The organism is Paracoccus beibuensis, assembly GCF_026162625.1.
Lineage (GTDB): Bacteria > Pseudomonadota > Alphaproteobacteria > Rhodobacterales > Rhodobacteraceae > Paracoccus > Paracoccus beibuensis.
The window spans coordinates 1-55,448 of the sequence record NZ_JAOTBD010000007.1 but is presented as its reverse complement, the minus strand read 5'-3'; the positions used below and the strand labels follow the sequence as shown (position 1 = coordinate 55,448).

The following is a 55,448-nucleotide window of genomic DNA, read 5'->3' as shown; positions in this document are numbered from 1 at the left end:
GGCGCGGCTGGCAGCGTGGATGTCGCGCAGCCCGGGCGCGTGGTGGCCCAGGAAATGCGACAACCAGGCGATGCACCACGGCTCGTTCAGGGTGGCCGCGCTGGCGATCCGGTCGCCGATCCTGGCATGGACGGCGGTGCAGAAGTCGGCGAACCGCGCGGCGATGTCGCGGTTCTGCCAGCCGCCGTTGGCGGCCAGAGCCGCCGGCAGTTCCCAGTGATAGAAGGTCAGGAACGGCTTCAGCCCCCGTTCGACCATCCCGTCCACCAGCCGGTCATAGAAATCGAGGCCATCGGGGTTCACCGTCAAGCCGTCCGGCATGACCCGCGCCCAGGATGTCGAAAAGCGATAGGCGTCGAAGCCCGCGTCCCGCACCAGGTCCAGATCCTGCGGCCAGAGGTTCAGGTGATCGCAGGCCCGGCTGCCGTCGCTGTCGTCGGCGATGTTGCCGGGGGTGGCGGCGAAGCTGTCCCAGTGCGACAGGCCGGCGACTGCCGTGCCCTCGATCTGGTAGGCCGAGGTGGCGGCGCCGAAGGTGAAGCCGGCGGGGAAGTCTGATCGGGACGGCAGCATCGTGTTCTCCTCTCGTCTCGACGCATGCTGGCACGACTGCGCGCGGTGGGAAAGCGTCGGGCGGGCAGGTTCGCGACAGGGTGCCGGTCGGTGTGCGTGGACGGCGTGGCCGCGGCATCACTTCCATCGGGCTGAACGGGCGTCTACCTGCCGCCTGATTGCGTCCCGCGATGGCCGGGGGGCCGGCCCCCCGGACCCCCCTTGCCTGCCCGTGACGTCGGAGGGCCGGTGCTTGATGTGGAAGCCGCGTCTGGGGGCTTGATCCTTTGCAGGGATGTCCTTGAAGACGCACGCGAAGCGTGTTGTCAGCTGCCGCGCAATGCAGGAGGATGGGGCGATGATCTATCGAGGCATACAAAAGGGCAGGAAGTTTTGCAGGATCGGAACGATCCGGGACGGGCGGCTTCTGCCGATGGACGGTTGCACCTGGTCGGGCCCTTTGGTCATGACCGGCTCTGCCAGCAGTCTTGTCCCGCCAGTGGGGCGGTCGGCGGCACTTGCCCTGCCGGAGCATTCCCCGATAGATCGTGCCACGGGCCGCGATGCCTGGTCGGGATCGGCACATTGGCGGGTGGAGGCAGCATGTCGGGCGAGGTCGACCTGCGGGTCTTCGACAAGATCATCTCGGACCGGGGGTCGCGCTATGCGGTCTCTGGCGGGCCTGCGTCGGCGGCGACCGACGTGGCTGCGATCCTGGCCGAGCTGAAGCGGACGAAGCGGTTCGCCAAGGCGACGCATCACAGCTGGGCGGCGGTTATGGGCGGCGAGCCCGCCAAGGATGACGACGGCGAAAGCGGCGCGGGTGCGCTGATCCTGCAGATGCTGGAGCGGGCGGGGCTGCAGGATCACGTCGTGATCGTCACGCGCTGGTATGGCGGCAAGCATCTGGGCGGCGACCGCTTTCGGCACGTGGCGGATGCGGTGCGCCATTACCTGCGCGAGACGGGGCTGGGCTAGGGCCGGAACATGATCTTGCCCTCGCGCCCCGGCGTCAGGGCCGCGGTGACGGCATCGGCGGGACGATCCAGGCCGAACTCTCCGCCCGAACGCAGCTTCAGCTTGCCGTCCATGACCAGGCCGATCAGTTCGCCGAACATGCGCTGGCGATCCTCGGGGGCGGTGGCGGGCATGACACGGGCGCCCCAGAAGCCCTTCACCGTCAGGTGCTTGAAGATGATCGGCCCGGCGGGCAGTTGAAGCGCATCGCCGGTCACCGACCCGAAGGTGACAAGCAGGCCTTCGACTCCCAACAGCTCGACCAGACCGGTCGCGACGCTGCCGCCGATCGAATCGACGGCCGCGCGTGCACCGTCTGGTCCCACGATGTCGCGCACGCGCTGGACCCAATCGGAGTCGTTGGTGGACACGATGTCGGTCATGCCCATCGCCGCCAGTTCCTCGGCGGCATTGGCCCGGCGGACCAGGTTGACCAGGCGCACGCCCCGCGAAGCCGCTAGCACCGCCATGATTTTGCCGACAGCGCCGTTGGCGGCGGTCTGGATGACCCAGTCGCCGCGGCTGACGTTCAGAAACTCCAGCAGGGTGATGGCGCTGAACGGCATGGCGATCAGCTGGGCCGCGGCCTCGTCGGGCATGCTGTCGGGGACCGGGATCGCACCCGCTGCGTCGGCCAGAGCGTATTCGGACCAGGACCCCTTCAGACCTGCCGCGGCGACGCGGCGGCCCTGCAGCGCAGCATCGACGTCGTCGCCAACCTCTTCGATGACGCCAACGGCCTCGCTGCCGCCGATGGCGGGCAGGTCGGGGCGCACGCCATAGCTGCCGCGCACCGTCCAGAGGTCGTGATTGTGGATCGGCGAAAGCGTCACGCGGATCAGGACCTGGCCCGGTCCGGGCTGCGGCCGGTCAGAGGTCGCGGCGGCAAGAACTTCTGCCGGTTCGCCGAAGCGGCCGTGGATGACGCTGCGCATGGGGTATCCTTTCATCGCGGTCGTATCTCTACGCCCGACGTGGGGCCGGGCCCGACAGGATGCCAGAGGCGACCTTGCGTCAGCCAGCCGTGTCCCGCAGGCGGGCGGCGCGGCGCAGGGCGGACGCCTCGGCGCGGTCCAGCGAGGTCAGCGCGTCCCGGGGGCAGGCACCCGCGGCGCGCGCCTTCGTCCACAGCCGCAGGCAAGAGGCCGGGGACCAGGGCAGCGCCGCCTGCGACAGCCACTGCCGCAGCGGGACGGGCAGCGCGTCATAGGCGGCCATCGGATCGCCCGTGCGGTGACGCAGCCGCTGCGTCACCTGGCCCAGATTGCCACCCCGACGCGGCGTGGACGACCGGGCTGCCATCATGCGGCAGCCTCGGCCTGAAGGCGTCATGCGGGGAAGGGGTCCGGCATGCCGGACCAGCCCGATGGCGACTCGCCCCATTCCTCGCCCAGCAGGCAGGCGTCGAGGCGGGCGCGGAGGCGGTCCTCATCCATGCCGGCTCCGATGAAGACCAGTTCTTGCCGGCGGTCGCCGAAGGGTTCGGCCCAATGGCTATCAAGATAGGCGCGGCCCTGGGGGTGCGTAGGCCAGCGGTCCTGCGGCACCGACGCCCACCATTGCCCCAGCGGCCTGACAGACGACAGCGCACCGGCAAGCGAGAATTCGGCAACCCAATCAGGGCGGGTCGCGACCCAGAAATGACCTTTCGCGCGGATCACGCCGGGCAGGGGACCGTTCAGGACATCGTGGATCTTGCGCGGCTCGAAGGGCAGGCGGGCGCGATAGACGAAGCTGGTGACGCCGTACTCCTCGGTCTCGGGCGTGTGGTCGGCGAAGCCGTAAAGCTCTTTCGCCCACATCGGGTGTTCATGCGCGCGATCGAAATCAAAGAGGCCGGTGTTCAGGATTTCGCTTGGCAAGACGCGGCTGTGGTCGGTTGCGACGATGCGGGCGTCGCGGTTCAGGGCGCGGATGATCTGGCGCGCGGCGTCCACGCGGTCGGGCCCGGCGTCGCTGCACTTGTTCAGCACGATCACGTCGGCGAATTCGATCTGGTCGGTCAAGAGGTCGACCAGAGTGCGTGTATCCCCGTCGCCCATGACCTCGCCCCGATTGGCCAGAAAGTCGTGGCTGGAGAAATCCTTGAGCAGGTTCACGGCGTCGACCACCGTGACCATCGTGTCCAGTCGCGAGACGTCCGACAGGCTGGCGCCGTCCGCGTCGGCGAATTCGAAGGTGGTGGCGACGGGCAGGGGCTCGCTGATGCCGGTAGATTCGATCAGCAGGTAGTCGAAACGCCCCTCCTGCGCCAGCTTGCGCACCTCTTGCAGCAGATCCTCGCGGAGCGTGCAGCAGATGCAGCCGTTCGACATCTCGACCAGGGTTTCCTCGGTTTGGGCCATGCCGCCCTCGGCGCGGACCAGATCGGCGTCGATGTTCACCTCGGACATGTCGTTGACGATGACGGCGACGCGCAGACCATCGCGGTTGTTCAGCACGTTGTTCAGCAGCGTTGTCTTGCCGGCGCCCAAAAAGCTCGACAGGACGGTCACGGGAAGGCGGCGATCTTGGCTCATGGCTGGCTCCTTTGCGATGCGCGATTTTAGTTATAGTATAACATATCTATCGGCAAGCCCGTGTGCCAGCGCTTGCGACCTTCCGCCGAGGCATTGACGACCCGCGCCGCATGCGTCATGCCCCGCGCATGCTGCGCATCGATGACATCAACTATTCCGTCCAATGCCGCCCCTTGCTTGTGGGGGCCACTGCCACCGTTCCCGAAGGCCACAAGGTGGGCCTTGTCGGGCCGAACGGGGCGGGTAAGACGACCCTGTTCAAGCTGATCCGCAAGGAACTTGCGCTTGACGGCGGCTCGATCAGCCTGCCGTCGCGCGCGCGCATCGGCGGGGTGGCGCAGGAATCGGCGGCGACCGGGCGATCGGTGCTGGACACGGTGCTGGACGCCGATCTGGAGCGGACGGCCCTGATGGCGGAATCCGCGACCGCGACGGACCCCCATCGCATTGCCGAGATCCAGACCCGCCTGACCGACATCGACGCCTGGTCGGCCGAGGCGCGGGCGGCGACGATCCTGGACGGGCTGGGGTTCCCCACGGCCGATCAGGCGCGGCCCACCAGCGATTTCTCGGGCGGCTGGCGGATGCGCGTCGCGCTGGCCGGCGTGCTGTTCGCGCAGCCCGACCTGTTGCTGCTGGACGAGCCCACGAACTATCTGGACCTGGAAGGCGCCCTGTGGCTGGAGGGGTATCTGGCCCGTTATCCGCACACGGTGATCATCATCAGCCACGACCGGGGTCTTTTGAATCGCGCGGTGGGCCACATCCTGCATCTCGAGGACAAGAAGCTGACGCTGTATACCGGCGGCTATGACAGCTTTACCCGCATCCGGGCGGAAAAGCGGGCGCTGCAGGCGGCCGAGGCCAGGAAACAGGCCGACCGCCGCGCGCATCTGCAAAGCTTCGTGGACCGCTTCGGCGCCAAGGCCAGCAAGGCCCGCCAGGCCCAGGCCCGCGTCAAGATGCTGGCCAAGATGGAGCCGATCACCGCGCCCGAAGAGGCCAAGTTCTTCCGCTTCAGCTTTCCCCAGCCCGAAGAGCTGTCGCCGCCCATCGTCGCGATGGAGGGGGTGTCGGTCGGCTATGGCGAGCGCGCGGTGCTGCAGAAGCTGAACCTGCGGATCGACCAGGACGACCGGATCGCGCTGCTGGGCCGCAACGGGCAGGGGAAATCGACCCTGTCGAAGCTGTTGGCCGACCGGCTGGCGCCGATGGCGGGCAAGGTCACGAAATCGAACAAGCTGCGCGTGGGCTATTTCGCCCAGCATCAGGTGGATGAGCTGCACCTGGACGAGACGCCGCTGGACCACATCCGCTCGGTCCGCCCGAACGAGGGGCAGGCGAAACAGCGCGCCCGGCTGGCGGGCTTTGGCCTGATGGAGGCGCAGGCCGAGACCAAGGTGCGTCAGCTGTCGGGCGGCCAGAAGGCGCGGCTGTCGTTGCTCTTGGCAACCATCGACGCGCCGCACCTGCTGATCCTGGACGAGCCGACGAACCACCTCGACATCGAATCCCGCGAGGCGCTGTCCGAGGCGCTGAACGATTACACGGGCGCGGTCGTCCTGGTCAGCCACGACATGCACCTGCTGGGGCTGGTCGCCGACCGGCTGTGGCTGGTCAAGGACGGTGCCGTGGCGCCCTATGACGGCGATCTGAACGATTACCGCAAGTTCCTGCTGACCGGGGATACTCCGGCCGAGAAGCCGGCAGAGCCCGTCAAGCCCGCAGCCCCGAAGCGCCCGTCGCGCGACGCGGTGCTGGCGCTGCGCTCCGAGGCGCGCAAGGCCGAGGAACGGGTGCAGAAGCTGACCGAGATGATGGGCAAGCTGGACGTCAAGCTGGCCGACCCCGCGCTCTATAACGACCCGTACGAGGCCGAGAAGTGGGGCAAGAAGCGCGCCGAGGCCGTTCGCGCCCTGGCCTTCGCCGAGGAACTTTGGATGGGCGCGCTGGAAAAGCTGGAAGCGGCGGAAAACGTCTGACCCGCCGCCGCTGTTGCGGAAATGTGCCGCGTCCATCCGAAGATGCAAAGGGCGGTTGTGCCGGCCGCGTTTCCGCCCCTAGATGATGACAACCCTCGATCCGGATTCGCACGATGAAACTTGCCCTGGCCCTCGCCCTTCTTCTTGCTGCCCCTGCTCATGCGCAGGATTTCGGCGCAACGGGCGGCCGCACCTTTTCGGTCGACCTGGGCTTGGGCGCAGCGCTGAAGCCGGTCTATCCGGGGGCAGAGGATGCCGAGGTCGCGCCTTGGATCATCTGGCGCAACGCCGGCTTCGGCGAAGTGGGCGACGCGCCAGCGCAGGGCTTCTCGATCGCGCCGTCCTTCGGGATCGTCGGCCCGCGCGACAGCGATGACGACGACGGGTTGACCGGCCTGAACGACATCGACCGGGCCTATGAATTGGGCCTGCGCGTCCGCTATGGGATGGGTCCGTTCAACGCCTATGCCAGCGCGCGCCGCGGCTTTGACGGCCACGAGGGTCTGACCGGCGAGGTGGGCGTCAAGTACCGCACCGAATTGAGCGACCGGCTGGCCCTGTGGTCGGGGGCCGAGGTCGTCTATGGCGACGACGAATACAACGACACGTACTTCGGCGTGACGGCCGACGAAAGCGCGGCCAGCGGGCTTGACGCCACGGCCCCGGGCGGCGGTTTCAACGAGGCTGCGATCACCTTCCGGGCGCAATACGCGTTGAACGACCGGACCGCCCTGCTGGGCGAAGTCCGCTATGGCAAGCTGATCGGCGACGCCGCGGATTCGCCTGTCGTGCAAGAGGAATACCAGCCGTCGCTGCGCCTGGGCGTGACGCGTCGGTTCTCGTTCGGGTTCTGATCGGACTGGCCCCGCAACCTGCGTGGCTACCGAAAACCTTTCAAGCCTGAAATAATTTCTTGACAGGTCGACCCTCCCTGAGGCGTTCTGGATGCAAGGCACCAGAACCCGCCGCGGCCAACGCGGCACCGCCAACAGGGAAGACATCCATGACACTGACCCGCACCACGTTCGCAGTCCTGGCATCGGCAACCTGCCTGGCCGGGCCTGCTGCCGCGCAGGATGACGACAAGCTGACCATCGGCGTTCTGCTGACCCTCTCGGGCCCCGGCGCGGCACTGGGAGAGATGGCCAGGAACGGCTTCCAACTGGCCGCCGAGGAGATCGGCGATTTCGGCGGCATCCCGACCGAGATCATCGTGGTCGATGACGAACAGAAACCAGACGTCGCCGCCAACAAGGCGCGCGAACTGGTCGAACGCGACGGCGCCGACATCGTCGTCGGTCCGATCTTCTCCAACATCGCCGGCGCGATCGTCCAACCGGTGACCGAGGGCGACGCGATCCTGATCAGCCCCAACGCCGGGCCGTCGAACCTGGCGGGGACCGACTGCAACAAGGCGTTCTTCGCGACCTCGTACCAGAACGACCAGATGCACGAGGTGATGGGCGCCCATGCGCAGGCGCAGGGCTTCCAGAACGTCTTTCTGCTGGCGCCGAACTATCAGGCAGGCCAGGACTCTCTGGCCGGGTTCAAGAACAGCTATGAAGGTGGCGTCGCCGGAGAGATCTTCACCCAGCTGGGCCAGTTGGACTATTCGGCAGAGCTTGCACAGATCGCGGCGATGCAGCCGGACGCAGTTTTCGCCTTCATGCCCGGCGGCATGGGCGTGAACCTGGTGCGCCAGTACCGCCAGGCGGGCCTGGAGGGCATTCCCTTCCTGTCGGCCTTCACCGTGGACGAATCCACGCTACCCGCGCAGGCCGATGCCGCGCTTGGCTTCTTTGGCGGGTCGAACTGGGCACCCGACCTGGACACGCCGGAAAACGCCGCCTTCGTTCAGGCTTACGAGGCCGCCTACGACCAGGTGCCGGCGGTTTATGCGATGCAGGCCTATGACGCCGCGCACCTGATCGACGGTGCGGTGAAGCAGGCGGGCGGCACCGACCGCGACGCGCTGATCGCCGCGCTCGAGGATGCGCCCTTCACCTCGGTCCGTGGCGATTTCAGCTTCGGGCCCAATCACTTCCCGATCCAGGACTTCTACCTGACCAAGGTCGTCCAGCGAGAGGATGGCAAGTTCGCCACCTCGATCGTCGAGAAGATCTTCGAGGACTATCAGGACACCTATGCCGCCGACTGCCAGATGAACTGAGCCGATGACCAGCCTGTTCCTGCTCCAGCTGCTCAACGGCGTGCAGCTGGGCATCCTGCTGTTCCTGATCGCCGCCGGGCTGACGCTGGTCTTCGGGATCATGGACTTCGTCAACCTGGCGCATGGCGTGATCTACATGGTTGGCGCCTATCTGGTGGTCAGCCTGAGCGCCTGGACCGGCAGCTATGGCTGGGGCCTGCTGCTGGTGCTGCCCGCGACGCTGCTGATCGGGCTGCTGGCCGAGGCGCTGATCTTCCGCCGCCTGTACGACCGCCCGCACCTGGACCAGGTCCTAGCGACCTTCGGGCTGGTGATGATCGTGACCGAGCTGGTCGAGATCATCTGGGGAACCTCTCCGCTGCTGGTGACCGCGCCGGACGCGCTGTCGGGGTCGATCCCGCTGATGGGTCCGCTGCGCTATCCGGTCTTCCGGCTGGTGGTGATCGGGGCGGGGCTGCTGACCGCGGTGGGGCTGTGGTTGGTCATCACGCGGACGCGGATCGGCATGCGCCTGCGGGCGGGGGCCAGCAACCGGGCGATGGTTGCGGCGCTTGGCGTCGATATCGGGCGGCTCTTCACGGTGATCTTCGCCTTCGGGGCAATGCTGGCGGGCTTTGCCGGGGCGCTGGTCGCGCCGATCCTGTCGGTCGATCCCGGCATGGGCGAAAGCGTCCTGATCCTGGCCTTCGTGGTCATCGTCATCGGCGGTATCGGGTCGGTGAAGGGCGCGTTCGCGGGCGCGCTGCTGGTCGGTCTGGTCGATACGCTTGGGCGCAGCTTCGGCCCCATCGTCCTGAGATCGGTGATGGAGCCTTCGGCCGCCGCCCAGACCGGCCGCGTTTTGGCGCCGATGCTGGTCTATCTGCTGATGGCCGCGATCCTGGCTGCCCGGCCGCAGGGCCTTTTCGGGGCGCGGCCTTGATCCGGGCGCTGAGGCAACGGCGGGTTGCGGCTACGCTGCTGTTCCTGGCCTTCGCGCTGCTGCCGATAATCGCGGCGGCGGCGGGCGATCCCTATCTGGTCATCGTCGCGACGCGCATCCTGGCCTTCGCCATCGCGGCCTTGGCGCTGGACCTGATCCTCGGCTATGGCGGCATGGTCAGCTTCGGTCATGCTGCCTATCTGGGGATCGGGGCCTATTCGGTCGCGATCCTATCGGGGGCGGGGGTAACGGACCTGGGCGCGCATCTGGCGGCTGCGGTGGTCGCGGGCGCGCTGTTCGCGCTGTTGACCGGAGCGATCAGCCTGCGTACGCGCGGCATCTATTTCATCATGATCACGCTGGCCTTCGCGCAGATGGCGTATTTCTTCTTCGTCTCGCTGTCGGCCTATGGCGGCGATGACGGGGTGACGCTGGCGGCGCGGTCGACCGTGCTGGGCCGCGACTGGCTGCGCGACGACCGGGTGCTCTATTACACCGCGCTGGCGCTGCTGGTCGGGCTCTACCTGCTTTGCGTGGCGATCACCGGATCTCGCTTTGGCCGGGTGCTGACGGGAACGCGGGAAAACCCCGTTCGCATGGAGGCGGTGGGCTTCACGCCGTTCCGCTATCAGCTGACGGCCTTTGTGATCTCGGGTGCCATGACTGCGGTGGCGGGTGTGATGCTGGCGAACCAGGCCAGCTATGTCTCGCCCGCGTTCATGAACTGGCACAGGTCGGGGGAACTGGTCGTGATGGTCGTGCTGGGCGGCATCGGCAACCTGCTGGGCGCCATCGCCGGCGCGACGCTGGCCCTGCTGCTGGAGGAGTGGCTGGCGGTCCTGACCGATCATTGGCCGCTGATCTTCGGGACGCTGCTGATCCTGGTGGTGATGTTCTCTCGCGACGGCTTGACGGGGCTGTTCAGGGGGCGCCGGGGATGAGCCTTCTGTCCGTGCGCGGATTGCGCAAGTCCTATGGTGCGCTGAAGGTCACCGACGACCTTGACCTGGAAGTTGCCGAGGGCGAGCTGCATGCCATCATCGGCCCGAACGGCGCTGGCAAGTCCACGCTGATCGCGCAGCTGTCGGGGCAGGCGCGATCGGACGGCGGCTCGGTCCGTTTTGCCGGGGCAGAGATGATGGGCAAGCCGATGCCCGCGCGGGTGCGGGCGGGGATGTCCCGCAGCTTCCAGATCACCTCGATCCTGCCAGCCTTCACGGTTCTGGACAACGTCGCGGTGGCCGTTCAGGCGCGCGACGGCAGCAGCTTCCGGTTCCTGCGGTCGGTCGCCCGAGAGGCTCGGCTGAACGAGCAGGCGATGCAGGCGCTGGCGCAGGTCGGGTTGCAGGACCGCGCCGATCTGCGCGCGGGCAGCCTGTCGCACGGCGAAAAGCGCGCGCTGGAACTGGCCATCGCGCTGGCCACGCGGCCCCGCCTGCTGCTGCTGGACGAACCGCTGGCCGGCACCAGCGGCGCAGAGGCCGAGCGGCTGGTCGAGGTCATGGCGGCGCTGAAGGGCAGGGTGACGCTGGTGCTGATCGAACACGACATGGACGCAGTCTTCGCCTTGGCCGACCGGATCAGCGTTCTGGTCTATGGCCGCATCGTCGCGACCGGCACACCTGACCAGGTGCGCGCCGACCCGAAGGTGCGCGCGGCCTATCTGGGGGACGGGTGATGCTGGTGGTCGAAGGATTGCAAGCCGGCTATGGCGAAGCGGCAGTGCTGCACGACATTCATCTGTCGGTGGACCAGGGCCAGGTGGTGACGCTTCTGGGCCGCAACGGCATGGGCAAGACGACCACGATCAGCACAATCTTCGGCCTGCTGCCGGCGCGCGGCGGGCGGGTCAGCATCGGCGGGCGCGATCTGACCAATGCCCCGCCGCATCGGATCGCACGCGCGGGGCTTGGCCTCGTGCCGGAAGGGCGGCAGGTCTTTCCGACGCTGGACGTGCGTGAAAACCTGCTGGCAACGGCTCGACCGGGCACGTGGACGCTGGCGCGCGTGCTGGACCTGTTCCCTCGCCTGGCCGAGCGGATGGGACATCGCGGCGACCAGCTGTCCGGCGGGGAACAACAGATGCTGGCCATCGGCCGGGCGCTGATGACCAATCCGCGCCTTCTGGTTCTCGACGAGGCGACGGAAGGCCTCGCCCCGTTGATCCGGGACGAGATCTGGGCGTGCCTCACGCGCCTCAAGGCCGAGGGCGAGGCGATACTGATCGTTGACAAAAACCTCGGCGCGCTGACGCGATTTGCCGACCGCCACGTCGTGATCGAGAAGGGTCACACGCTCTGGACCGGCGACAATGACACCCTGCGTGACAGCCCCGAGATCGCGAACCGCTACCTGGGTGTCTGAGGCCTTTGCCATGGATGACGGAAGGGACTGCAAGTCCGCAAGGCTCTCGTGGCGCTGACGGGTGAGCGGCTTTTGCGGCGTACTGACCGGCCGGTTGACCCGCCCGCGTTCCATTTGCCACCCGTCCTGTCGGCGGCGGGGGGCATAGAGGGCTTTGCGTTCAAAATGCCCTTGCCGCCTATGTCGCCCGGTTGGGTGACAGGGCGGCTGACGGTATGAAGGCAATTCAAGGTTTGACCGGATGATGCCGGGACACCGCCGTTTCAGCAAGATAGAGGACCGTGCAGGGTCGTCAGGTGAAGGATCGAAGTGCTGTGCGCCGCCGACGCAGGACCCTCATGCGGTTCGCGAAGCCACCGAGCACCGCCGGTGCGGAAGTTGCGGCGCCAGCAGCTCATGACTTGGCGGAAACTGGGGTCACGCGCCATGGGCTCCAATATCACGTGCGCCATGTCGGGCCAGACAGTTCTGGCGTCGTGTTGAGGCCCTACCTGATCGTCTCCAGCACTGAAGGCCACGTCCAGCACGAAGGGATATAGATTATCGACGTGATCGCGACTCGACGGAGTTGTCGCCACTTGGAACAGCGGTATCATTTGCAGCCGGGCAACAACCTGCTGTTTGACGCGGATGCGCCTGACACTTCAAAGCAGCCGATTCAACTGCCCGGGCGCCAGCCGCACAAGCGAAATGACCGCGGGCACCAGAAAACGCCGGGCGCCCGCGCTGTTTCGCAGCAAGAACTTGCTGCGCTGATCATCCCGATCTTGCTGTGGTCATACTATGTCACCGACGAAGGCCGTTATCCGGCCGAGGTCGGGGATCGACCTGGGCTTCGGCCGCGACGACACCAGCTTCAAGCCGCGGCGGGTCGGCATCCTGCTGTACCTGACGCTGGCAGCGGCGTCGCCATTGTGGTGGTGGTCACCCGGGTATTGCAGGTGCCCGGCTGATCCAGCCTGCACAACGCAGGAAAGGCGACCCTCGCGCGTGGCCTTTCCTGTGTGTCGCGGCAGGTGTCAGGGCAGCAGCAGCACCTGCACGTCGGCCACGTTGGTCCCCGTCGCGCCGGTGATCAGCAGATCATCGGCATAGCGTAGCGCCTGATAGCTGTCGTTGTTGGCCAGCAGCGCATCTGCATCGCCGCCGGCCGCGGCGATGCGCGCAGCGGTTCCGGCATCGACCACGCCACCTGCGGCGTCCGTCGGACCGTCACGGCCGTCGGTTCCGCCGCTGAGGAAGACCCAGCCCTTCGGCAGGTCGGCCCTGCCCATCGCGACCCGCAGCGCCAGTTCCTGGTTGCGACCGCCGCGCCCGGTGCCGCGTAGGGTGACGGTGGTTTCCCCGCCGAATACCAGCGCCGTCCGCTGCTGGCCCCCCGCGTCCGAGGCTGCAGCCAGGATGCGCGCCGCCGCGTCGCCGACATCGCCGGTCAGGCGGTCGCTGACGATGCGGGCGGTCCAGCCGGGCGGCACCGCGTCGCACATCGCCGCCAACGAGATCTCATTGCTGCCGATCAGCGAATTGTCGGCCGTGGGCAGCCGGGCAGGGGCGTCGGGCGTCTGCAGCAGCGTGCGGACGCTTCGAGGGACCCGGTCCAGGATCTGGTACCGTTGCAGCAGGCCTTGCGCGTCGGCGCGCGTTCCCAAGGGCAAGGCTGTTGGGCCGCTGGCGATGGTGCCAAGATCGTTGCCGATCACGTCCGACAGGATCAGCGCCGTCACCGGGGCCGGCGCGGCGTGACGCAGAAAGCCGCCGCCCTTGAGGTCGGACAGCTGCTGGCGGATCAGGTTCATCGCGGTGATGTCCAGCCCCACAGACAGCAGCAGCCGGCTGACCGTCCGCTTGTCGTCCAGCGTCAGCGGTGCACGCGGGGCGGGCACAAGTGCCGACCCTCCGCCCGAGATCAGCGCCCAGACCCGGTCGCGCGGACCGGCGGCGTCAAGGATCGCGATGATCTCCTGCCCCGCCCTCAGCCCGTTCTCGTCAGGTTCGGGGTGACCGGCGGTCAGGACGCGCGCGCCCTCGACCGCCTGCTCGTTCTCGTAGTGGGTGACCGCAAGTGCCGTCGCCGCATGGGAAACATGGCGCATCGCCTCTCGCAGCATGGCCGGGGCGGCCTTGCCGATGGCGATCAGGATGTCCTTCCTGCCGGCCATGGGTGCGGCCGGCGGGTGCATTTCGAAGTGCCGCCGAACGGCCAAAGCCGGGTCGGCGGCCAAAACGGCCTGATCATACAGGTGCCGTGCCAGCGTGCGCAGGTCGGTTGCGGTCACGCGGCGATCTGCCGGGCTTTTTCGACCAGCACCTCGGCCTGACGGATCGAGGCATAGTCGATCAGCCGTCCGTCCAAGGACACGGCACCCTTGCCCTCGGATTCGGCCTTGGCCATGGCGTCGAGGATCTTCTGGGCACGTTCGACCTCGGCGGGCGAGGGGCTCATGACGTCGTTGGCCAGCGCGATCTGGCTGGGGTGGATCGCCCATTTGCCCTCGCAGCCCAGAACGGCGGCGCGATAGGCGGCGGCCTTGTAGCCGTCTGGGTCCGAGAAGTCGCCGAAGGGACCGTCGATCGGGCGCAGTCCGTTGGCGCGTGCCGCGACGACCATCCGCGACAGGGCATAGTGCCACATGTCGCCCCAATGGGTCTGCCGCCCGCCGTCCTGCGCCGGATCGGTCAGGACCGAATAATGCTCGTTCACGCCGCCGATGACGGTCGTACGCGCGCGGGTGCTGGCGGCATAGTCGGCCACGCCGAAATGCAGGCTTTCATTGCGCTTGGAAGCACCCGCGATTTCACTGACGTTCTGCATGCCGAGCGCTGTCTCGATGATGTGCTCGAACCCGATGCGCTTCTTCAGCCCCGTCGCATCCTCGATCTGGGTGACCAGCATGTCCACGGCATAGACGTCGGCGGCGGTGCCCACCTTGGGAATCATGATCAGGTCCAGGCGCTCTCCGGCTTGTTCGACCACGTCCACGACGTCGCGATACATGTAGTGCGTGTCCAGCCCGTTGATGCGGATCGACATCGTCTTCTTGCCCCAGTCGATCTCGTTCAATGCCTTGATGATGTTGCGCCGTGCCTGCGGCTTTTCGTCAGGGGCGACCGCGTCCTCCAGGTCGAGGAAGATCACGTCGACATCCGAATCAGCCGCTTTCTGGAACATCTGCGGTTGGCTGCCGGGCACCGCCAGTTCACTGCGGTTCAGACGCGCGGGGGCCTGTTCGATAGGAAAAAAGCTCATGGCGAAACGCCTCCTGATGATGTCGGGGAATGGGGTCAAAGAAGTTATAATAATCTTGCCTGTCAATGATTTTCGTGAATCATTTGTTGCGCAACCGACTTTCGTCGGAACCCGTGCCTGCCGTCGGATCCCGTCGATTACGGCTTGAATAATAGAAGGCGATGGCTTGCGCGCGGTTTCGGACCGACAGTTTGTCGTAAAGGTTCGACAGGTGGAACTTCACCGTGTTGGTCGAGATTTCCAGCTCTCGCGACAGTTCACGATTCGTCAGGCCCCTGGACAGCGCTTCCAGCATGGCGCTTTCGCGCCGCGACAGCGTGTTCATCGGGTCCTGCTGCAACTGCCGCACGTCCAGATAGGGAAACACCATCCGTCCCGAGGCGACGGCCATGCACGTTTCCAGCAACTGCTCGACCGGGCAGTTGCGCGCGACGAACCCCGCGGCCCCGGCGCCAAGCGCGGTGACATGCGATTCGTCCGAGGGCTGCGCGTAGACGACGACTCGCGGCGGGCTGTCCTGTTCGCGCAGCACCTCCAGCAGGCGGGCACCGCCCAGCAGCGGCAGGTTCCAGTCGATCACTCCCACCTGCGCCGGCACGCGCACCATCGAGGCCAGAAACCCCTCGGCCGTGGATGACGTGGCCACCAGCGAGAATCGCGGATCGCGTTCGAAAGCCTCGGACATCCCGCTCAGGACCAGCGGATTGCTGTCCGCCAGCATCACCGAAACGATGGGTCTTGCATCCTGTATCAGCGCCATTCACCCTCTCCTCCCTTCCAGACCCACCCTTTCGGGCGGGTGATTCCGGTGGATTTTTCCAGTTCCGCCCGAAAGGGTGGGTAATTTCCCACCTTTTTAGATACCTGAAAGCAGCATAATGTTACGTTGTTGATGATGTCGACTGATGTTTCATTTCCGTTGAGAAAAGTTGACAGCAAGGAAACGATCATGGCCGATCCGACAGTCTTTCCCCCGCTCGAGATCCCGCAGACCATCGCGGCGGGTCCCGGTCCCGGCAACACCGATCCGCGTGTTCTGCAACGTTTTGCCAGCGCCGGCGTGGCCGACCACATGCAGGCCGATGTGCTGCGGGGCATGATCGAGTGCAAGAAGATGCTGCGCCAGGTGATGGGCACGGCCAATGTCCACACCTTCGGCGTCGCCGGAACGGGGTGGAGCGGCCTTGACGCGATGTTCAACGCGGTGCTGCCCGGCGACAAGGTCGTCGTCTTCGCCAACGGCACGTTTTCGGGTATCGACGGGCTGACCGTCCGCATGAAGGCCGCCACGGCCGAAGAACTGACCGCGAACCCGATGGACCCGCAGCCCGCCTCGGTCACCGTGGTCACCGTGCCGCACGGTCAATCCGTGACCGCCGAGATCGTCGAGGATGCCTTGGCGAGGCACAAGCCCAAATGGGCCGCGATGGCGCATTGGGAAACCGGATCGGGCCGGATCAACGACCTGCGCGGGTTTTCCGATGCCTGCGAACGCTACGACGTGATGGGGTTGGTCGACGCGGTGTCCTCGCTCGGGGTCGAGGATTTCAGCATCGACGACTATCCGGGCGTCCATGGCTGGGCCTCTTGCCCGCAGAAGGGCATCTGCTGCCTGCCGCTGACCTATGCGCCGGTGTCCTTCACCGACCGCTACATCCAGAACCTGCGCGCCACCGGCTGCCGCAGCTTCGTCCACCATCCGATCCTGGAAGCGCGTCACTGGGGCATCATCGACGGCAAGGACGTCGAGAAGGGCACCTACCACCGCACCCACAGCGCCTATGCCGTCGCCGCCTTCCACGAGGCGCTGCGGATCACGCTGCAGCAGACGGTGGCGGCCCGGGCGTCGTCCTATGCCTTCCACGAGGCGGCGCTGCGCGACGCGGTAACCGCGATGGGCTGCACAGTGACATCGAACATGACCTCGCTGGTCGTCCTGAACCTGCCGAAGTCGCTCGCGGGCCGCGAGGCCGAGCTGGTCCAGAACTGCCGCGCCCAGGGCTTCGGCATCTGGCCGACGCTGTCCGAACCGGTGCAGGTGCGCATCGGCATCCTGAACCTGCTGAACCAGCCTGCCATCACCGACATCGTGACCCGCTTCGGCGCCGCCATGGCCGCCATGGGCGCCGAGGTGGACATGGGCGCCGTGAACGGCCGCCTGGAAAACCATTACGCCGCAGCCGTCGCTGCCGCCTGACCTTAGGCCTTTGGGAGGAGGCACGACATGGACATTCACGAATATCAGGCCAAGGAAATCCTCAGCCGCTTTGGCGTCGGCGTGCCGCAGGGCGCTTTGGCCTATAGCCCCGAACAGGCGGCGTATCGCGCGCGGGAAATGGGCGGCGACCGGTGGGTCGTCAAGGCCCAGGTCCATGCCGGCGGACGCGGCAAGGCCGGCGGCGTCAAGGTCTGCGACAGCGACGTCGAGATCCAGGAAGTCACCGAGGGCATGTTCGGCCAGAAGCTGGTGACCCATCAGACCGGCCCCGAGGGCAAGGGCATCTACCGGGTCTATGTCGAGGCGGCCGTTCCGATCGCTCGCGAGATCTATCTGGGCTTCGTCCTGGACCGCGCCAGCCAGCGCGTGATGATCGTCGCAAGCGGCGAGGGCGGGATGGAGATCGAGGAGATCTCGGAGAAGCGTCCTGAGAGCATCGTCCGCGCCACGGTGGAACCCGCCGTCGGCCTGCAGGAATTCCAGTGCCGCGAGCTGGCCTTCAAGCTGGGCATCAAGCCAGCAATGGTCCAGCAGATGGTCCGCACGCTGCGCGGCTGCTATCGCGCCTTTCGCGAGCTGGACGCCACCATGGTCGAGGTGAACCCGCTGGTCATCACCAGCGACGACCGCATCCTGGCGCTGGACGCCAAGATGACCTTCGACAACAACGCGCTGTTCCGTCATCCGCAGATTTCCGAACTGCGCGACAAGTCGCAGGAGGACCCGCGCGAATCCCGCGCCGCCGACCGCGGGCTGTCCTATGTCGGCCTCGACGGCAACATCGGCTGCATCGTCAATGGCGCAGGCTTGGCGATGGCCACCATGGACACGATCAAGCTGGCCGGAGGAGAGCCTGCGAACTTCCTCGACATCGGCGGCGGCGCGACGCCGGAACGCGTGTCCAAGGCCTTTCGGCTGGTGATGTCGGACAAGAACGTGCAGGCGATCCTGGTCAACATCTTCGCGGGCATCAACCGCTGCGACTGGGTGGCCGAAGGGGTCGTCCGCGCGCTGAGGGAAAACCCCGTGGACGTGCCAGTCGTCGTCCGCCTTGCCGGCACCAATGTCGAAGAAGGCCAGAAGATCCTGGCGCAGAGCGGCCTTCCGCTGATCCGCGCCACCACGCTGATGGAGGCCGCCGAACGCGTCGTGGCCGCCTGGCGCAGCGACACCACCCGCAACACCAACCTGAGGGCCGTCTGATGAGCATTTTTCTGGATCGCGACACCCGCGTCATTGTCCAAGGCATCACCGGCAAGATGGCCCGCTTCCACACGCGCGAGATGCTGGACTATGGCACCACCGTCGTCGGCGGCGTCGTCCCCGGCAAGGGCGGCGAAACGGTCGAGGGCGTGCCCGTATTCAACACCGTGAAGGAGGCCGTGGAAGAAACGGGGGCCGAGGCAACGCTGGTCTTCGTCCCACCCCCCGCCGCCGCCGACAGCATCATGGAAGCCGCCGATGCGGGCCTGCGCTATTGCGTCTGCATCACCGACGGCATCCCGGCGCAGGACATGATCCGCGTCAAACGCTACATGTACCGCTATCCCAAAGAACGCCGGATGATCCTGACCGGCCCCAATTGCGCGGGCACGATCAGCCCGGGCAAGGCGATGCTGGGCATCATGCCGGGCCACATCTATCTGCAGGGCAACGTGGGCATCATCGGCCGCTCGGGGACCCTGGGATACGAGGCCGCGGCGCAGTTGAAGGAACGCGGTATGGGAATCTCGACCAGCGTGGGCATCGGCGGCGATCCGATCAACGGATCCTCGTTCAAGGACGTGCTGGCCCATTTCGAGGCCGACGACGAAACCCACATCATCTGCATGATCGGAGAGATCGGCGGCCCGCAAGAGGCCGAGGCGGCGGAATACATCCGCGATCATGTGTCAAAGCCCGTTGTCGCCTATGTCGCGGGTCTCACCGCGCCCAAGGGGCGGACGATGGGCCATGCGGGGGCGATCATCTCGGCCTTTGGCGAAAGCGCGTCGGAAAAGGTCGAGATCCTGACGGCCGCCGGCGTCACCGTGGCCGAAAACCCCGCCGTCATCGGCGAGACCATCGCCCGCGTCATGCAGTGATGGGGGCGGCGATGGCAAAACCCCGCATCCTTGTCACCAGGCGCTGGCCTGCCGCGGTCGAGGCGCGGCTGGCCGACCGCTTCGACGCGGTGCTGAACCGCAGCGACACTCCGCTGGCGCCCGAAGAGTTTCGGGCGGCCATGCGGGACTATGACGCGATCCTGCCGACGGTGACCGACAAGATCGGCGCCCCGGCGCTGGAGCTGGAGCGCCCGCAGACCAAGATCCTGGCCAATTATGGCGTCGGCTACAGCCATATCGACCTGGAAGGCGCGGGCCGGCACGGCATCGTGGTCACGAACACGCCGGACGTCCTGTCTGAATGCACGGCTGACCTGGCCATGACGCTGATGCTGATGGTCGCCCGCCGCGCCGGAGAGGGCGAGCGAGAGCTGCGCGCCGGCCAGTGGACCGGCTGGCGGCCCACGCACCTGGTCGGCACCAAGGTGTCGGGCAAGACGCTTGGCATCATCGGCTATGGCCGCATCGGTCAGGAAATGGCGCGCCGGGCGCATCACGGGTTCGGCATGAAGATCCTGGCCTATAACCGCAGCCCGGTCGCGCCAGACGTCCTGGCCGCCTGCGATGCTACGCAGGTCGCCAGCATCGACGAACTGATCCCCGAGTGCGATTTCATCTCTCTGCACTGTCCGGGGGGCGCGGCGAACCGGCACCTGATCGACGCGCGCCGCCTGTCGATGATGCGGCCCGACGCGTTCCTGATCAACACCGCCCGCGGCGAAGTGGTGGACGAGGTCGCGCTGACCCAGGCGTTGGCCTTCGACACGATCGGCGGTGCGGCGTTGGACGTCTTTGACGGAGAGCCCCGGATCAACCCCGACCTGATGCAATCCGACCGGCTGGTCATGCTGCCCCACCTGGGCAGCGCCACCCGCGAAGCGCGCGAGGCCATGGGGTTCCGGGTTATGGACAACCTGACCGACTTTTTCGAAGGGCGCGAACCGCGCGACAGGGTGAACTGATGTCGGGTGGGGCAGCACATGCGGGCAGGCCACGTTCGGGCACACGGCGCGACGGCTATGCCGACGATCTGAGGGCCGAACTGCGGCAGCTGTGGGCCAATGTGCTGGCCCGCCGCGCGCCGCGCGTCCTGCCGCTGTTGCAGGGCGGCGGTGGCCTGCCCGACGGGCAGGACATCAGCGACTATCTGCAAGGTCTCAGCATCTGGTTCCAGATCCTGCGGATCGTGGACGAAAACGCGGCCACCCGCGCCCGCCGCATGGTCGAAACCCGCGAAGGTGCCGCCGCGGTCGAGGGCAGCTTTGCCCGCGTCCTGAAGGACGCCGGAGCCGCGCCCGAGGTCTTTGACCGCGTGGCGTCGGACATGTCGGTCGGCCCCACGCTGACCGCCCACCCGACCGAGGCAAAGCGCGTCACCGTGCTGGAGATCCACCGGCGGATCTATCGCGACCTGGTGCAGCTGGAAACGCATCGCTGGACGCCCCGCGAACGCGCCGACCTGCTGGCGACGGTCGAATCCGAGATCGACCTTCTGTGGCTGACCGGAGAGCTGCGCCTGCGCCGTCCGTCCCCCGAGGACGAGATTGCCTGGGGCCTGCAATTCTTTCGCGACGGCCTGTTCGAGGCCGTGCCGAACGTGGTCCGGCAGTTCCACGACGCGGCGGCGGCCCATTACGGCGACACGCGGCCGCCTGCGCCGTGCGTTCGGTTCCATTCCTGGATCGGCGGCGACCGCGACGGCAATCCGCATGTCACCGTTCCCGTGACCCGCAAGGCGCTGGAGCTGGGCCGCGATGCGATCCTTGACCGCTATCGCCAGGCACTGACGTCGGCCGCCCAACAACTGAGCATCAGCGGCACGATCTGCCGCCTGCCCGAGGACGCGCGCGCGCTGCTGTATTCGGTGGTCGACGGCATGCCCGACGACCTGCTGCAGCGCAATCCCAACGAGACGTTTCGCCAGGCGCTGTCGGCGATCGGCCTGCGCATCGCCGCCACAGCCAAGGACGGGGCAGGGGGCTATCCGCATCCCGCGGTTTTCCTGGCCGACCTGCGCAAGGTCGAAGCCGCATTGGCGGCCGTCGACGCCGATGCCCTTGCGCGCCGCCTGATCCGGCCCCTGCGCTGGCAGGCCGAGGTCTTTGGTTTCCGCACCTTCACGCTGGACATCCGCCAGAATTCGAGCGTCACGACGGCGGCGCTGTCGGACATCTGGACGGACGGCGGCACGTTGCCCGAATACGGCACGCAAGCCTGGTCCGACCGGCTGCGCCGCGAACTGGTCCAGCCCCGACTGCCGGACCTCGACCGCGACCGGCTGCAGGACAAGTCGACCGAGCTTCTGGACCTGCTGGGCCTGATGCTGCAGACGCGCTTCGGCCGCGACCCGCAGGCCATCGGGCCTTTCATTCTGTCGATGACCCGCTCCTGCGACGACCTGCTGGGCGTCTTCCTGCTGGCGCGCTATGCGGGCTTCGGCGCCGAACGCCTGGACCTGCGCGTCGTCCCGCTGTTCGAGACGATCGAGGACCTGCGCGCCGCCCCGGCGATCCTGGACCAGCTGCTGCGGGTGCCGCTGGTGCGCCGCAGCCTGGACGGCGGCAACCGGCGGATCGAGATCATGCTGGGCTATTCCGACAGCAACAAGGACGGCGGCTTCCTCTGTTCCAGCTGGGAGCTGGAGAAGGCGCAGCGCCATATCTCGCGGGCGCTGGCGGCGCATGACCTGGTGCCGGTGTTCTTCCACGGGCGCGGCGGATCGGTCAGCCGGGGCGGTGCGCCGACCGGGCGCGCGCTGGCAGCCCAGCCCCGCGGCACCATCAACGGCCATCTGCGCACGACGGAACAGGGCGAGGTCGTGTCGTCGAAATTCGCCAATCGCGGCACCGCCCAGCACGAACTGGAGGTCGTTCTGTCATCGGTTCTGGCCCATTCGCTGGCGACGGAACCCGAGGCCGTGCGCCCCGAGTTCAACGACACGCTGGAGGCGCTGTCGGGCATGTCGCAGACGGCCTATCGGTCGCTGCTGCACCGTCCGGGCTTCATCGACTATTTCCAGCAGGCGAGTCCCGTCGAGGAACTGGCGATGCTGAAGATGGGTTCGCGCCCCGCGCGCCGGTCCGGCATGTCCAGCCTGGACGATCTGCGGGCGATCCCCTGGGTCTTCGCCTGGTCGCAGAACCGGCACCTGCTGACCGGCTGGTACGGGTTCGGGTCCGCCATCGGCGCCTTCCGCCGCTTTCGTGGCGACGACGGCGACCGGCTGCTGCGGCGGATGTTCCGCGACTCGCGCATCTTCCGTCTGATCGTGGACGAGGTCGAGAAGTCGCTGTTTCACACCGACCTGCAGATCGCCGAACGCTACAAGGCGCTGGTGACGGACCAGGACATGGCCGGGGACATCTTTGGCCTGATCCGGCAGGAACACGCGGCCAGCCACGATGCGATCCTGTTCCTGACCGGGCAGGACGACATCGGGGACCGCTTTCCCCGGATGACGGCGCGGTTCGACCGGGTGCGGCCGGACCTGGACCGGGTGCACGATCTTCAGATCGCGCTGCTGAAGCGCAACAGGGCAGGAGAGACGCCGGGCGTCCCCGTCGCCCTGATGCAGACGATGAATTGCATTTCGACCGCGCTCGGCTGGACCGGCTAGCGACAAACAGGGAGGTGATCACATGAACACGCAGCAACCCATCTCGGGCTTCTTCACCGACGACATCACCGACAGCGACCCGCTGATCTTCGGCGCCATCGAGGATGAGCTGAAGCGCCAGCGCCACGAGATCGAGCTGATCGCATCGGAGAACATCGTCAGCCGGGCGGTCCTGCAGGCCCAAGGCTCGGTCATGACGAACAAGTATGCCGAAGGCTATCCGGGCCGCCGCTATTATGGCGGGTGCGATTGCGTGGACGTGGCCGAACAGGCCGCAATCGACCGCGCGAAAGAGCTGTTCGGCTGTGACTTCGCCAACGTGCAGCCGCATTCGGGCAGCCAGGCGAACCAAGGCGTCATGCTGGCGCTGCTGAAGCCCGGCGACACGATCCTGGGGATGAGCCTGGATGCGGGCGGTCACCTGACCCATGGCGCGGCACCGAACCAGTCGGGCAAGTGGTTCAATGCGGTGCAATACGGCGTTCGGCGCGAAGACAACCGGATCGACTATGACCAGGTACAGGCACTGGCCACCGAACACCAGCCGAAGCTGCTGATCGCAGGCGGCAGCGCAATTCCGCGCCAGATCGATTTTGCCCGCATGCGCGAAATTGCGGATTCGGTGGGTGCGTGGCTGCTGGTCGACATGGCCCATTTTGCGGGACTGGTCGCGGGCGGCGAACATCCCAGTCCGTTCCCGCATGCCCATGTCGTGACCACGACAACCCACAAGACCCTGCGCGGCCCACGCGGCGGGATGATCCTGACGAACGATGCCGACATCTCGAAGAAGGTCAATTCGGCCATCTTCCCCGGCCTTCAAGGCGGGCCGCTGATGCATGTCATCGCCGCCAAGGCCGTGGCCTTCGGGGAAGCGCTGCGCCCCGGCTACAAGACCTATATCCGGCAAGTGATCCGCAATGCGCAGGCGCTCAGCGACCAGCTGATCAAGGGCGGGCTGGATACGGTGACGCATGGCACCGACACCCATGTCGTGTTGGTGGACCTGCGTCCGAAAGGCGTGACCGGCAAGGCGACCGAGGCCGCGCTTGGCCGCGCACTGATCACCTGCAACAAGAACGGCGTCCCCTTCGATCCGGAAAAGCCCACGATCACCAGCGGCATCCGCCTTGGCAGCCCGGCCGGCACTACGCGCGGCTTTGGCGAGACCGAATTCCGCCAGATCGCCGACTGGATCATCGAGGTCGTCGACGGCCTTGCCGCCAACGGAGAAGACGGCAACGGTGCGGTCGAGGCCCAGGTCCGTGAACAGGTCTCGGCGCTCTGCGAGCGATTTCCGCTGTACCCGACGCTATGATAGCAGCGGTGCCGATCCCGCCGGCCAGGTGGCGGGATCGGCAGAGATAAACGGCCTCTCCCTTGATCCTCGACCGGACGGCGCCCAAACCAGGAGCGCCGAACCTGCTTAAGCAGGCCGCTGAAGAAATCGCCGAGGCGGAGCGGTTTTCTTGGGACCGGCCCGGCTGCGTTGAGCTTCCGGCCTGTCGGTGCAAACGGTGTGCGCGGCCGATGCCGCCTTTCGTCTTCATGCGCTCAGCAGTCGTGGCAGCCGGGCCAGGATGTTGGCCAGCAGGAACTTTTCTGCTTATTGTTGAATAATGAGGATCGAGATCCGCACGCCATTGTCAGAACCAAAGCGGGCGCGCACCCGTGCGACGCCGCGGCAGACGGTCTGTGCCATGCCGCCGACGGTCTTGGCCCATTGCCGCGGATGGGCGTCGGAGATGTCCCGCTGTTCGCCAACACGCCTTCCGGACGCGCTTTGATCCAGTTCCGATCCTTTGCCTTGGCGGCCAACCAGCGCGTCCTTCTGCGCGGCCTGCAGGAGGAGAAGGGCAAGTTCTGGGGCGGCGTGACCGGCATGGCCGCCATCGGCGCCTTGATCTACTGGGTCATGAACCTAAAGGCGGGCAGGGAGGTCTCGGATAACTAAAGCACCTGGATTGCGGAAGGTATCAACCGCTCAGGCATCTTCTCGATTGGCTTCGAGATCAACAATGCATGGGAGAAAGCGGGCGGCTTTGGCATCTACCGAGGTGCAGCGGCGATGTTCCCCAACGCCAGTCAGAAGGCTCCGGCTTTGACCCAAAGATGGGGACGGGACTCGATTAGCGACAGGCGATGGCAGTTGAGATGTTCCCATCTGTACTTCGCGGCTTCGACCTCCATCAGCTTGCGCTGGAAGCTAGCCTCCGCTTTGCGCAAGGCGACCCGCGCCGCCCTAGCCTCCAGCTTCGCCAGGTCCTTGTCTTCCAGCTCCGCCTCTGGGAGCGGCGCGAGGAGCTTGGACATGAAGTCGGTCGCGGCCTTTTTGGTGACCTTCCGTTTCATGCTGCACCTCCTTTATTCTCTGCGATCTGCCGCTGAATGTCGGCAAGCATGCAGGTCGCCGCGCCTCGCGCTTTCGAGACCTGATCTTCGTGGCGAAAGGCCGTCGCGATGCCGCCTGCCATCTCTGGGGGAAGCAGCAGCACGGCCCTTTTTATATCCTCGAGGGCCCCTCTCAGCAGCTGATAGTTTTCGAGGATTGCGTCAGCCCAAGCCTGATGAACTTCATCGCTTCCGCCCTCTTCTTCGGTGAAGTGAAGGCCGGTATCGCCGATGACGCCAGCCGTGATCTCTACGGCCCATAGCTTCTGACCGATCTCAGCTAGGGCGTTGTTCTGATGGTCGATCATGCCGCACCCCTAATTAGAGCCTTGGCCCGGTCGAACGCCTGCTGATCGCGGAAAGCCGTAGCGCCGTAGGCACCCACGATCATCTTGAGCAGCGAAACCTCACGCTGCCGGACGACCATCGCCTGCTGCGCCTCAACCGACTGCCCCTTGCTGTCGATGTATTCGAAGCCGTCCTTCTCCAGTACGTTCTTGAGGATGCCAGACTTAAGCCCGGTCTGGGTGGCCAGAAACTTCTCTTGGTGCAACAGCCCCTTTCCCCGAAGGATGTAGCCTGGGTGATTTTTCTTGACCCCGTGCCTGTTGCAAAAGTCCATTACCCGGCAAATACACTCCTCAGCCAGATAGGCCTCATATTCATCGACCTTCGGCTGCATCGCGCTGATTGCTTCATCCTTCGGCTCTTTCGATCTGCAGCGCGCGGTTCGCCTCGAATTGTTCCGCCCAAGCACGGGCGGCGGCACCGGGATCGGTGAAGTCGGGCAGTGCGAAGCCGCCGGAAGACTTTTCCTTACGCAGCCGCTCCAGGTCCTTAATGATCCGGTAGCGCCGGTCGGTACGGTATCCAGACACCAGCGTCAGGACCAGATATTCGGCGAGGTTGAAGCAATCGTAGGTGTTTCCGCGCTCGGTCTTGTACGTTCCTGAAAAGTCAGGAGCGTGAAGCCCGATGTCTGCAAGCATCTTGCTGATATCGGACATGACGTTGTCGTGACGCTTCTCGCATAACTTTGCGATCTCGCGGGACGACATCGGGACGACATGGTGACGGGACCGTTGCTATCTCCGCCGAATGGTATCATATTCATCTGCGATCCCTTCTGCACAGTTGGTTTCAACGAGGCCGTAGGGAATGCACTCCCTGCGGCCTTTCCTATTTCAAGTCCTTGCATGATCATCCTCCATCGCCTTCGCGAGGATGCGGTTGATCACATGGTTCTGCGACCGGTCTTCGCGCTTCGCCTTCATCTTGATCCAATTCTGGACTTCCTCCGGCATCCGCAGGCCAAACGGCGTCCGCTGCAATTCCACTTCGCATCTCCTTCTCTATAGAATTACCATAGTTCTACATTACCGTAATGCGATTGCAGGTCAAGCGGAAACATTACAGTAATGCGGTGATAACCGGCGGAGGCAGCAGTGGTAACAGTCGGGCGAGGCGCAGAGCAGTACACGGTCCGTTTGCCTGACGGGTTGCGGGATCGGATCAAGGCCGCCGCGGATGCCAAAGGCCGGAGCATGAACAGCGAGATCGTCGCGACGCTCCAAGAGAAGTACCCCGCCCTTGAGGATATCGATCGAGACATGCGGCGGATAGAGGCTGCGGTCCGCGCGGCAGCCTCATCGCGCGGGCCCTTGGATCGAGCTAGGAGATCCAAGGTGGCCCAGGAGGTCCTTGCAGGACTCCTCAATAAGATTTCGCGGCCTCCCGAGTGAGATGCGCGCGATGAGGACTGACTTGTCGACTATCCGCAACGAGCAGACAAAGCTGACGGCCACGTTCCTGAACGGCCTGGCTATTGCCTCCTTTGCTGTTGGCGGCCTGGCCCCGTCTGTCGGCATGGCCTCAGGTTCGGTCCCGGCCAGCCCGCTTGTTGCGTTTCTTATGGCTTATTGCCTGATCGCCTCTTTGGCCCTACATTTGATAGCACGACGCTTCTTGCGGAGGATGACGACATGACCGGCCTAGAGCTCTCACTGCTGATCACCCCAACCGCCGGCCTGCTGATCGCCGGGTTCCTCGTCTGGTTCACAAGGCGGCCGAAGCGGCGCGACCATCCGGCCGAATGATGGAGCCCGCCTCGCGGGAACGCTGGCTTCAAAACGAGATGGAGCGGGATGCAAAGAAGCATTTTGATCTGGGAAAAGAAATTGACCGACTTGAAATCATTCAAGTGGGCTTTATCTTTGCCACATGTCTCATTTTTGTACTCTATCGGATCTCTGCCGAGTATTACGACATCCAGATAATCGTGTCATCCGTCGCAATAGGCGTGTGCGCCCCGAAAGTCTTTAGTTGCATCGGCTTGCGGAAGCAGTAAAGGCGCCTGTTGGATCGTTGGCAAAAAGAAGGATGCGATCTTCGCGACGTCATCAGCCGGATGCGCTAGCGGCTCATCTCTTCCTTCAGCGGAGCCAAAATCTGACCGTCGATGATCCAGCGCCAATATGGCAGGGACACGAAGGGCGCCATGCGGCGAAGCAACGAGACATCGCCAGCGGACATGTCAACTCTCTCCCCGGTCTCGATGCCCTCCATGCTCCGGTTCGCCAGTCCGACCGTATCAACAATATCCGCCCCCAAGCCGAAGGTTGGGCCAAAGAACCCCGACCAGGTGTTCCGAGTCGCAAAGGGCGAATGCTCGAAGGCGAAAGGGGAGGTCTTCGCGAAGGTGGCGGAATTTATGCTGATCCCGGCGCCGTCAAAGAAGTACTTTAAGTTCAAGGAGCGGCTTGTGAAGGTCGGCGGGAGGGAGAGGGACTTCGCTCCGATTATCAAGGCAGAGCGGGAGAGGCTTTACGCCTGATTGACCCGGCCAGTTGGCTAGGCCCGGCTGCTCGCGCGGCCGGGTTGTTCTGCTAAGCACCTGCCAACATATATCGGGCAACCGCGGCTTCCTACCCTGCTCACGACCACAGCAGGGCAGGGCCAGATGACCGTTGAGAGCGCAACCAACAAGGCCGGGCCATTCGAAGTCGCGGCTTCCTTCGGCACGTTCCCCCGGAACTTCCGCGCGCAGGACGAAACGCACGTCCGGGTGATCCGCGTGAGGGGCGGCGAAGAAACCGACCTGACGTCCGGCGTCGGGCATACCGGCATCGGCGATGCGACCGGTTCCGTTGTGATCTCCAACGGCATTCAGTCCGGCGACCAGATATACCTGCTGCGCTCGGTGCCGCTGATCCAGCAGAGCGACTACAACAACCAGGGCCGGGTTCGACCGGATCAGGTCGAGAATGATTTCGACCTGCAGATGATGGCGATGCAGGATCTGGCCGAGCGGCAGTCCCGCGCACTGACGCTGGATGTCTCTTCGGACGTGTCGGGGTCCGAGGCCATGGCGGCAGCGGTAGCCGCGCCGGGCTACGCCGCGCTGGCGCAACAGGCTGCGGCCGAAGTGCGCGCCTTCCGGTTCGGCAACGCCTTCGACATCCGCGCATTCGGCGCACGGGCGCAGGCCGGGTTCGACAATGGCCCGGCGATCTCGGCGGCGATCCTGGCGGCCAGCAACGAGGCGGCCGGCGCGGTCATCATCCCGGCCGGCGAATACGAGACGCGGACCGCCATCGATGTGACGCTCGGCCAGTGCCGCGGACTGGCGATCCTTGGACAAGGCTCGAAAGCCTCGATCATCAAGGGCCCGGCCGGTACGTTCCATGGGCTGATGAAGATCACCCGGAGCCGCAAGGATCAGTTTCTGCAGGTTCAGGGGTTCAGCCTGCTCTGCGACAACCCTGCGGCGGAGGTGAACGAGCGCCCGCACGGCCTGCACTTTACCTCAACCATCGGCCTGAACCCGGACGCCTCGCCGATGACCGACTACGGGTACGGCAAGCGGCGCAACTTCATCGCCCGTGACCTTTTCGTCGGCGGCTACGACCGGGACTTCCCGTTCCGTGGACGCCTGCGCAACGGGATCATCTGCGAATTCGGGCGCTTTTCCGCTGATCGAGAATTGCACGGTCGACACGGGCTCACGATGGGAGGATCTGGCCGCCTTCCCGACGACCTACATCAACGGCATCGGGATCTACTTCAAGGACTGCTACTACGGCATGTGCATCGAGCCGCGGGTGTCGGGCCGCTGGCGGCACGGCATCCGGTTCGAGGGCAACATGTACCGGACCGGGAGCGTGCATGCAGATTTCGAAGGCGCCATCGTCTCCGGCGGCGAGGTCGTCGGCTGGCCCGAGATCGGCATCAGCATCAACCACCTGGCGCGTCTCGAGGACGAACCGTCGATGTCGTTTAAGGAGCCGGGTTTCTTCCTCAGCCGGACGCATGTCCACGCGCATCTTGCGGGTATTCGGGCGCATCATCACTCGCTGATCTCGATCCTGGACTGCAACATCGTGACGACCGATGGACAGGTGGCATCCGGCGCGCGGCGCCAGAACGAGTGCCACATCGACCTTCACGACGTTCACAGCGTGATCATCGACCACTGCCATTTCTGGGGGCAGGGCTACGACAACGGCGACACGGATTGCACCCGTGGCATCGTGATCAACGACAAGGTCAACCACGTCAGCATCAACGGCAACCACTTCATGCACCGCGGCATCGGGGTTCTGGTCGGCAACGCGGACGCGATGAACATCATGGTGGGGCCGACGAACGTCTGGGGCGGACGCGCGGTCGGCTCCAACGTCTACCAAGTGATCCAGCCTCGCATCCGGGTTCAGAAGCGGCCGGATGGTGCCGACGTCGTCATCCCCCGTATGCACGACGCCGCGGTGTACGACGGCCAGGTCTGCGCCAAGACGTTCGACCGCGGCCCCGGGTACTGGACGCAGGCCTTGGGCTGGGCGGAGATCGTCACGACGGTCCCAGGCGGCATGGACCCTCGTTTTACTCACGCACTGCAGTTGAACGCATCTGGTTGCGAGAGCCGTTGGGTGCCGGATCAACTTCCCAATGGGGCGACGCTCCGGGTGACTGCTGTGCTGCGGAATGCGCAGAACCCCTACGCCGTCAATCTCGGAGTGCAGGTCCGCAACGCAGCGGGAACCATCGTATCGAAGGTCCAGAGCGCGGCAACGGCCGGTCAGGCTGGCTGGGTAACGGCGTCGGTCGAGGTGCAGGCGACGGCTTTCGAGTGCGGCGCCGGCTGGCGGCCGCTGATCCAGATGGCAGGCATTGGGTCGAACACCAACGCAAACTGCCAGGTCGCCTATTTCGATATCGAGTGGGTCCGGCGGATGGTGTCGGCATGAGACGAAACCCGACTCTTCGCATCATGGAGATGATCGACCACGATGGGCGCGGCACGGAGTGGTTGACGTCTGCGCTCAAGATCGGAGCCGCGATCCAGTTGGCTCGACCAAAGGATACGCTGAACCTGGCTACGTATGCGGGCCTTCAGGAGATGGGCGTCAGCGAATTTGCCCTCGCCCTAGTGCTGCTTTTCTTCGGTGTCGTTCATATTGCCGCGCTCATCGTCAACGGCAGATGGAAGCGGACCCCCCAGTGGCGCGGGTTCTGCTGCTTGGTCGGGGCGGTGATCTTCACGGGCCTGGCCTATGTGACATGGCTATCACCCACGAGCGCCCCCGGTCTTCTCCCAGTGTTTTTCACGGTGCTGATCATCTTTGAGATTGTTGGCTGCCGAAGGGCCGGAGCGGATGACCGATGCTCGATCCCTCTGTAATCAAGTTTTTCGACGAGCATACAAAGCAGTTCGGCATCTGGGGATTGGTCGCCTTCGTCGGGCTCTACTGCATCCAGATATACATGACCGCCCGCCGCGCGACACCCGCCGCAGCGCTACGCGACGCCAGTCACGACGAGATCATGGGGACGCTCCGGAACGTGCAGACGTCGGTCGAGGCTCTGGGCCGCAAGCAGGACGCGCAGGCCGCCCGCCACGAGCAGATGCACGCGGATGGGGAGCGGGACCGCGAGAGCATCAAGCGCGACCTGGCGATGATGGTGGGCATCATCCAGGGCGGGCGGCGCCATGACTGAACCATCAGCGATTGGAGGACGAGATGACTGAGCAGACACCCGAAACCCCCGAGGACCGCGACACCGTCCTCCTTGCCAACTGGACCAAGATCCTGCGCCGCGCGTGGAGCGTGCGCTTCATGGGGCTGGCCGCCGTGCTGTCCGCCATCGAGGTGGGGCTTGCCCTGACCGACGCGCAGGCTCTCGGCCTCTCCCCCGGCACCTTCGCCGCGGCATCGGCCGTCGCCACGGCTGCCGCCCTTGTCGCGCGCCTCTGGGCGCAGCGCGATCTGGAGGAGTGACCATGTGCAGCAAGCGCACCACGAAAGGCGTCGCAGCCGGCGCGGCCGCCGTCATCGCCCTGGCCACGCCTTTCATCGCCGGATGGGAGGGCAAGCGCAACTACGCCTATATCCCGACCCCGGCGACCGGCCCACCATCTGCTACGGCAGCGCCGAGGGCGTGAGGCTGGGCGACTACAAGACCGACGCCGAGTGCGAGGCGCTGCTGCGGCAGGAGGTCGGCGAGTTCTGGGGCCGGATGGACCCCTGCGTGGCGGATACCGTACCGATCAGCGTGCAGGCCAGCATCCTCGAGCTTGGCTACAACGTCGGCACCGCGGCTGCCTGTCGGTCCACGATGGTCCGCAAGGCCAACGCCGGGGACTATGCCGGGGCCTGCGCCGAGCTTGACCGGTGGGTGAATGCCGGCGGCCGGCGCATCCGGGGGCTGGTGAACCGCCGCAACGCCAGCCAAGTCATGTGCGTGAGGGATCTGTGACCCGCTACCTCATCGCCGGCGCGCTGCTGCTGTCGCTGGCCGGGTTCGGCTGGTTCCAGACGCAGCGGGCGGGTCGACTGGCTGATCAGCTGGACGCGGCCGACGCGCAGCTGGTGGAATATGCCCGCGTGGCCGAGATCCAGCGCCAGTCGATCAAGCGGCTGCAGGCCATCGCGGAGGACAGCGCCGCGCTGGATCGAGAGTTTCAAGAAGGGGAGGGGGCCGATGCGCCGCTTAGCGATACTCTGCGTTCTGGTGCTGGTCGGCTGTGGCCCTGAACCTGTGCCCGTCGCGGTCCCTCCCGAGATGCTGACGCCGTGCCCGGGGTGGCATGGCAGGGTGCCGGAGACTGAGGGGGAGCTGCTGCGGGCGGCGCTGGCGGAGAAGACGGGCGGCTCTGCGCGAACGAGAAGCTGCGCGGGGTGGCCGAGATCGTTGGTTAGGGCAGGGCGGCTGATTCTGGCTATCTTGTGCCGGAAGCTGTGCCGTTCCCGGACTCTGATTTCAGAAAGCCTAGCATTTGCTGGTGCACCCGACAGGATTCGAACCTGTGACCTCTGCCTTCGGAGGGCAGCGCTCTATCCAGCTGAGCTACGGGTGCGGACGTGGTCTGATTAAACGGGACGACCACCCTCTGCAATGGTGAAAATCGTCACGACCAGTGTCGCGCGTCAGGAAATCGCGGTGATGATTGGCACGAAATCTGCTGCCTTGAGGCTGGCGCCGCCCACGAGGGCACCGTCGACGTTCGGAATTGCGAAGATTTCGGCCGCATTCCCCGCCTTGACGCTGCCGCCGTAGAGAAGCGTCACGTGTCCGCCGTCGGACAAGCGCGCGGCAAGGTCGCTGCGCAGCTTCTGATGGACCTCGGCGATCTGTGCGGCGTCGGGGACGCGGCCGGTGCCGATGGCCCAGATCGGCTCGTAGGCGATGACGGTGTTCGCGGCGGTCGCGCCTTCGGGAACCGACCCTGCCAGTTGCGAGGCGATGACCTCCAAGGTCCGTCCGGCGTCGCGCTGTTCCTCTGTCTCGCCCAAGCAGATGATCGCAACCAATCCGGTCGCATGGGCGGCGGCAGCCTTGGCCTGGACGACGGCGTCGGTTTCTCCGTGATCGGCCCGGCGTTCGGAATGGCCGACGATCACATGCGTCGCGCCCGCATCGCGCAGTTGCTGCGCCGAGACATCGCCGGTATGGGCGCCCGACATGTTGCCGTGGCAGTCCTGCGCGCCGACCCGGATGCGCCCTGCCGCGCGGGCCACCATCTGATGCACCAGCAGGGCCGGCGGGCAGACCAGCACCTCGCAACGGGCGCCGTCCGCGGCATCCGCGATACCTTCGATCTGGTCCAGCGCGGCCAGGTCGCCGTTCATCTTCCAGTTTCCAGCCACAAGCCTGCGCGGTGCCATGCTGATCCTCCCGTTGACGGCCGAGGCTTAGCCAGCGGGGCAGGGCGGGGCAACCGCGATAACGCTCACATGAGGTCAGTCTTGTGCGCGGCTGCCTTCAAGAGGCTCAAAGCGCACGGATTCGCCGCAGCCGCAGCTGTCGGTGACGTTCGGATTGCGGAACTTGAAGCCGGATTCCAGCAGGCCGGTTTCATAGTCGATCTCGGTCCCGAACAGGAACATTTGCGCCATGGGCGCGATCAGCACGCGCGCTCCGTCCTTGTCCACGACCTCGTCATTGGCGGCGGGCTCGGCCGCCAGCTCCATCGTGTATTCCATGCCCGCGCAACCGCCCTTCTTCAGGCCAATCCGCAGGCCGTAGGCGTCCTTGCCAGCCATCAAGCGCGATATCTGCGCGGCCGCCGCCGGCGTGATAGTCACAGGGGCAGTACCGGGGATCGAGAACATGGCGAATTCCTTTCGACGTCACACCAAGATAGGGACGCGGACCCCCTGGCTTCAAGCCTACATGAAGCCCAGTTCCAGCCGTGCCTCGTCCGACATCATGTCCATGCCCCATTGCGGCTGGAAGGTCATCTCGACATCGACCTGCTTGACGCCGGGCAGGGGTTCGACCGCGTCGGCAACCCAGCCCGGCATCTCGCCTGCCACGGGGCAGCCGGGGGCGGTCAGCGTCATGATGACCCGGACCTCGTTTTCCGGGTTGATGTCGATCGTGTAGATCAGGCCCAGGTCATAGATGTTCACCGGGATCTCGGGGTCGTAGACCGTCTTGCAGGCCTCGACGACGGATTCGTACAGCGGGTGGTCGGTGGACGAGGGCGCGATCAGCGGCGCGCCTTCCATCAGGGGTTCGGTCATCGGCTCATCCTTCAATTCCGACCGATTATATAGGGTGCCGCGGCGTCCCGGTCCAGTGGGCCGCATTGCGTGCGTCACGCCGCAGCGTTACAAGCGGCCGGTTCCGCAGACAGGCAGAAGCATGACGACGCGTTTCCAGTTCACCCTTCAAGCGACCGACGGCGCGGCGCGCACCGGCGTCATCGACACCGCGCGCGGACAGATCCGCACCCCGGCCTTCATGCCGGTCGGCACGGCGGCCACCGTCAAGGCGATGCTGCCCGAAAGCGTGGCCGCCACGGGGGCCGACATCCTGCTGGGCAACACCTATCACCTGATGCTGCGTCCCGGCGCCGAGCGCGTGGCGCGCATGGGCGGCCTGCACCGCTTCATGAACTGGGACCGGCCCATCCTGACCGATTCCGGCGGCTTTCAGGTCATGAGCCTGGCCGGCCTGCGCAAGCTGACCGAGGAAGGCGTGACGTTCTCCAGCCATGTCGACGGCTCCAAGCACCACCTGACGCCGGAACGCAGCATGGAGATCCAGCGCCTTCTGGGCAGCGACATCGTCATGGCCTTCGACGAATGTCCTGCCCTTCCCGCGACCGAAGACGCAGTGGCCGGTTCCATGCGCCTGTCGATGCGGTGGGCGCAGCGGTCGCGCGACGCCTTCGGCGACCGGCCGGGCCACGCCTTGTTCGGGATCATGCAGGGCGGCGTCACCCGCGAATTGCGCGAAGAATCGGCCGAGGCCCTGCGCGGCATCGGCTTTGACGGCTACGCCGTCGGCGGCCTGGCCGTGGGCGAGGGGCAGGACGCGATGTTCGGTGTGCTGGACTATGCGCCGGGTTTCCTGCCGCAGGACAAGCCGCGCTATCTGATGGGCGTGGGCAAGCCCGACGATATCGTGGGCGCCGTGCAGCGCGGCATCGACATGATGGATTGCGTGCTGCCGTCGCGGTCGGGCCGCACGGGGCAGGCCTGGACGCCCCGCGGGCAGGTCAACATCAAGAACGCGCGCCACCAGGACGACCCGCGCCCGCTGGATGAAACCTGCGACTGCCCCGCCTGCACCGGCTATTCCCGCGCCTATCTGCACCACGTCTTCCGCGCCGGAGAGATGATCAGCGGCATGCTGCTGACCTGGCACAACCTGCGCTATTACCAACGCCTGATGGGCGGATTGCGTGACGCGATCGCCCACCAGCGGCTTGACGCCTTCGTGACCGAGTTCCACGCGGACAGGGCCAAGGGCGACATCGAACCGCTCTGAAGGTCGCATCCGGGCGCAAATATGCCGCATGGCACTTGGCGGCGGTCGTGGCACGGTCTATCTTGAACCTGTTCTCAGGGCGGGGTGAAATTCCCCACCGGCGGTCACAGCCCGCGAGCGCCCTTCCGGTGGAAGGGGTCAGCAGATCCGGTGAAACTCCGGGGCCGACGGTATAGTCCGGATGAAAGAGAACCGCGCCTGGCCCGTCCCGGGGCCATGCGTGGTGATTGCCTTGGGACCTGACGCAACGTATCGTAAGGTTCCTGAAAGATGACCAAATCCCCCCGTATCGCCTTCATCAAGGCCCGCTGGCACGCCGATGTCGTGGACCGCGCCCATGACGGTTTCCTGGCCGAAGCCGCCCACCTGATTCCCGGCGCCCAGGTCGAAGGCTGGGACGTTCCTGGCGCGTTCGAGATGCCGCTGCTGGCCAAGAAGCTGGCCCAGACCGGCAAGTATGACGCCGTGGTCGCCGCAGCACTGGTCGTGGACGGCGGCATCTATCGCCATGACTTCGTTGCGCAGGCCGTCGTGTCAGGCTTGATGCAGGCGGGGCTTGAAACCGGTGTGCCGTGCTTCTCGGTCTCGCTGACGCCGCATAACTATCAGGAGACCGAGCTGCTGACGGGTTTCTACCGCGAGCACTTCGTCAAGAAGGGCGCCGAGGCCGCCAACGCCGTGGCCCAGATGCTGGCGGTCGAGGGTCGGCTAGCCGCATTGGATCAGGCCGACGCCGCCTGATCCCTTCGCAGACGATGCCGCGTCGGCAGCGTCGTCTGCATCTGCTCAGGTTTCTCCTCGCGCGAGAGTTCGCTGTGGTCTGGCGCAGCGGGAGAGAGACCGGCGATGGCCGACAGGTCAGGCCGCGGCAGCTGGCCGACTGTCCCATCAGGCGCAAGATCAAGGCAGCGTACGCGCCTGCTCGTTCCAGACCAGTCGGTCGGGCCTCCGCCCACTATGGTCAAGACCTGCGCCATTTGCGGTGACGCCCCTGCCGTCAGCTTGGCGGCGGCGTCACGGTATGTCAGCAGCGCCCCCAGCCAAGCGGTCGCCCTCCGCGGCGCCGCGACCGGTTCGCCCGTTCTGCCGCATCCGAGGTCGCATTGCGCCCGCCGCCGCGTAGAATTTCCTCAAGCCGTGCGACTTGCCTCGTCGGAGTTCGTGACGCGCCCGTGGTTCAGCACGAGCCATGACGAGATTACGCGCCTGCAGTCCTAGCCAACCTCCCACACCAGTGGGCGCAGTGGCAGCGGCTGCATGATACCGGGCGGCCGCCGCGACGAGACGCGTCAGGAACGAGATCGTCCGCTAGACAGGCTTATGACCGGATCTGGTGTCACTTCATCAGTCGGTATCGGTCGCCGGCGTCGTAGATCCCGGTCCTTATCCGCAGTTTGCTGCAGCTGCGCGGCGCATTGATCGAATTGGCTGGTGCCCGCCGCGCCCTGTCAGCCCGAGAATTATGAGATGACCGCCATAGCGATGCACTCTTCAGCTGCTAGAGAGGTTTCCGCGCGGGCAGGGCACCTCGTCAAAGTTGTCTGGCTTCGCGATGATGCGTCTGTGGGCAGTCGCGGTGACGCGGTCGCCGAGCCGCCGTTCCGTGGCTCCGCAGGTGGACGATTCCATGCTGATCACTGCGAATGACACTCTCCTGACGCTCGTGATCGTGCCGAAGGACGGCCGTCAAGCGTGGCGATGGCCGAGTTGCTTCGCGACTATCGATATCATCCGCGGGTCGCCTCGGGGCTCTACCAGCTCCTCGAGGTCGCGATCGGCGACAGCGGGCTGTTTCCGAACCCCCTCGTGAGGTGTCGATCCGCAGGCGGCCCTAGACATTGGGGAACCGGGCGACCCGCCGGCGAGGGTCCGTGCGGCTCTCAGACGCGAACTTCCCAGGCGATAACCGCTGCTCGTTCAGATGTGTCTGGTGGTGATGGGGACGCGGTTTCCCGCGCCCCCGGACGGCGTCACTGGTCCAGCACGAAGGGCGCGCTGTATTGATCGACGTTCTCGGGCGTGATCAGCAGGCAATCGAACAATTGCTTTTCGACGTCGACACCGGTCTCGCCGGTCTTGATGAAGTTGTCGGCCTGGCGCACGGCCTCCTCGCTGAAGATCGCGACGGGCTGGAGAACAGTATAGGCCATCTCTCCGGCCTTCACCGCGTCCACCGCGTCCGGAGAGCCGTCGAAGCCGCCGACCACGATGTTCTCCAGCTGGCCCGCCTCTTTCAGTGCCGCGATCGCACCGAGTGCCATCTCGTCGTTGCCCGAAATCACGCCGTTGATGTCAGGGTTCGCCTGCAACAGCGACTGCATGCTCTGATAGCCTTCGGTACGATCCCAGTTGGCGACTTCCTCGCCGACCTTTTCGTATTCGGGGTACTGGCTCAGCACGGTCTCGTAGCCGTTCGACCGGGTCTGGGCGTTGTTGTCGGACGGTGCGCCGAATAGTTCGACGTACTTGCCGCCCTCGGTGCCCATCGCCTCGACCCAGGCCTGTGCACCAAGCGCCGCGCCCTGGGCGTTGTTCGACACCAGCTGCGCCTTGGCCAGGCCCTCCTGGTTGATCTCGGCGTTGACCAGGAACACCGGGATGCCCGCATCGACGGCCTTCTGGACGGCGCCGACCGAACCGTCGGCGTTGGCCGGGTCCAGGATGATCGCGACCGACTGGTTGGTGATCGCGGTGTCGATCAGCGTGCTTTCGGTATTGGTGTCGCCGCGATGGGCGGCCACGTTGGCGGTATAGCCCAGTTCCTCGGCGGTGGCCTTGGCGACCTCGCCTTCGGTGAACCAGTAGGGGTTGGCTGGATCGTTTACGATCACGGTGATCAGCCCCTCGGCCCAGGCCGAGCCGGCCATCAGCGGCACGGTGGCCACGGCCGCCATCAGCATCCGACGCGTCATCTTCATCATCTCTCTCTCCCTTTGGGTGGTTGTGCCGCTTGGGCAGCGTTCCCGCCGCGGGCCTGCCCGGCCCGGGGCGAATTCCGGATGCGGGGTCAGCCCTTGCGGGCGCCGCCGCCGTATTGAAGCGAGTTCATCAGCACGGCCAGAACGATCACCGCACCGGTGAAGACCGTCTGCCAATACGAACTGACGCCGATGATCACCAGGCCCGCCGACAGGAAGCCGATCACGAAAGCGCCCAGCATCGTGCCGCGCACGTTGCCGCGCCCGCCCGTCAGGGCCGCGCCGCCGATCACGACCGCGGCAATGGCCGTCAGTTCATAGGTCATCCCCGCCGTCGGCCCGGCCGAGGTCAGCTGCGAGGCCAGCACAAGGCCCGCGACGGCGGCCAGCATGCCGGACACGACATAGACGGTGATCTTGACCCGCTTGACCGGCACACCCGACAGTTCAGCCGCACGTTCGTTCCCGCCCGAGGCATAGAGCCAGCGCCCGAAGGCCGACCGCTGCAGCATCAGCCCCGCTGCGATGGCAATCACCGCCAGGACGATCACGCTGATCGGCACCCCCCCGAGGCGATAGAAACCCAGCCAGTTGAAGCCGGTGTTACCCAGTTCCTCGGAACCGCGGAGGTTGTTGTAGGTCAGCCCGTTCGTCATCAGCAGCGCGACACCCCGCGCCACGTACATGACGCCGAGCGTGGCGACGAAGGGCGGAACCTTGAAGAAGGCGACCAGTACGCCGTTCACCGCGCCGACCGCCGCGCCCACGCATAGCGTCAGCACCACGACCGCCCAGACCGGCGGGTAGAGGATGACGCCAAGCGCGTCGATCTCGATCCCCTGCATCATGGCGCCGGCGCAGACGCCCGCCAGCGCAAGGATGGATCCCACCGACAGGTCGATGCCGCCGTTCAGGATCACCAGCAGCATGCCCACGGACAGGATGCCGAAGATCGCAACCTGGCTGGACATGATCAGGAAGTTGCCAAGCGTGAAGTAGTTCGGCGACAGGAAGGAAAAGACCGCGATGATGGCGATCAGGGCGAAAAAGGCGCGCCCCTCCAGCAGCAGGCGGCCGATGTTCATCTGGCGGCCTTTCGCGGGGGCGGTGGTGGTGGTTGCGGACATGGGTTCCTCCCTCGCGGTCTCAGGCGGCCACGGACTCGCCCGAGGCGGCCATGATCTTTTCCTTGGAAACGCTGCTGTCGAATTCGGCCGAGATGCGGCCCTTGTGCATGACGATGATGCGGTGCGCGATGGACAGGCACTCGCTGACTTCGGAGGTCGAATAGATGACCGCCAGCCCCTGCCGCGCGCCTTCGGCCAGCAGCCTGAAGACCTCGGCCTTGGCGCCGATGTCGATGCCGCGCGACGGTTCGTCCAGCAAAATGACGCGGGGCTGTGTCGCGAGGATCTTGCCGATCACGACTTTCTGCTGGTTGCCGCCGGACAGCGACCCGATGGCGGCATGGCCGCCTGATGTCTTGACCGTCACCTGCCGGATCGAATCGTCGATCAGCTGCCGTTCGTCGCGGCGGCTGGTGAACATCCCGCGCGTGAAGCGCCCGATCGAGGCCAGCGACAGGTTCTGACCGACGCTCATGGTCTGGACCAGGCCGTCGCGCTGTCGATCCTCGGGAACCAAGGCCAGCCCACGGGCGATGCGTTCGGCGATGGACAGGTGCGATATCTCGTGCCCTTCCAGCACGATTTCCCCGCCCGACGCCGACAGCCGGCCGGCGACGGTTTCCAGCAGTTCGGTCCGGCCGGCGCCCATCAGGCCATAGATGCAGACGATCTCGCCTTCGCGGACGTTCAGGTTCATGCCGCGCACCAGGTCCTGCCCGGTCGTGTCCGGCACCGACAGGTCGCGGATCGACAGGGCAACCTTGCCGATCATGGTCTGCGGGGGCGATCCTAGGTCATAGTTCTCGCCCACCATGTTGCGCACGATCCAGTCGAGGTCGATCTCGGCCCGCGGGGCATAGGCGGTCATGTTGCCGTCGCGCAGCACCACGGCGTGGTCGGTGATGGTCAGCGCCTCTTCCAGGTGGTGCGAGATATAGACGATGCTGACGCCCTTGGCGGTCAGGTCGCGGATCACCTTGAACAGCACCTCGACCTCGGATGCCGACAGCGCGCTGGTCGGTTCGTCCATGATCAGGATGCGGCTGTCCACCGACAAGGCGCGGGCGATCTCGACGATCTGCTGCTGGCCGAGGCGCAGGTCCTCGACCGGGGTTAGCGGGTGGATGTCTTCCTCCAGCTCCTCCATCAGGGCGCGGACCTGGCGTTCCTCCTCGGCGAAGTCGACGCCGGTGGGGCCCTTGATCTCTCGGCCCATGAAGATGTTGTCGCGCACCGACAGGTTCGGGGCCAGCGACAGTTCCTGATGGATGATGGAAATCCCCCGGTCGCGCGCGTCATTTGCATTGGCGAAGGCCACCGGCTGCCCGTCCAGCACGATCTGTCCGGTGGTCGGCTGGATCACGCCCGACAGGATCTTCATCAGCGTGGACTTGCCCGCGCCGTTTTCGCCAAACAGGGTGGTGACCTGGCCGCGATGGATGTCGAAGTTGACGCCCTTCAGCGCATGCACCTGGCCATAGGACTTGGCGACGTTGCGGGCGGCGAGGACGACTTCGTCTGTGGTCTCGCGGGTCATTGGACCTCCATCGCGACGGGGGTGATCATCCAGTTGCGCGGGTTGATCAGGCGGAACGCGCCGGTGACGGTGACTTGCTTGCCGGTTAGGTTTGCCGTGTCGATCGGCGCCAGCACCTCGGCCGCCATGGCGCGGTTGATGCCCGACCCGGCGTCCTGGTATTCGATTTGGTTCTTGAACTCGCCAAAGGCGATGTCGCCCGGCGCGTCGCGAAGGTCGGTGCCATTGATCGCCGGGCCTGTCTGAACGCGAACGGTCAGATCCTCGGGCAGGCCATCGACGGTCAGGGGATAGACGCCGGCGCGCGGTTCTCCCGCAACGCCCGTCACGGTCGTCATCATGATCGCCCCGGTCGAGGCGGGGGTGCCGTATTCCGCGACGGCGGCCTCCTGGTCGGCACCGATGGCGGCAGCCAGATCAGTCGCGGGCACGGCCCGTTCGATCACGACGTCACGGATGCGCGGAAATGCCTCGGCGCCATAGGCATCGGGGGAAAACGCCTGCTGGCGCACGTCCGATTCCGAACCGACGCGCACCACGGTCGTGTCGAGCGCGATGGCGCCCAGGACGGCGGCGCCCAGGATCAACGACAGGTAGAGGCCACGGCGCGACGAAGCTGGGGCCTTGGGGGCGGGGGCGGACATGGTCATGGTCTGGCCTCGGACTGGCAGGGGGTGGGAGTAGTCGGGCAGGCGCCGAACACCGTCATCTCGCACAAGGTTCGTGCGACCGACGCCGTGAGGCAAGAGCGAGCTTGAGCATATGGATGCACCACGTCACCCGCATGGGGTTGCGGCGGCACCTGATCGCCCTGTCGCCTTGCAGACGACAGGCGGATGTGCCGACGTGTTCCGGGAACCTTGTTCATCAGGACCGGCCTCCCCTCCGATCGGTCAGCGATGGAACCGCCTGTTCCTGCGGTCGTTCGGGCGCTGTATCAGGTGACTCTAACTGAAATAAATTGCTGTGTCCGTAAAAAAATGCATGTCATGTGAGATCGCCGTGTTATAAGTCGAATGAAGGATGCGTGGCGCTTGCCCGCAGAAGGAGGGGTGATGACACCAAGCGGCGCACCGGTCGACGGGCGCGATGTCCTGATCGGCATCGACGCGGGAACCTCGGTCATCAAGGCCGTGGCATTTACCCTGTCCGGGCGCCAGATCGGCGCCGCTTCGGTCACGAACCGTTACATTGCCGGCCCCGACGGCTCGGCCGTTCAGGGGCTGGAGCAGACATGGGCAGATTGCGCCTCTGCGCTGCGGGGGCTTGGCGACAAGGTGCCGGACCTGGCAGCGCGGGCGGCCGCCCTGTCGGTGACCGCACAGGGCGACGGCACCTGGCTTGTCGGCCGCGACGGTCCCGTAGGCGATGCCTGGCTGTGGCTGGACGCCCGCGCTGCGCCGACGGTCGCGCGGCTGGCGGGCGGTCCCCTGAACCGCGTCCGGTTCGAAGCGACGGGCACCGGGCTGAACACCTGCCAGCAGGGCGCGCAGATGGCGCATATGGATGCGCACCATCCCGACCTGCTGGACCGGGCCGAGGTCGCGCTGCACTGCAAGGACTGGCTTTATCTGAACCTGACAGGGGTGCGCGCGACCGACCCGTCCGAGGCGAGTTTCACCTTCGGCGATTTTCGCACGCGCCGCTACGACGACACCGTAATCGAGGCGCTGGGCCTTGCCGCCCGGCGCCACCTGCTGCCCCAGATCATCGACGGCACGCAGATCACCTACCCGCTGACCGCCGGTGCTGCCCGCCAGACGGGGCTTTTGGCGGGAACGCCCGTCAGCCTGGGCTATGTCGACATGGTCATGACCGCAATGGGTGCGGGCGTGGTCGGCGGGGCCGGCGACGTGGCCTGTTCGACCGTGGGATCGACGGGCGTCCACCTGCGGGCGGTGCCCTCGGACCGGGTGCACCTGAACGATCACGGCACCGGCTATGTGATCTGCCTGCCGGTTCCGGGCGTCGTCACGCAGGTACAGACCAACATGGCGGCGACGCTGAACCTGGACTGGGTGTTGTCCATCGCCGCCGGGATCATGTCCGACATGGGGCAGGCGGTGACGCATCGCGACCTCGTTGCGCATCTGGAGGGCTGGCTGGCGCAGGCGAAGCCGGGGCAGATCCTCTATCATCCCTATATCTCGGATGCGGGCGAGCGGGGGCCGTTCGTCAACGCGGACGCGAGGGCAGGCTTTGCCGGGCTGTCGGCGGGGCACCGCTATCCCGATCTTGTCCGGGCCGTGGCCGAGGGGCTGGGAATGTCGATGCGCGACTGCTATGCCGCCATGGGACCCTTGCCATCCGAACTGCGCCTGACGGGCGGGGCCGCACGGTCGCCCGCGCTGCGCGGCATGCTGTCAGCCTGCCTCAACGCGCCGGTGCGAGTGTCGGAGCGCGACGAGGCCGGGGCGGCGGGTGCCGCGATGATGGCCGCCGTGGCCATCGGCGCCTATTCCGACATGGACGCCTGCGTTGCCGAATGGGTGACGCCGCTTCTAGGCGCGGCGGAACAGCCCGATCCCGCCTTGGCGCAACGTTACGACCGGATGTTCCCGGCCTTCACCGCGACCCGCGCCGCGATGCCGCCCGTCTGGGACAGGCTGGCCCGGCTGCGCGAGACAACGACAGGAGAATGAGATGACCCAGGAAACGATCGACCTGTTCGTGATCGGCGGCGGCATCAACGGTGCAGGCGTCGCCCGTGACGCGGCCGGGCGCGGCCTATCTGTCGTGCTGTGCGAAAAGGACGACTTGGCGCAGGGCACCTCATCCCGCTCCGGCAAGCTGGTCCATGGTGGCCTGCGCTACCTGGAATACCATGAGTTCCGCTTGGTCCGAGAGGCACTGATCGAGCGCGAGGTGCTGATGAACAGCGCCCCGCACATCATCTGGCCGATGCGCTTCGTGCTGCCGCACAGCCCCGACGACCGACCCGCCTGGCTGGTGCGGCTGGGGCTGTTTCTTTACGACAACCTCGGTGGTCGCAAGCGGCTGCCAGGCACGCGCACGCTGGACCTGCACCGAGCGCCCGAAGGCGCGCCGTTGCTGCGCAAGTACCACAAGGGCTTCGAATACAGCGACTGCTGGGTGGATGATTCGCGTCTGGTGGTGCTGAACGCAGTCGACGCGGCCGAGCGCGGCGCAACCGTGCTGACCCGCAGCGCCTGCACCTCGGCCCGGCGCGAGGACGGCGCCTGGACCGTCACCACCAGGAACGAGGCGACCGGAGAGGAGCGCATCTTCCGCGCCCGCTGCGTGGTCAATTGCGCGGGTCCCTGGGTCAGCGACTTCATCACCCGGGTCGCCGGGTCGAATTCCACCCGCAACGTGCGCCTGGTCAAGGGCAGCCACATCATCGTGCCGAAATGGTGGGCGGGCAACCACGCCTATCTTGTCCAGAACCACGACAAGCGGGTGATCTTCATCAACCCCTACGAGGGCGACAAGGCGCTGATCGGCACCACCGACATCGCCTATGAGGGCCGGGCCGAGGACGTGCAGGCCGACGAATCCGAGATCGAGTACCTGCTGGCCGCCGTCAACCGCTACTTCAAGGAAAAGCTGCGGCGGCAGGACGTGTTGCAGACGTTCTCGGGGGTCAGGCCGCTGTTCGACGACGGGCAGGGCAATCCGTCGGCGGTGACGCGCGACTATGTCTTCGACCTGGACCGGACGGGCGGTGCGCCGCTGATGAACGTCTTCGGCGGCAAGATCACCACGTTCCGCGAACTGGCCGAACGCGGCATGAACCGTCTGAAGGGCGTGTTCCCGAAGATGGGGTCGGAATGGACGGGAGAGGCGCCGCTGCCGGGCGGCGACATTCCGAATGCCGATTTCGAAAGCTTCGCCAACCTGCTGAGAGAACTTTACCCGTGGATGCCGCGCCCGCTGGTCCAGCACTATGGCCACCTCTATGGCACGCGGACGCGCGACGTGGTGGCCGGGGCGATGACCCTGTCGGGCCTGGGACGCCACTTCGGCGGTCAGTTCTACGAGGCCGAGGCGCGGTACCTGGTCGCAAAGGAATGGGCGCAGACGCCCGAAGATATCCTGAAGCGCCGCACCAAGCACTACCTGCACCTGACCGACGACCAGCAGGCGGCCTTTGCCGACTGGTTCAACGCTTCAGACCTGGCGCAGGCTGCCTGAAAGGACCCCGATGCCCCTGACCCTGTCCCTGAACACCAACCCGCTGGTCAACCGTTTCGCGGAGCCCGACGATCTGATCGACACGGTCGCCCGCGACCTGCGCATCCGCGACCTGCAGCTGACGCACGAATTCATCAACCCCGGCTGGCCGGCCCCGGTGATCCGCCGCCTGACGCGCAACATGGGCTGCGCGCTGGACCGCACCGGTGTGCGCGTGACCAGCGGCATGACCGGCCCTTATGGGCGGCTTAATCACTTCGGACATCCGGACGCTGATGTGCGCCGCTACTATGTCGACTGGTTCAAGACGTTTGCCGACATCACCGCCGACCTGGGCGGGCGCAGCGTCGGCACACAGTTCGCGATCTTCACCTATCGCGACTTCGACGATCCCGCGCGGCGCGAGGACCTGACCCGCATCGCCATCGACTGCTGGGCCGAGGTGGCCGAGCATGGCCGAGCAGCCGGACTGGAATACGTCTTCTGGGAACCGATGAGCATCGGCCGGGAATTCGGCGAAACGATCGCCGAGGCCATGGCACTGCAGGATCGGCTGACGGCGGCCGACATGGCGATCCCCATGTGGATGATGGCTGACATCGACCATGGCGACGTGACCAGCGCCGATCCCGACGACCTGGACCCCTATGCCTGGGCGCGGGCGGTGCCGAAGGCAAGCCCCATCATCCACATCAAGCAGTCTCTGATGGACAAGGGCGGCCATCGGCCCTTCACTGCCGAGTTCAACGCCAAGGGCCGCATCCAGCCCGGACCCCTGCTGGCCGCCTTCGCCGAGGGCGGGGCCCAAGACAACGAGATCTGCCTGGAACTGAGCTTCAAGGAGCGGGAGCCGAACGACCGGCAGGTGATCGCTCAGATTGCTGAAAGTGTCGCCTTCTGGGCGCCGTATGTCGACACGGGGGCCGATAAGCTGAATATCTGAGCGTCATCAACGATGGATCGACCCGTGGCCAGCCCCTTCGCCTTCGTCACCGCGACCGAGATTCTTTTTGGTCGCGGTCAGGTTGCCGCCGCTCCGGCGCGGATTGTTGCGCTGGGGTGGCAGGTGCTTCTGGTGCACGGCCGGGACCCATCGCGCAGCCAAGCGCTGGTGCAGGCTTTGCGTGGGGCTGGTTGTGCGGTGACATCCTTCACGGTTCCGCGAGAGCCCGACATGGCGCTGATCGACCAAGGCGTCCGGGCGGCGTCTGGCACCGATGTCGTCGTTGCCATGGGCGGCGGTGCGGCCGTCGACGCGGGCAAGGCCATCGCCGCCCTGCTGCCGGCGACACGGCCGATGCTGGACCATCTGGAGGTGGTGGGGCGGGGACTTCCGCTGGACCATCCGCCGTTGCCCTTCGTGGCCATCCCGACGACGGCCGGCACCGGAGCCGAGGTGACGCGGAACGCGGTGATCGGCGTGCCGGACCGTGCGCGCAAGGTCAGCCTGCGCGATCAGCGAATGCTGCCCCGTCTGGCCATCGTCGATCCGGCGTTGACGGACGGGTGTCCGCGGACGGTGACTCTCGCATCGGGGCTCGATGCCGTCACGCAGGTGATCGAACCGTATATCTGCACGAAGTCGAACCCGCTGACCGACGCGCTCTGCCGCGATGCGATCCCGCGGGGGCTGTCCGCGCTGGTGCGCCTGATGCAGTCCGAGGATCCAAAGGCGCGTGACGACATGGCCTGGGTCAGCCTTTGCGGCGGACTGGCCCTGGCAAATTCGGGACTGGGCGCGGTGCACGGTCTGGCGGGGCCACTGGGAGGGATGACAGGCGCCCCTCATGGCGCCATTTGCGGCGCACTACTGCCGCATGTGCTGGTCGCCAACCGTCGCGCCGTGACCGATGACGCTTTGGCGGCACGGTTGAACGAGGTCGGGGCCTGGATCGGCCAGGCGTTGGGACAGCGTGACGCCTCGGTCGAAGAGGCGGCGCGGCTGCTGGTGCAGTGGTCGCGACAGCAGGGGCTTCCGACGCTCTCCGCCCTCGGCATAGATGCCGAAGCGCAGGCCGCGAGTGCCGAGGCGGCGGCGAGTTCGTCGTCGATGAAGGCAAACCCGGCACGGCTGAGCGTAGCCGACCTGCGGGCGCTGATGCAGGAGGCCGGGTAATGGCGCGGCGCGGCCCCGAGGACCCCGAGCAGAGCCTGGCGATAAGGGCGGCCTGGCTGCATTACGCCGGCGGCCTGACGCAGGCGGCAGTGGCCAAGCGGCTTGGCCTGCCGAGCGTCAAGGCGCACCGCCTGATCGCGCGGGCGGTTGCTGATGGCGTGGTGAAGGTCTCGATCGATGGCGAGATCGTCGAGTGCGCCCGGCTGGAAGACCAGCTCTGCTCCCGCTATGGGCTTTCCAGCTGCGAAGTGGCCCCCGACCTGGGCGAGGATGGCATCCCGATGCGGGCGCTCGGGCTGGCAGGGGCGGCATTCTTGCGCCGCGAAATTGAGCGGGGAGAGCACCCTGTCATCGGCCTTGGTCATGGCCGGACCTTGGCCGCGGCCGTGCACCAGCTGCCGCGCTTTGACGCCCGGGGCGTGCGCTTCGTGTCGGTTCTGGGTGGCCTGACGCGCAACTATGCCGCAAATCCGCATGACGTCATGCACAGTCTGGCCGAGAAGACGGGTGCGCAGGCCTTCGTCCTGCCGGTGCCCTTCTTCGCAAACTCGGAAAGCGATCGCGCGATCCTGCTGGCGCAACCGGGTGTTCGGGACATCTTCGACCTTTCGGCCAGCGCCACGTTGAAGCTGGTGGGAATGGGCACGGCCGATGCAGGTGCGCAGCTGGTCGCGTCCGGCATGATCGAGCGGCGCGAGATCGCCGAGATCAACGCCGCCGGAGGTGTCGGAGAAATGATGGGCCACTTCTTCGACGCCCAAGGAAACATGCTAGAAACCACGCTGAGCGCGAGGACGCTTTCGGTCGAGTTGGCCCGTTCGACCAAGCAGCACATCGTCGTCATCGCCGGCGGACCCGAAAAGCAGGCAGCGATCCGCGCAGTGCTGAAAAGCGGCCTGCTGGCGGGGCTTATCACCGATGAAGCGACCGCACGGGCACTTGCCGCCTGAAGAGACATCTTGGACCGGAACCAGGACGGACCGGGCAAAGCCCGGTCCGGTCGCTGCCGCTGGGCCCCGCGCGCGTTGCGCGCGGGGAGGATCGCGTCGAGGCCGCTTGCGGCCTCGTCCACTTGGTTGATCAGCGGTTCGTCAGGTGCTTCGCGCGTTCAACAATGGCATCGGCAGTGATGCCGAATTCCTTGTAGAGACGGTCGATCGGGGCCGAGGCGCCGAACCCGTTCATGCCGATCACGTCGTCTTCCGACGCGACGTAGCGCGTCCAGCCGAACTTGCCGGCGGCCTCGACGGCGATGCGCGGGGCGATGCCGAGCACCTCGGCGCGATACGCCTCGGGCTGCGCATCGAACAGCTCCCAACTGGGCATTGACACGACCGCGACGGACATGCCTTCGGCATGCAGCGCCTCGGCGGCCTGGACGGCGATGGCCACCTCGGTTCCGGTCGCGATCAGGGTGACGTCGCGGCCCTCGCCGAACTGGCGGATCACATACGCGCCCCTCGCGGTCAGGTTCTCGGACCCCGCCTGCAACCGCAGCTGCGGGACGTCCTGACGCGACAGCGCCAGCAGCGACGGGACCTTGCGGTTGCGGATCGCGATATCCCACGCCTCCAGCGTCTCGACCGTGTCGGCGGGGCGCAGGACCGTCAGGCCGGGGATGGCGCGGAGGGACGCCAGATGCTCGATCGGCTGGTGGGTCGGGCCGTCTTCGCCCAGGCCGATGCTGTCATGGGTCATGACATAGATCGTGCCGACCCCCATCAGAGCCGAGAGGCGGATCGCGTTCCGGGCATAGTCCGAGAAGACCAGGAACGTCCCGCCATAGGCGATGAAGCCGCCATGGAGGTTGATGCCGTTCATGGCGGCGGCCATGCCGAATTCCCGCACGCCATAGCCGATATAGCGGCCGGGCGCGTCCTTGGTGTACTGGCTGTCCACCGCCTTCACGCGGGTCAGGTTCGATCCGGTCAGGTCGGCCGAGCCGCCGATCATCGCGGGCACTGCCGGGGCCAAGGCCTCCAGCGCCATCTGGCTGGCCTTCCGGGTGGCGGCCTTCTTGGGGTCGGCGAACAGCGCATCGCGAGCGGCGTTGACGGCGGCGTCATAGCCCTTGAGCAGATCGCCCGACAGGCGCTGCGTCAGCGCATCGCCGCGCGGGGACGCGGCCAGACGGCCTTCCCAGGCCTGCCGTGCCTCGGCGCCGCGGGCGCCGATCGAGCGCCATTCGGCGGCCAGATCCTCGGGGATCTGGAACGGTTCGGCGACCCAGCCAAGCGCTTCCTTGGTCAGCGCGGCCTCATCCTTACCCAAGGGTGCGCCGTGGACCGAATAGGTGCCGGCGCGGTTGGGCGACCCGAAGCCGATGATCGTCTTCATTGCGATCAGCGACGGCTTGTCGATCTCGGCCTTGGCGGAGGCGATGGCCGCGTCCAGCGCCTTGGCGTCATGGCCGTCGCAGGTCTGGACATGCCAGCCACAGGCGGCCAGACGCGCGGGAACATCCTCGGAAAAGCTGATCGAGGTCGGCCCGTCGATCGTGATCGAGTTGTCGTCATAGAGCGCGATCAGCTTGCCGAGGCCGAGGTGGCCAGCCAGGCTGATCGCCTCTTGCCCGATGCCTTCCTGAAGGCATCCGTCGCCCAGCATGACGTAGGTGTGGTGGTCGACCAGGTCATCGCCAAATTCACCAGCCAGGGCGCGTTCGGCCAGCGCCATGCCGACAGCGGTGGCAATGCCCTGACCCAGGGGACCGGTCGTCGTTTCGATCCCCTTGGCGTGGCCATATTCCGGGTGGCCCGCCGTGATCGCGCCCCACTGGCGGAAGTTCTTTACCTGCTCCAGCGTCATGTCTTCGTAACCCGTCAGGTGCAGAAGGCTGTAGAGCAACATGGACCCGTGCCCGTTCGACAGCACGAAGCGGTCGCGGTCCGGCCAGTCAGGGTTGGAGGCGTCGAACTTCAGATGGTTGCGAAACAGCACCGTGGAAGCATCGGCCATGCCCATCGGCGCACCGGGATGGCCGGAATTCGCGGCGTTCACGGCATCGATGGTCAGCGCGCGGATGCAGTTGGCCAGCGCGAAGTTCTGCGGGTCAAGATCGGCCTTGGCGGCAATGGCGGGGTCTTTGGGGGTGTCTAGCGGCATGGCGTCCTCCGGTTTCGCGGAGGACATAGCAGCAGTGACGGCTCGTCACAAGAATAAATCACAAAGTAACATAATCAATGTTGCATTGTGCCGTTTTGCTGTTACAAGACCGGCAACGGGAGAGAACCGATGAAACGCGAAGAGCGCAGACAGGCGATCATGGACGTGCTGGTGTCGGCGCGGGCGGTCGATCTGGACAACCTGGCCGACCGGTTCGCGGTCAGTCGGATGACCATCCACCGCGACCTCGACGATCTTGAACAGGCGGGCCTGCTGCGCAAGGTCCGCGGCGGCGCGACCATCGAGGCCGGCACCCAGTTCGAAAGCGACTTTCGCATCCGCGAATTGCAGGACAGCGAAGCCAAGGCCCGTATGGCGCGCGCGGCGCTGGACCTGGTCGAGCCGGGGATGACCGTGATGGTCAACGACGGGTCGATGGCGGCGCTTCTGGGCGGCAGCCTGACGGAACATGCGCCGCTGACCGTCATCACCAACAACGCTGCCGTGATCGAGCGGCTGAAGGACGCGCCCCGCGTCACGCTGATCGCGCTTGGCGGGATCTACAGCGCCAAGTTCAATGGCTTTTTCGGGATGGTGACCGAAGGCGCTCTGGCCGGGCTGCGGGCGGATCTGGCGTTCATTTCCACGCCTGCCGTGGCTGGATTGCAGGCGTTCCACATGGACGACAACGCGGTGCGCGCCAAGCGGGCGATGATGGAGGCGGCCGAACGCAGCGTGCTGCTGGTGAACCACGCCCGCTTCGGGCGCAGCGCGCTGCATGCGCTGGCCGACCTGTCGGCCTTTGACGCCATCATCACCGATGCCTCGCCCGCGCCGGAGGATCGCGCCGTGATCGACCGCGCGGGGATCGCGCTGACAATTGCAAGGGACTGACATGACGGATTTCTGGATCGGCACCAGCTGGAAGATGAACAAGACCCTGGCCGAGGCGCAGGCCTTTGCCAGCGGCCTGATCGGCGCGCCCGAGGACCCGCGCATCCAGCGCTTTGTGATCCCGCCCTTTACCGCCTGCCGCGAGGTCAAGGCGATGCTGGCGAATACGTCGGTCAAGGTGGGTGCGCAGAACATGCACTGGGACGACGCCGGCGCCTGGACCGGGGAAGTCAGCCCGGTGATGCTGACCGATTGCAACCTTGACCTGGTCGAGCTGGGCCACAGCGAACGCCGCGAGCACTTCGGAGAGACGGACGAGACGGTGGGTCTCAAGACCGCCGCAGCCGTCCGCCACGGCCTGACGCCGTTGATCTGCATCGGCGAGACGCTGGCCGAACGGGAATCCGGCCGCGCGCAGGAGGTGCTGGAGCGCCAGGTGCGCGGCGCTCTGGCAGGCGTGGCGGGCACGGATGCTACGATCCTGCTGGCCTATGAGCCGGTCTGGGCCATCGGCGTGAACGGCATCCCCGCGACATCTGACTATGCCGATGCGCGGCAGGCCGAGATCATCGAGGTGGCGCAGGACGTGCTGGGGCGGCGGGTGCCCTGCCTTTATGGCGGCTCGGTCAACCCCGGCAACTGCGAGGAACTGATCGCCTGCCCGCATATCGACGGGCTTTTCATCGGCCGCTCGGCCTGGGCGGTCGGTGGTTATCTGGACATTCTGGCGCGCTGCGCCGCAACCATCGGAGACAAAGCATGAAACTGGCAATTGCAGGCGACAGCGCGGGTGAGGGTCTGGCCAAGGTGCTGGCCGAATATCTCAAGGACAAGCACGAGGTGGCCGAAATCAGCCGCACCGACGAAGGGCCGGACGCCTTCTATGCGAGCCTCTCCGACCGCGTGGCGTCGCAGGTGATGGACGGAACCTATGACCGTGCCATCCTGGTTTGCGGCACCGGCATCGGCGTCTGCATCGCGGCGAACAAGGTGCCCGGCATCCGCGCCGCGCTGACTCACGATACCTACTCGGCCGAGCGTGCGGCGCTGTCCAACAACGCGCAGATCATCACCATGGGTGCGCGCGTCATCGGGGCCGAGGTCGCCAAGACCATCGCCGACGCCTGGCTGGCGCAGACGATGAACTTTGATAAGGCCGGGAAGTCCGCGGGCAACGTCGATGCCATTGACGCGGTCGATGCCAAGTACAACAAGGCATGATGCTGCGTCTTCCCAACGACGGGCCTGTCCAGGGCGCGCCGCTGGCCGACATGCTGGCGGACGACGGTATCCCCGCCATCGTTCTGGCCATCGCCGATGCGCTGCCGCCCCTGGCGGCGCGGCTCGCCGCCGGTCGCCTGCACGGCGACCCCGAGGCCATCGTCGGCACCAACGACAGCGGCGACAAGCAGAAGGCGCTGGACGTCGCGGCCCACGACCACATGATCTCGGCCCTGCGCGCCGCCGGCGTTCGCAGCGTCCTGTCGGAAGAGGCCGAAGAGGTCATCGAACTGCATTCCGGCGGTGCCTTCGACGTCGCGATCGATCCGATCGATGGTTCTGGCAGCATCGGCATCGGTGCGCCCTTGGGGATGCTCTTCAGCATCCTTCCCGCCGCGCCCGAAGGTTTTCTGCGCACGGGTCGGGCCGTCGTGGCGGCGGGCTATGCGTCCTTCGGCCATTCGGTCGATTTCGGATGGTCCACGGGGCAGGGGGTGCATGTCGCGACCCTGCATGACGGCACGTTCCACGTCTCGCGCCGGGACCTGCGGCTGAAGCCCCAGGCTTCGACCATCGCCTACAACGCCTCGAACGAACGGCACTGGCCCAAGGGGCTGCAGGTCTGGGCGCAGGACCTGCGCGCGGGTCGCGACGGGCCGCGCGGGCGCGATTTCAACATGCGCTGGCTGGCCGCCGCCGTGGGCGAACTGCACCGCATCCTGCTGAAGGGCGGCGCGTTCCTGTACCCCGCCGATGCGCGGCCGGGATACGAAAGCGGCCGGCTGCGGCTGAACTACGAATGCGCGCCCATCGCCTTTCTGGTCGAACAGGCTGGCGGCGCGGCCAGCGACGGGCAGGCCCCGATCCTGGACCGCCAGCCCTTGGGCCTGCACGACATGACACCCCTGATCTTCGGCGCGACGGAAGAGGTCGCCGCCGTCCAATCTGCCCTTGCCAACAAAGGATGACCCGATGGCCATGATCACCCTGCGCCAGCTGCTGGACCACGCGGCCGAGCATGGCTATGCCGTGCCCGCCTTCAACATCAACAACATGGAACAGGGCCTGTCGGTCATGAAGGCCGCGCAGGAAACCCGGTCCCCGGTCATCCTGCAGGCCAGCCGCGGCGCGCGCAGCTATGCCAACGACCTGGTTCTGGCCGGGCTGATCGAGGGTCTCTCTCGCGCCTTTCCCGACATCCCGATCTGCATGCACCTGGACCATGGCAACGGGTTGGAGACCTGCGCGACCGCCATCCAGAACGGCTTCACCAGCGTGATGATGGACGGGTCGCTGAAGGCGGACGGCAAGACACCGGCGGACTATGACTACAACGTCGATATCACCCGTCGCGTGACGCAGATGGCCCATGCCTGCGGCGTCTCGGTCGAGGGCGAGCTGGGCGTTCTGGGCAGCCTCGAGACCGGCATGGGCGATCAGGAGGATGGCCACGGCGCCGAAGGAAAGCTGGCCGAACACCAGCTGCTGACCGACCCGGACGAGGCCGTACGCTTTGTCGCGGACACCGGTGTCGACGCACTGGCCATCGCCATGGGCACCAGCCACGGCGCCTACAAGTTCACGCGCAAGCCCGACGGCGCGATCCTGGCGATGCACGTCATCGAGGAGATCCACCGCCGCCTGCCCAACACGCATCTGGTGATGCACGGGTCCTCCTCGGTCCCCGAGGATCTGCAGGCGATCATCAACAGCCATGGCGGCGACATCCGCCCAACCTGGGGCGTCCCGGTCGAGGAGATCCAGCGCGGCATCCGGTCGGGCGTACGCAAGGTCAACATCGACACCGACAACCGCCTTGCGATGACAGCCGCGATCCGCCGCACGCTGGTCAACGACCCCGCGGAGTTCGACCCGCGCAAGTACCTCAAGCCCGCCATGGAGATGATGTCCGATATCTGCAAGGCCCGCTTCGAGGCCTTCAACACCGCCGGACAGGCGGACAAGCTGCGCCCGCTGCCCTTGACCTCCATGGCGGCCCGCTACGCCGCCTGAGGGCCATATCTGCCGAACGTAGCTGGTCGCTGATCGATCGTCGTGGATCGCTAGTAGGCCGCTGAAACAGTCGGCACTCGAGGCGGATTGCAGAACATGATTCGCTGCCTGGAAGAAGACGGCGGGGGTCATCATGCGCGGAGCGGACGGAAAGAGCGGGTCGCGGTTCAGCTATGTCGCGGAGGGAGTGTAACAGATACCGAACTCTCTCCCGTACTGATTGGATCGGCACGGGATTGCCGTAACAGTCTGCGCATCAACGGGACGCTGTAAGCCCGTTGCCGCCAGAAGAACCGCTCAACGGTCGCCCGACCACTTTATATTTGTTCTCCGCGGAGAAGACTCTGATGCTGACGAGCCATTGGAAGCTCCGGACACCGCCGGGCACGTGCGAGAAGAAGCGCCAACAAATTCAATTGCTTTAAGCCCGCTTTCGGGTGCTCACGCTTGGCCACTCGGATAGGGTGGCCAGGAGCACAGAAAACGGGTGCGCATAGTTAGCGTGCGCACCGACCGGGCCGGGAGAGCTTGATGGACAACGACAGGTCGGAACTGCGCTGGGGCGTCGAGCAGCGCCTCGAGTTCATAGAGTTCCGCCTGTTCTGGGACGGACATGTGAACCGCGGCGATCTGATGGACCAGTTCGGGGTCTCGGTGAACCAAGCGTCCACCGACCTGAACCGCTACATCGGCTTCGCACCGGACAACGTGGTCTAGAACAAGAGCGCGGGGACCTATGTCCGTGGCTCTGACCGCCTGTCCCTTTGCACGGCAGACCGGACACAGTTCGCGTGGCGGCTTCACTGTGACCACGGGGGCGAAGGCAGATTCAACCGGTCGTCGCAAGACCCCATGATTGGAGGTGTTGTTGATGTCAGGAAGACGGAAGTCGGAGCGTTCGACGCGACGCAAATTATCCTCGCCAAGTCGGCCACCAGTCTGGCAGCGTGAGCATCTGTGCCGGTTCTGGCGGGAGATTGCAGC

59 protein-coding genes, 1 tRNA gene, 1 pseudogene and 1 riboswitch (1 of these 62 running past the window's edge) are annotated in these 55,448 nt (G+C 66.0%); of the genes and pseudogenes, 39 read left to right on the top strand and 22 right to left on the bottom strand.

Annotated elements, in window-relative coordinates:
• Positions 1–573, bottom strand: partial view of a GH1 family beta-glucosidase gene (locus OC159_RS06955; RefSeq protein WP_265500433.1) — the 5' end (the start) only. It extends 735 nt beyond the left edge of the window; 573 of the gene's 1,308 nt are visible here — the first part of the coding sequence; its start codon is at positions 571–573; its stop codon lies off the left edge, out of view.
• 582 nt (positions 574–1,155) lie between these two features.
• Between OC159_RS06955 and OC159_RS06950 the strand changes: the two genes are divergently transcribed.
• Positions 1,156–1,530, top strand: a complete 375-nt coding sequence (locus OC159_RS06950) for a YigZ family protein (protein WP_265500432.1) — start codon at positions 1,156–1,158, stop codon at positions 1,528–1,530.
• Here the strand turns inward: OC159_RS06950 and OC159_RS06945 are convergent.
• The 3 genes from OC159_RS06945 to OC159_RS06935 all read right to left on the bottom strand — a co-directional run bounded on the left by OC159_RS06945 (position 1,527) and on the right by OC159_RS06935 (position 4,088).
• Positions 1,527–2,504 carry a zinc-binding dehydrogenase gene (locus OC159_RS06945; protein ID WP_265500431.1) on the bottom strand — a complete coding sequence of 326 codons (978 nt, stop codon included), beginning with the start codon at positions 2,502–2,504 and terminating at the stop codon, positions 1,527–1,529. The genes OC159_RS06950 and OC159_RS06945 overlap by 4 nt on opposite strands.
• 79 nt (positions 2,505–2,583) lie before the next feature.
• The gene (locus tag OC159_RS06940; RefSeq protein ID WP_265500430.1) at positions 2,584–2,874 is read right to left on the bottom strand and encodes a DUF6525 family protein; all 291 of its coding nucleotides are present in this window, start codon (positions 2,872–2,874) and stop codon (positions 2,584–2,586) included.
• 23 nt (positions 2,875–2,897) lie between these two features.
• A complete protein-coding gene (locus OC159_RS06935) occupies positions 2,898–4,088 on the bottom strand; it encodes a GTP-binding protein (protein WP_265500429.1) in 1,191 nt (396 codons plus the stop codon).
• A 128-nt stretch (positions 4,089–4,216) separates the two neighbouring features.
• On the opposite strand from OC159_RS06935, the gene OC159_RS06930 reads away from it, so the two are divergent.
• The 8 genes from OC159_RS06930 to OC159_RS06895 all read left to right on the top strand — a co-directional run bounded on the left by OC159_RS06930 (position 4,217) and on the right by OC159_RS06895 (position 12,479).
• Positions 4,217–6,070, top strand: coding sequence for an ABC-F family ATP-binding cassette domain-containing protein (locus tag OC159_RS06930; protein ID WP_265500428.1), 1,854 nt, complete (start codon positions 4,217–4,219; stop codon positions 6,068–6,070).
• Between the two features lie 113 nt (positions 6,071–6,183).
• Positions 6,184–6,924 (top strand): MipA/OmpV family protein, encoded by a 741-nt coding sequence (locus OC159_RS06925; protein ID WP_265500427.1) that lies wholly within the window; start codon positions 6,184–6,186, stop codon positions 6,922–6,924.
• Between the two features lie 149 nt (positions 6,925–7,073).
• The gene (locus tag OC159_RS06920; protein ID WP_265500426.1) at positions 7,074–8,240 is read left to right on the top strand and encodes an ABC transporter substrate-binding protein; all 1,167 of its coding nucleotides are present in this window, start codon (positions 7,074–7,076) and stop codon (positions 8,238–8,240) included.
• A gap of 4 nt (positions 8,241–8,244) precedes the next feature.
• Positions 8,245–9,162: a branched-chain amino acid ABC transporter permease gene (locus OC159_RS06915; protein WP_265500425.1), complete on the top strand. Its 918-nt coding sequence runs from the start codon at positions 8,245–8,247 to the stop codon at positions 9,160–9,162.
• Positions 9,159–10,103 carry a branched-chain amino acid ABC transporter permease gene (locus tag OC159_RS06910; protein WP_265500424.1) on the top strand — a complete coding sequence of 315 codons (945 nt, stop codon included), beginning with the start codon at positions 9,159–9,161 and terminating at the stop codon, positions 10,101–10,103. The genes OC159_RS06915 and OC159_RS06910 overlap by 4 nt, the downstream gene beginning before the upstream one ends.
• A complete protein-coding gene (locus OC159_RS06905) occupies positions 10,100–10,840 on the top strand; it encodes an ABC transporter ATP-binding protein (protein WP_265500423.1) in 741 nt (246 codons plus the stop codon). Before OC159_RS06910 ends, OC159_RS06905 begins: the two co-directional genes overlap by 4 nt.
• Positions 10,840–11,526, top strand: a complete 687-nt coding sequence (locus OC159_RS06900; RefSeq protein WP_265500422.1) for an ABC transporter ATP-binding protein — start codon at positions 10,840–10,842, stop codon at positions 11,524–11,526. The genes OC159_RS06905 and OC159_RS06900 overlap by 1 nt, the downstream gene beginning before the upstream one ends.
• Positions 11,527–12,104: 578 nt before the next feature.
• Positions 12,105–12,479 (top strand): hypothetical protein, encoded by a 375-nt coding sequence (locus OC159_RS06895; protein ID WP_265500421.1) that lies wholly within the window; start codon positions 12,105–12,107, stop codon positions 12,477–12,479.
• A 66-nt stretch (positions 12,480–12,545) separates the two neighbouring features.
• On the opposite strand, the gene OC159_RS06890 is transcribed toward OC159_RS06895, so the two are convergent.
• The 3 genes from OC159_RS06890 to OC159_RS06880 form a co-directional block, all read right to left on the bottom strand.
• Positions 12,546–13,802, bottom strand: coding sequence for a glycerate kinase type-2 family protein (locus OC159_RS06890; protein WP_265500420.1), 1,257 nt, complete (start codon positions 13,800–13,802; stop codon positions 12,546–12,548).
• Complete coding sequence (locus OC159_RS06885) at positions 13,799–14,773, bottom strand: HpcH/HpaI aldolase/citrate lyase family protein (RefSeq protein ID WP_265500419.1); 975 nt, start codon at positions 14,771–14,773, stop codon at positions 13,799–13,801. Before OC159_RS06885 ends, OC159_RS06890 begins: the two co-directional genes overlap by 4 nt.
• A gap of 79 nt (positions 14,774–14,852) precedes the next feature.
• A complete protein-coding gene (locus tag OC159_RS06880; RefSeq protein WP_265500418.1) occupies positions 14,853–15,533 on the bottom strand; it encodes a response regulator transcription factor in 681 nt (226 codons plus the stop codon).
• A gap of 189 nt (positions 15,534–15,722) precedes the next feature.
• Between OC159_RS06880 and OC159_RS06875 the strand changes: the two genes are divergently transcribed.
• The 7 genes from OC159_RS06875 to OC159_RS06845 all read left to right on the top strand — a co-directional run bounded on the left by OC159_RS06875 (position 15,723) and on the right by OC159_RS06845 (position 24,666).
• Positions 15,723–16,970: an aminotransferase class V-fold PLP-dependent enzyme gene (locus OC159_RS06875; RefSeq protein WP_265500417.1), complete on the top strand. Its 1,248-nt coding sequence runs from the start codon at positions 15,723–15,725 to the stop codon at positions 16,968–16,970.
• A gap of 27 nt (positions 16,971–16,997) precedes the next feature.
• Positions 16,998–18,194, top strand: a complete 1,197-nt coding sequence (locus OC159_RS06870) for a malate--CoA ligase subunit beta (protein WP_265500416.1) — start codon at positions 16,998–17,000, stop codon at positions 18,192–18,194.
• A complete protein-coding gene (gene sucD, locus OC159_RS06865) occupies positions 18,194–19,075 on the top strand; it encodes a succinate--CoA ligase subunit alpha (protein WP_265500415.1) in 882 nt (293 codons plus the stop codon). Before OC159_RS06870 ends, sucD begins: the two co-directional genes overlap by 1 nt.
• Before the next feature lie 11 nt (positions 19,076–19,086).
• A complete protein-coding gene (locus OC159_RS06860) occupies positions 19,087–20,058 on the top strand; it encodes a 2-hydroxyacid dehydrogenase (protein ID WP_265500414.1) in 972 nt (323 codons plus the stop codon).
• Positions 20,058–22,712, top strand: coding sequence for a phosphoenolpyruvate carboxylase (locus tag OC159_RS06855; RefSeq protein ID WP_265500413.1), 2,655 nt, complete (start codon positions 20,058–20,060; stop codon positions 22,710–22,712). Before OC159_RS06860 ends, OC159_RS06855 begins: the two co-directional genes overlap by 1 nt.
• Before the next feature lie 22 nt (positions 22,713–22,734).
• Positions 22,735–24,030 (top strand): serine hydroxymethyltransferase, encoded by a 1,296-nt coding sequence (gene glyA, locus OC159_RS06850; RefSeq protein ID WP_265500412.1) that lies wholly within the window; start codon positions 22,735–22,737, stop codon positions 24,028–24,030.
• 291 nt (positions 24,031–24,321) lie between these two features.
• Positions 24,322–24,666, top strand: a complete 345-nt coding sequence (locus tag OC159_RS06845) for a hypothetical protein (RefSeq protein ID WP_265500411.1) — start codon at positions 24,322–24,324, stop codon at positions 24,664–24,666.
• A gap of 131 nt (positions 24,667–24,797) precedes the next feature.
• Here OC159_RS06845 and OC159_RS06840 read toward each other — a convergent pair whose 3' ends face one another.
• The 5 genes from OC159_RS06840 to OC159_RS06820 all read right to left on the bottom strand — a co-directional run bounded on the left by OC159_RS06840 (position 24,798) and on the right by OC159_RS06820 (position 26,440).
• Positions 24,798–25,064, bottom strand: a complete 267-nt coding sequence (locus OC159_RS06840) for a hypothetical protein (RefSeq protein ID WP_265500410.1) — start codon at positions 25,062–25,064, stop codon at positions 24,798–24,800.
• Positions 25,061–25,411, bottom strand: coding sequence for a hypothetical protein (locus tag OC159_RS06835; protein WP_265500409.1), 351 nt, complete (start codon positions 25,409–25,411; stop codon positions 25,061–25,063). The genes OC159_RS06840 and OC159_RS06835 overlap by 4 nt, the downstream gene beginning before the upstream one ends.
• Positions 25,408–25,785: a hypothetical protein gene (locus OC159_RS06830; protein ID WP_265500408.1), complete on the bottom strand. Its 378-nt coding sequence runs from the start codon at positions 25,783–25,785 to the stop codon at positions 25,408–25,410. Before OC159_RS06830 ends, OC159_RS06835 begins: the two co-directional genes overlap by 4 nt.
• Positions 25,786–25,798: 13 nt before the next feature.
• Positions 25,799–26,161 (bottom strand): Rha family transcriptional regulator, encoded by a 363-nt coding sequence (locus OC159_RS06825; RefSeq protein WP_265500407.1) that lies wholly within the window; start codon positions 26,159–26,161, stop codon positions 25,799–25,801.
• A gap of 126 nt (positions 26,162–26,287) precedes the next feature.
• Positions 26,288–26,440 (bottom strand): Arc family DNA-binding protein, encoded by a 153-nt coding sequence (locus OC159_RS06820; RefSeq protein WP_265500406.1) that lies wholly within the window; start codon positions 26,438–26,440, stop codon positions 26,288–26,290.
• 108 nt (positions 26,441–26,548) lie between these two features.
• On the opposite strand from OC159_RS06820, the gene OC159_RS20115 reads away from it, so the two are divergent.
• Together OC159_RS20115 and OC159_RS06815 are read left to right on the top strand one after the other, a co-directional pair.
• Complete coding sequence (locus OC159_RS20115) at positions 26,549–26,845, top strand: Arc family DNA-binding protein (protein ID WP_407674067.1); 297 nt, start codon at positions 26,549–26,551, stop codon at positions 26,843–26,845.
• Between the two features lie 350 nt (positions 26,846–27,195).
• Entirely contained in the window at positions 27,196–27,450 is a 255-nt protein-coding gene (locus OC159_RS06815) for a hypothetical protein (protein ID WP_265500405.1), read from the top strand.
• 65 nt (positions 27,451–27,515) lie between these two features.
• Here the strand turns inward: OC159_RS06815 and OC159_RS06810 are convergent, their stop codons facing one another.
• On the bottom strand, positions 27,516–27,668 hold the full coding sequence (locus OC159_RS06810; protein ID WP_265500404.1) for a hypothetical protein: 153 nt from the start codon (positions 27,666–27,668) through the stop codon (positions 27,516–27,518).
• Here OC159_RS06810 and OC159_RS06805 point away from each other — a divergent pair.
• The 8 genes from OC159_RS06805 (at position 27,667) to OC159_RS06770 (ending at position 32,134) form a co-directional block, all read left to right on the top strand.
• The gene (locus tag OC159_RS06805) at positions 27,667–27,936 is read left to right on the top strand and encodes a hypothetical protein (protein WP_265500403.1); all 270 of its coding nucleotides are present in this window, start codon (positions 27,667–27,669) and stop codon (positions 27,934–27,936) included. The genes OC159_RS06810 and OC159_RS06805 overlap by 2 nt on opposite strands.
• A gap of 126 nt (positions 27,937–28,062) precedes the next feature.
• Entirely contained in the window at positions 28,063–29,382 is a 1,320-nt protein-coding gene (locus OC159_RS06800; protein WP_265500402.1) for a hypothetical protein, read from the top strand.
• A 987-nt stretch (positions 29,383–30,369) separates the two neighbouring features.
• Entirely contained in the window at positions 30,370–30,780 is a 411-nt protein-coding gene (locus OC159_RS06795) for a hypothetical protein (protein WP_265500401.1), read from the top strand.
• Positions 30,762–31,097, top strand: a complete 336-nt coding sequence (locus tag OC159_RS06790) for a hypothetical protein (RefSeq protein WP_265500400.1) — start codon at positions 30,762–30,764, stop codon at positions 31,095–31,097. The genes OC159_RS06795 and OC159_RS06790 overlap by 19 nt, the downstream gene beginning before the upstream one ends.
• Positions 31,098–31,120: 23 nt before the next feature.
• Positions 31,121–31,378, top strand: coding sequence for a DUF7940 domain-containing protein (locus tag OC159_RS06785; protein WP_265500399.1), 258 nt, complete (start codon positions 31,121–31,123; stop codon positions 31,376–31,378).
• A 2-nt stretch (positions 31,379–31,380) separates the two neighbouring features.
• On the top strand, positions 31,381–31,542 hold the full coding sequence (locus OC159_RS06780) for a hypothetical protein (RefSeq protein WP_265500398.1): 162 nt from the start codon (positions 31,381–31,383) through the stop codon (positions 31,540–31,542).
• Positions 31,515–31,856, top strand: a complete 342-nt coding sequence (locus OC159_RS06775) for a lysozyme (RefSeq protein ID WP_407674071.1) — start codon at positions 31,515–31,517, stop codon at positions 31,854–31,856. The genes OC159_RS06780 and OC159_RS06775 overlap by 28 nt, the downstream gene beginning before the upstream one ends.
• Positions 31,853–32,134: a hypothetical protein gene (locus OC159_RS06770; RefSeq protein WP_265500396.1), complete on the top strand. Its 282-nt coding sequence runs from the start codon at positions 31,853–31,855 to the stop codon at positions 32,132–32,134. Before OC159_RS06775 ends, OC159_RS06770 begins: the two co-directional genes overlap by 4 nt.
• A 246-nt stretch (positions 32,135–32,380) precedes the next feature.
• On the opposite strand, the gene OC159_RS06765 is transcribed toward OC159_RS06770, so the two are convergent.
• The 4 genes from OC159_RS06765 to OC159_RS06750 form a co-directional block, all read right to left on the bottom strand.
• A tRNA-Arg gene (locus OC159_RS06765) sits at positions 32,381–32,457 on the bottom strand.
• Between the two features lie 70 nt (positions 32,458–32,527).
• Positions 32,528–33,265: a triose-phosphate isomerase gene (tpiA, locus tag OC159_RS06760; protein ID WP_265500395.1), complete on the bottom strand. Its 738-nt coding sequence runs from the start codon at positions 33,263–33,265 to the stop codon at positions 32,528–32,530.
• A 75-nt stretch (positions 33,266–33,340) separates the two neighbouring features.
• Positions 33,341–33,712 carry a HesB/IscA family protein gene (locus OC159_RS06755; RefSeq protein WP_265500394.1) on the bottom strand — a complete coding sequence of 124 codons (372 nt, stop codon included), beginning with the start codon at positions 33,710–33,712 and terminating at the stop codon, positions 33,341–33,343.
• A gap of 57 nt (positions 33,713–33,769) precedes the next feature.
• The gene (locus tag OC159_RS06750; protein ID WP_265500393.1) at positions 33,770–34,126 is read right to left on the bottom strand and encodes an SUF system Fe-S cluster assembly protein; all 357 of its coding nucleotides are present in this window, start codon (positions 34,124–34,126) and stop codon (positions 33,770–33,772) included.
• Positions 34,127–34,247: 121 nt separating this feature from the next.
• On the opposite strand from OC159_RS06750, the gene tgt reads away from it, so the two are divergent.
• A complete protein-coding gene (tgt, locus tag OC159_RS06745) occupies positions 34,248–35,378 on the top strand; it encodes a tRNA guanosine(34) transglycosylase Tgt (RefSeq protein ID WP_265500392.1) in 1,131 nt (376 codons plus the stop codon).
• A 66-nt stretch (positions 35,379–35,444) separates the two neighbouring features.
• Positions 35,445–35,575, top strand: a riboswitch (FMN riboswitch).
• Positions 35,576–35,648: 73 nt separating this feature from the next.
• On the top strand, positions 35,649–36,119 hold the full coding sequence (locus OC159_RS06740; protein ID WP_265500391.1) for a 6,7-dimethyl-8-ribityllumazine synthase: 471 nt from the start codon (positions 35,649–35,651) through the stop codon (positions 36,117–36,119).
• A gap of 1,229 nt (positions 36,120–37,348) precedes the next feature.
• Here OC159_RS06740 and OC159_RS06735 read toward each other — a convergent pair.
• From OC159_RS06735 to OC159_RS06720, 4 genes are all read right to left on the bottom strand, one after another.
• On the bottom strand, positions 37,349–38,299 hold the full coding sequence (locus OC159_RS06735; RefSeq protein WP_322626714.1) for a D-ribose ABC transporter substrate-binding protein: 951 nt from the start codon (positions 38,297–38,299) through the stop codon (positions 37,349–37,351).
• Positions 38,300–38,385: 86 nt separating this feature from the next.
• Positions 38,386–39,423 (bottom strand): ABC transporter permease, encoded by a 1,038-nt coding sequence (locus OC159_RS06730; protein ID WP_265500390.1) that lies wholly within the window; start codon positions 39,421–39,423, stop codon positions 38,386–38,388.
• Positions 39,424–39,442: 19 nt separating this feature from the next.
• A complete protein-coding gene (locus OC159_RS06725; RefSeq protein ID WP_265500389.1) occupies positions 39,443–40,960 on the bottom strand; it encodes a sugar ABC transporter ATP-binding protein in 1,518 nt (505 codons plus the stop codon).
• A complete protein-coding gene (locus OC159_RS06720; protein WP_265500388.1) occupies positions 40,957–41,610 on the bottom strand; it encodes a DUF2291 family protein in 654 nt (217 codons plus the stop codon). Before OC159_RS06720 ends, OC159_RS06725 begins: the two co-directional genes overlap by 4 nt.
• A 405-nt stretch (positions 41,611–42,015) precedes the next feature.
• Here OC159_RS06720 and OC159_RS06715 point away from each other — a divergent pair, with 405 nt between their 5' ends.
• From OC159_RS06715 to OC159_RS06695, 5 genes are read left to right on the top strand one after another with little or no spacing between them, the layout of a single operon-like run.
• Entirely contained in the window at positions 42,016–43,602 is a 1,587-nt protein-coding gene (locus OC159_RS06715) for an FGGY-family carbohydrate kinase (protein WP_265500387.1), read from the top strand.
• A gap of 1 nt (position 43,603) precedes the next feature.
• Positions 43,604–45,115, top strand: a complete 1,512-nt coding sequence (locus OC159_RS06710) for a glycerol-3-phosphate dehydrogenase (RefSeq protein ID WP_265500386.1) — start codon at positions 43,604–43,606, stop codon at positions 45,113–45,115.
• 10 nt (positions 45,116–45,125) lie between these two features.
• Entirely contained in the window at positions 45,126–46,058 is a 933-nt protein-coding gene (locus tag OC159_RS06705) for a sugar phosphate isomerase/epimerase family protein (RefSeq protein ID WP_265500385.1), read from the top strand.
• 12 nt (positions 46,059–46,070) lie between these two features.
• Complete coding sequence (locus tag OC159_RS06700) at positions 46,071–47,231, top strand: iron-containing alcohol dehydrogenase (protein WP_407674066.1); 1,161 nt, start codon at positions 46,071–46,073, stop codon at positions 47,229–47,231.
• A complete protein-coding gene (locus OC159_RS06695; protein ID WP_265500383.1) occupies positions 47,231–48,181 on the top strand; it encodes a sugar-binding transcriptional regulator in 951 nt (316 codons plus the stop codon). The genes OC159_RS06700 and OC159_RS06695 overlap by 1 nt, the downstream gene beginning before the upstream one ends.
• Positions 48,182–48,311: 130 nt before the next feature.
• On the opposite strand, the gene tkt is transcribed toward OC159_RS06695, so the two are convergent.
• Entirely contained in the window at positions 48,312–50,336 is a 2,025-nt protein-coding gene (gene tkt / locus OC159_RS06690; protein WP_265500382.1) for a transketolase, read from the bottom strand.
• Between the two features lie 129 nt (positions 50,337–50,465).
• Between tkt and OC159_RS06685 the strand changes: the two genes are divergently transcribed.
• The 6 genes and pseudogenes from OC159_RS06685 to OC159_RS06660 form a co-directional block, all read left to right on the top strand.
• Positions 50,466–51,230, top strand: a complete 765-nt coding sequence (locus OC159_RS06685) for a DeoR/GlpR family DNA-binding transcription regulator (protein WP_265500381.1) — start codon at positions 50,466–50,468, stop codon at positions 51,228–51,230.
• 1 nt (position 51,231) lies between these two features.
• Positions 51,232–51,993, top strand: coding sequence for a triose-phosphate isomerase (locus tag OC159_RS06680; protein WP_265500380.1), 762 nt, complete (start codon positions 51,232–51,234; stop codon positions 51,991–51,993).
• A complete protein-coding gene (gene derI / locus OC159_RS06675; protein WP_265500379.1) occupies positions 51,990–52,451 on the top strand; it encodes a D-erythrulose-4-phosphate isomerase in 462 nt (153 codons plus the stop codon). Before OC159_RS06680 ends, derI begins: the two co-directional genes overlap by 4 nt.
• Positions 52,448–53,419, top strand: coding sequence for a class 1 fructose-bisphosphatase (locus tag OC159_RS06670; protein WP_265500378.1), 972 nt, complete (start codon positions 52,448–52,450; stop codon positions 53,417–53,419). Before derI ends, OC159_RS06670 begins: the two co-directional genes overlap by 4 nt.
• 4 nt (positions 53,420–53,423) lie before the next feature.
• Positions 53,424–54,464, top strand: a complete 1,041-nt coding sequence (gene fba, locus OC159_RS06665; RefSeq protein WP_265500377.1) for a class II fructose-bisphosphate aldolase — start codon at positions 53,424–53,426, stop codon at positions 54,462–54,464.
• A gap of 531 nt (positions 54,465–54,995) precedes the next feature.
• A pseudogene (locus OC159_RS06660) lies at positions 54,996–55,178 on the top strand (WYL domain-containing protein); the annotation flags it as partial.
• Positions 55,179–55,448: the final 270 nt, after the last annotated feature.

Bases quoted from the DNA above. Each gene is read 5' to 3' on its own strand.
- OC159_RS06950 (WP_265500432.1), top strand. From the start codon at position 1,156: ATGTCGGGCGAGGTCGACCTGCGGGTCTTCGACAAGATCATCTCGGAC.
- OC159_RS06945 (WP_265500431.1), bottom strand. From the start codon at position 2,504: ATGCGCAGCGTCATCCACGGCCGCTTCGGCGAACCGGCAGAAGTTCTT.
- OC159_RS06940 (WP_265500430.1), bottom strand. From the start codon at position 2,874: ATGATGGCAGCCCGGTCGTCCACGCCGCGTCGGGGTGGCAATCTGGGC.
- OC159_RS06935 (WP_265500429.1), bottom strand. From the start codon at position 4,088: ATGAGCCAAGATCGCCGCCTTCCCGTGACCGTCCTGTCGAGCTTTTTG.
- OC159_RS06930 (WP_265500428.1), top strand. From the start codon at position 4,217: ATGCTGCGCATCGATGACATCAACTATTCCGTCCAATGCCGCCCCTTG.
- OC159_RS06925 (WP_265500427.1), top strand. From the start codon at position 6,184: ATGAAACTTGCCCTGGCCCTCGCCCTTCTTCTTGCTGCCCCTGCTCAT.
- OC159_RS06920 (WP_265500426.1), top strand. From the start codon at position 7,074: ATGACACTGACCCGCACCACGTTCGCAGTCCTGGCATCGGCAACCTGC.
- OC159_RS06915 (WP_265500425.1), top strand. From the start codon at position 8,245: ATGACCAGCCTGTTCCTGCTCCAGCTGCTCAACGGCGTGCAGCTGGGC.
- OC159_RS06905 (WP_265500423.1), top strand. From the start codon at position 10,100: ATGAGCCTTCTGTCCGTGCGCGGATTGCGCAAGTCCTATGGTGCGCTG.
- OC159_RS06900 (WP_265500422.1), top strand. From the start codon at position 10,840: ATGCTGGTGGTCGAAGGATTGCAAGCCGGCTATGGCGAAGCGGCAGTG.
- OC159_RS06885 (WP_265500419.1), bottom strand. From the start codon at position 14,773: ATGAGCTTTTTTCCTATCGAACAGGCCCCCGCGCGTCTGAACCGCAGT.
- OC159_RS06880 (WP_265500418.1), bottom strand. From the start codon at position 15,533: ATGGCGCTGATACAGGATGCAAGACCCATCGTTTCGGTGATGCTGGCG.
- OC159_RS06875 (WP_265500417.1), top strand. From the start codon at position 15,723: ATGGCCGATCCGACAGTCTTTCCCCCGCTCGAGATCCCGCAGACCATC.
- OC159_RS06870 (WP_265500416.1), top strand. From the start codon at position 16,998: ATGGACATTCACGAATATCAGGCCAAGGAAATCCTCAGCCGCTTTGGC.
- sucD (WP_265500415.1), top strand. From the start codon at position 18,194: ATGAGCATTTTTCTGGATCGCGACACCCGCGTCATTGTCCAAGGCATC.
- OC159_RS06860 (WP_265500414.1), top strand. From the start codon at position 19,087: ATGGCAAAACCCCGCATCCTTGTCACCAGGCGCTGGCCTGCCGCGGTC.
- OC159_RS06855 (WP_265500413.1), top strand. From the start codon at position 20,058: ATGTCGGGTGGGGCAGCACATGCGGGCAGGCCACGTTCGGGCACACGG.
- glyA (WP_265500412.1), top strand. From the start codon at position 22,735: ATGAACACGCAGCAACCCATCTCGGGCTTCTTCACCGACGACATCACC.
- OC159_RS06840 (WP_265500410.1), bottom strand. From the start codon at position 25,064: ATGAAACGGAAGGTCACCAAAAAGGCCGCGACCGACTTCATGTCCAAG.
- OC159_RS06835 (WP_265500409.1), bottom strand. From the start codon at position 25,411: ATGATCGACCATCAGAACAACGCCCTAGCTGAGATCGGTCAGAAGCTA.
- OC159_RS06830 (WP_265500408.1), bottom strand. From the start codon at position 25,785: ATGCAGCCGAAGGTCGATGAATATGAGGCCTATCTGGCTGAGGAGTGT.
- OC159_RS06825 (WP_265500407.1), bottom strand. From the start codon at position 26,161: ATGTCGTCCCGCGAGATCGCAAAGTTATGCGAGAAGCGTCACGACAAC.
- OC159_RS06815 (WP_265500405.1), top strand. From the start codon at position 27,196: ATGATGGAGCCCGCCTCGCGGGAACGCTGGCTTCAAAACGAGATGGAG.
- OC159_RS06805 (WP_265500403.1), top strand. From the start codon at position 27,667: ATGCTCCGGTTCGCCAGTCCGACCGTATCAACAATATCCGCCCCCAAG.
- OC159_RS06810 (WP_265500404.1), bottom strand. From the start codon at position 27,668: ATGGAGGGCATCGAGACCGGGGAGAGAGTTGACATGTCCGCTGGCGAT.
- OC159_RS06800 (WP_265500402.1), top strand. From the start codon at position 28,063: ATGACCGTTGAGAGCGCAACCAACAAGGCCGGGCCATTCGAAGTCGCG.
- OC159_RS06795 (WP_265500401.1), top strand. From the start codon at position 30,370: ATGGAGATGATCGACCACGATGGGCGCGGCACGGAGTGGTTGACGTCT.
- OC159_RS06790 (WP_265500400.1), top strand. From the start codon at position 30,762: ATGCTCGATCCCTCTGTAATCAAGTTTTTCGACGAGCATACAAAGCAG.
- OC159_RS06785 (WP_265500399.1), top strand. From the start codon at position 31,121: ATGACTGAGCAGACACCCGAAACCCCCGAGGACCGCGACACCGTCCTC.
- OC159_RS06780 (WP_265500398.1), top strand. From the start codon at position 31,381: ATGTGCAGCAAGCGCACCACGAAAGGCGTCGCAGCCGGCGCGGCCGCC.
- tpiA (WP_265500395.1), bottom strand. From the start codon at position 33,265: ATGGCACCGCGCAGGCTTGTGGCTGGAAACTGGAAGATGAACGGCGAC.
- OC159_RS06755 (WP_265500394.1), bottom strand. From the start codon at position 33,712: ATGTTCTCGATCCCCGGTACTGCCCCTGTGACTATCACGCCGGCGGCG.
- OC159_RS06750 (WP_265500393.1), bottom strand. From the start codon at position 34,126: ATGACCGAACCCCTGATGGAAGGCGCGCCGCTGATCGCGCCCTCGTCC.
- tgt (WP_265500392.1), top strand. From the start codon at position 34,248: ATGACGACGCGTTTCCAGTTCACCCTTCAAGCGACCGACGGCGCGGCG.
- OC159_RS06740 (WP_265500391.1), top strand. From the start codon at position 35,649: ATGACCAAATCCCCCCGTATCGCCTTCATCAAGGCCCGCTGGCACGCC.
- OC159_RS06735 (WP_322626714.1), bottom strand. From the start codon at position 38,299: ATGATGAAGATGACGCGTCGGATGCTGATGGCGGCCGTGGCCACCGTG.
- OC159_RS06730 (WP_265500390.1), bottom strand. From the start codon at position 39,423: ATGTCCGCAACCACCACCACCGCCCCCGCGAAAGGCCGCCAGATGAAC.
- OC159_RS06725 (WP_265500389.1), bottom strand. From the start codon at position 40,960: ATGACCCGCGAGACCACAGACGAAGTCGTCCTCGCCGCCCGCAACGTC.
- OC159_RS06720 (WP_265500388.1), bottom strand. From the start codon at position 41,610: ATGACCATGTCCGCCCCCGCCCCCAAGGCCCCAGCTTCGTCGCGCCGT.
- OC159_RS06715 (WP_265500387.1), top strand. From the start codon at position 42,016: ATGACACCAAGCGGCGCACCGGTCGACGGGCGCGATGTCCTGATCGGC.
- OC159_RS06710 (WP_265500386.1), top strand. From the start codon at position 43,604: ATGACCCAGGAAACGATCGACCTGTTCGTGATCGGCGGCGGCATCAAC.
- OC159_RS06705 (WP_265500385.1), top strand. From the start codon at position 45,126: ATGCCCCTGACCCTGTCCCTGAACACCAACCCGCTGGTCAACCGTTTC.
- OC159_RS06700 (WP_407674066.1), top strand. From the start codon at position 46,071: ATGGATCGACCCGTGGCCAGCCCCTTCGCCTTCGTCACCGCGACCGAG.
- OC159_RS06695 (WP_265500383.1), top strand. From the start codon at position 47,231: ATGGCGCGGCGCGGCCCCGAGGACCCCGAGCAGAGCCTGGCGATAAGG.
- tkt (WP_265500382.1), bottom strand. From the start codon at position 50,336: ATGCCGCTAGACACCCCCAAAGACCCCGCCATTGCCGCCAAGGCCGAT.
- OC159_RS06685 (WP_265500381.1), top strand. From the start codon at position 50,466: ATGAAACGCGAAGAGCGCAGACAGGCGATCATGGACGTGCTGGTGTCG.
- OC159_RS06680 (WP_265500380.1), top strand. From the start codon at position 51,232: ATGACGGATTTCTGGATCGGCACCAGCTGGAAGATGAACAAGACCCTG.
- derI (WP_265500379.1), top strand. From the start codon at position 51,990: ATGAAACTGGCAATTGCAGGCGACAGCGCGGGTGAGGGTCTGGCCAAG.
- OC159_RS06670 (WP_265500378.1), top strand. From the start codon at position 52,448: ATGATGCTGCGTCTTCCCAACGACGGGCCTGTCCAGGGCGCGCCGCTG.
- fba (WP_265500377.1), top strand. From the start codon at position 53,424: ATGGCCATGATCACCCTGCGCCAGCTGCTGGACCACGCGGCCGAGCAT.